Origin of the sequence: Mycobacterium sp. GA-1841, assembly GCF_001954135.1 — a bacterium.
GTDB lineage: Bacteria > Actinomycetota > Actinomycetes > Mycobacteriales > Mycobacteriaceae > Mycobacterium.
The window spans coordinates 1-56,337 of the sequence record NZ_MBEQ01000024.1; the positions used below are offsets into that span (position 1 = coordinate 1).

The 56,337-nt window shown below is 67.3% G+C and carries 60 protein-coding genes (1 of these 60 only partly in view); 15 read left to right on the top strand and 45 right to left on the bottom strand.

The features are described 5' to 3' along the window. The 3 genes from A5740_RS06250 to guaB all read right to left on the bottom strand — a co-directional run. The coding region (locus tag A5740_RS06250) for a GMC family oxidoreductase N-terminal domain-containing protein (protein ID WP_139334969.1) at positions 1-1,088 on the bottom strand (1,088 nt) is incomplete at its 3' end. A 168-nt stretch (positions 1,089-1,256) separates the two neighbouring features. Further along, positions 1,257-2,393: a GuaB3 family IMP dehydrogenase-related protein gene (locus tag A5740_RS06255; RefSeq protein WP_175616193.1), complete on the bottom strand. Its 1,137-nt coding sequence runs from the start codon at positions 2,391-2,393 to the stop codon at positions 1,257-1,259. Between the two features lie 38 nt (positions 2,394-2,431). After that, a complete protein-coding gene (guaB, locus tag A5740_RS06260; protein ID WP_076192401.1) occupies positions 2,432-3,973 on the bottom strand; it encodes an IMP dehydrogenase in 1,542 nt (513 codons plus the stop codon). A gap of 146 nt (positions 3,974-4,119) precedes the next feature. Here guaB and A5740_RS06265 point away from each other — a divergent pair, with 146 nt between their 5' ends. Then, a complete protein-coding gene (locus A5740_RS06265; protein WP_003882245.1) occupies positions 4,120-4,524 on the top strand; it encodes a DUF5319 domain-containing protein in 405 nt (134 codons plus the stop codon). Here the strand turns inward: A5740_RS06265 and A5740_RS06270 are convergent. The 3 genes from A5740_RS06270 to A5740_RS06280 all read right to left on the bottom strand — a co-directional run bounded on the left by A5740_RS06270 (position 4,515) and on the right by A5740_RS06280 (position 7,165). Beyond that, positions 4,515-5,696 (bottom strand): anti-sigma-D factor RsdA, encoded by a 1,182-nt coding sequence (locus tag A5740_RS06270; RefSeq protein ID WP_076192402.1) that lies wholly within the window; start codon positions 5,694-5,696, stop codon positions 4,515-4,517. The two genes, A5740_RS06265 and A5740_RS06270, sit on opposite strands and share 10 nt — an antisense overlap. Further along, on the bottom strand, positions 5,689-6,267 hold the full coding sequence (locus A5740_RS06275) for a sigma-70 family RNA polymerase sigma factor (protein ID WP_076192404.1): 579 nt from the start codon (positions 6,265-6,267) through the stop codon (positions 5,689-5,691). Before A5740_RS06275 ends, A5740_RS06270 begins: the two co-directional genes overlap by 8 nt. A gap of 100 nt (positions 6,268-6,367) precedes the next feature. After that, a complete protein-coding gene (locus A5740_RS06280; protein ID WP_076192406.1) occupies positions 6,368-7,165 on the bottom strand; it encodes a hypothetical protein in 798 nt (265 codons plus the stop codon). Positions 7,166-7,601: 436 nt separating this feature from the next. Here A5740_RS06280 and A5740_RS06285 point away from each other — a divergent pair, with 436 nt between their 5' ends. Next, positions 7,602-7,892, top strand: coding sequence for a WhiB family transcriptional regulator (locus A5740_RS06285; protein WP_076192854.1), 291 nt, complete (start codon positions 7,602-7,604; stop codon positions 7,890-7,892). 78 nt (positions 7,893-7,970) lie between these two features. Here A5740_RS06285 and A5740_RS06290 read toward each other — a convergent pair whose 3' ends face one another. Then, positions 7,971-8,333 (bottom strand): DoxX family protein, encoded by a 363-nt coding sequence (locus A5740_RS06290; protein ID WP_076192407.1) that lies wholly within the window; start codon positions 8,331-8,333, stop codon positions 7,971-7,973. Between the two features lie 76 nt (positions 8,334-8,409). Between A5740_RS06290 and A5740_RS06295 the strand changes: the two genes are divergently transcribed. Both A5740_RS06295 and A5740_RS06300 read left to right on the top strand, forming a co-directional pair. Continuing rightward, complete coding sequence (locus tag A5740_RS06295) at positions 8,410-9,285, top strand: sigma-70 family RNA polymerase sigma factor (RefSeq protein ID WP_076192409.1); 876 nt, start codon at positions 8,410-8,412, stop codon at positions 9,283-9,285. Positions 9,286-9,344: 59 nt separating this feature from the next. Beyond that, positions 9,345-9,776, top strand: coding sequence for an OsmC family protein (locus tag A5740_RS06300; protein WP_139334970.1), 432 nt, complete (start codon positions 9,345-9,347; stop codon positions 9,774-9,776). Positions 9,777-9,789: 13 nt separating this feature from the next. On the opposite strand, the gene A5740_RS06305 is transcribed toward A5740_RS06300, so the two are convergent. The 5 genes from A5740_RS06305 to A5740_RS06320 all read right to left on the bottom strand — a co-directional run bounded on the left by A5740_RS06305 (position 9,790) and on the right by A5740_RS06320 (position 14,296). Further along, positions 9,790-10,764, bottom strand: a complete 975-nt coding sequence (locus A5740_RS06305; RefSeq protein ID WP_076192411.1) for an SDR family oxidoreductase — start codon at positions 10,762-10,764, stop codon at positions 9,790-9,792. Positions 10,765-10,835: 71 nt separating this feature from the next. Next, a complete protein-coding gene (locus A5740_RS06310) occupies positions 10,836-11,870 on the bottom strand; it encodes a zinc-dependent alcohol dehydrogenase family protein (protein WP_076192413.1) in 1,035 nt (344 codons plus the stop codon). Between the two features lie 51 nt (positions 11,871-11,921). Next, positions 11,922-13,367, bottom strand: coding sequence for an FAD-binding oxidoreductase (locus tag A5740_RS06315; protein WP_076192415.1), 1,446 nt, complete (start codon positions 13,365-13,367; stop codon positions 11,922-11,924). Positions 13,368-13,738: 371 nt separating this feature from the next. Beyond that, on the bottom strand, positions 13,739-13,885 hold the full coding sequence (locus A5740_RS28705; protein WP_175616180.1) for a hypothetical protein: 147 nt from the start codon (positions 13,883-13,885) through the stop codon (positions 13,739-13,741). 66 nt (positions 13,886-13,951) lie between these two features. Continuing rightward, complete coding sequence (locus tag A5740_RS06320; RefSeq protein WP_139334971.1) at positions 13,952-14,296, bottom strand: hypothetical protein; 345 nt, start codon at positions 14,294-14,296, stop codon at positions 13,952-13,954. Between A5740_RS06320 and A5740_RS06325 the strand changes: the two genes are divergently transcribed. Then, positions 14,295-15,035 carry a hypothetical protein gene (locus tag A5740_RS06325; protein WP_139334972.1) on the top strand — a complete coding sequence of 247 codons (741 nt, stop codon included), beginning with the start codon at positions 14,295-14,297 and terminating at the stop codon, positions 15,033-15,035. The genes A5740_RS06320 and A5740_RS06325 overlap by 2 nt on opposite strands. Positions 15,036-15,123: 88 nt before the next feature. Beyond that, on the top strand, positions 15,124-15,663 hold the full coding sequence (locus tag A5740_RS06330; protein WP_254849093.1) for a hypothetical protein: 540 nt from the start codon (positions 15,124-15,126) through the stop codon (positions 15,661-15,663). 84 nt (positions 15,664-15,747) lie between these two features. On the opposite strand, the gene groL is transcribed toward A5740_RS06330, so the two are convergent. Next, the gene (groL, locus tag A5740_RS06335) at positions 15,748-17,367 is read right to left on the bottom strand and encodes a chaperonin GroEL (RefSeq protein ID WP_076192419.1); all 1,620 of its coding nucleotides are present in this window, start codon (positions 17,365-17,367) and stop codon (positions 15,748-15,750) included. Positions 17,368-17,463: 96 nt separating this feature from the next. Further along, positions 17,464-17,766, bottom strand: a complete 303-nt coding sequence (groES, locus tag A5740_RS06340) for a co-chaperone GroES (RefSeq protein WP_036390082.1) — start codon at positions 17,764-17,766, stop codon at positions 17,464-17,466. A gap of 216 nt (positions 17,767-17,982) precedes the next feature. On the opposite strand from groES, the gene A5740_RS06345 reads away from it, so the two are divergent. Continuing rightward, positions 17,983-19,275 (top strand): HNH endonuclease signature motif containing protein, encoded by a 1,293-nt coding sequence (locus tag A5740_RS06345; RefSeq protein ID WP_076192421.1) that lies wholly within the window; start codon positions 17,983-17,985, stop codon positions 19,273-19,275. Between the two features lie 46 nt (positions 19,276-19,321). Here the strand turns inward: A5740_RS06345 and A5740_RS06350 are convergent, their stop codons facing one another. From A5740_RS06350 to A5740_RS28215, 8 genes are all read right to left on the bottom strand, one after another. Then, on the bottom strand, positions 19,322-19,780 hold the full coding sequence (locus A5740_RS06350) for a nuclear transport factor 2 family protein (RefSeq protein WP_371454726.1): 459 nt from the start codon (positions 19,778-19,780) through the stop codon (positions 19,322-19,324). A 2-nt stretch (positions 19,781-19,782) separates the two neighbouring features. Next, complete coding sequence (gene tsaD, locus A5740_RS06355) at positions 19,783-20,805, bottom strand: tRNA (adenosine(37)-N6)-threonylcarbamoyltransferase complex transferase subunit TsaD (protein WP_076192423.1); 1,023 nt, start codon at positions 20,803-20,805, stop codon at positions 19,783-19,785. Further along, the gene (rimI, locus tag A5740_RS06360; RefSeq protein ID WP_076192424.1) at positions 20,802-21,263 is read right to left on the bottom strand and encodes a ribosomal protein S18-alanine N-acetyltransferase; all 462 of its coding nucleotides are present in this window, start codon (positions 21,261-21,263) and stop codon (positions 20,802-20,804) included. Before rimI ends, tsaD begins: the two co-directional genes overlap by 4 nt. After that, positions 21,260-21,892, bottom strand: a complete 633-nt coding sequence (tsaB, locus tag A5740_RS06365) for a tRNA (adenosine(37)-N6)-threonylcarbamoyltransferase complex dimerization subunit type 1 TsaB (protein ID WP_076192426.1) — start codon at positions 21,890-21,892, stop codon at positions 21,260-21,262. Before tsaB ends, rimI begins: the two co-directional genes overlap by 4 nt. After that, complete coding sequence (gene tsaE, locus A5740_RS06370) at positions 21,889-22,356, bottom strand: tRNA (adenosine(37)-N6)-threonylcarbamoyltransferase complex ATPase subunit type 1 TsaE (protein ID WP_076192427.1); 468 nt, start codon at positions 22,354-22,356, stop codon at positions 21,889-21,891. The genes tsaB and tsaE overlap by 4 nt, the downstream gene beginning before the upstream one ends. After that, entirely contained in the window at positions 22,349-23,398 is a 1,050-nt protein-coding gene (locus A5740_RS06375) for an alpha/beta fold hydrolase (protein ID WP_076192429.1), read from the bottom strand. Before A5740_RS06375 ends, tsaE begins: the two co-directional genes overlap by 8 nt. 35 nt (positions 23,399-23,433) lie before the next feature. Further along, a complete protein-coding gene (alr, locus tag A5740_RS06380) occupies positions 23,434-24,603 on the bottom strand; it encodes an alanine racemase (protein ID WP_076192430.1) in 1,170 nt (389 codons plus the stop codon). Positions 24,604-24,707: 104 nt separating this feature from the next. Then, positions 24,708-24,971 carry a hypothetical protein gene (locus tag A5740_RS28215; RefSeq protein WP_139334973.1) on the bottom strand — a complete coding sequence of 88 codons (264 nt, stop codon included), beginning with the start codon at positions 24,969-24,971 and terminating at the stop codon, positions 24,708-24,710. A gap of 180 nt (positions 24,972-25,151) precedes the next feature. Between A5740_RS28215 and A5740_RS06385 the strand changes: the two genes are divergently transcribed. Further along, on the top strand, positions 25,152-25,823 hold the full coding sequence (locus A5740_RS06385) for a response regulator transcription factor (protein WP_076192432.1): 672 nt from the start codon (positions 25,152-25,154) through the stop codon (positions 25,821-25,823). A gap of 46 nt (positions 25,824-25,869) precedes the next feature. Here A5740_RS06385 and A5740_RS06390 read toward each other — a convergent pair whose 3' ends face one another. From A5740_RS06390 to A5740_RS06400, 3 genes are all read right to left on the bottom strand, one after another. Then, entirely contained in the window at positions 25,870-27,252 is a 1,383-nt protein-coding gene (locus A5740_RS06390) for a glutamate decarboxylase (protein WP_076192433.1), read from the bottom strand. Between the two features lie 61 nt (positions 27,253-27,313). After that, positions 27,314-28,732 (bottom strand): NAD(P)H-hydrate dehydratase, encoded by a 1,419-nt coding sequence (locus A5740_RS06395; RefSeq protein ID WP_076192860.1) that lies wholly within the window; start codon positions 28,730-28,732, stop codon positions 27,314-27,316. Positions 28,733-28,857: 125 nt separating this feature from the next. Beyond that, positions 28,858-29,511: a TetR/AcrR family transcriptional regulator C-terminal domain-containing protein gene (locus A5740_RS06400; protein WP_254849094.1), complete on the bottom strand. Its 654-nt coding sequence runs from the start codon at positions 29,509-29,511 to the stop codon at positions 28,858-28,860. A 63-nt stretch (positions 29,512-29,574) separates the two neighbouring features. On the opposite strand from A5740_RS06400, the gene A5740_RS06405 reads away from it, so the two are divergent. Beyond that, complete coding sequence (locus A5740_RS06405) at positions 29,575-30,534, top strand: PDR/VanB family oxidoreductase (RefSeq protein ID WP_076192435.1); 960 nt, start codon at positions 29,575-29,577, stop codon at positions 30,532-30,534. Positions 30,535-30,545: 11 nt separating this feature from the next. Further along, a complete protein-coding gene (locus A5740_RS06410) occupies positions 30,546-31,214 on the top strand; it encodes an MSMEG_1061 family FMN-dependent PPOX-type flavoprotein (protein WP_076192437.1) in 669 nt (222 codons plus the stop codon). An 82-nt stretch (positions 31,215-31,296) separates the two neighbouring features. Here A5740_RS06410 and glmS read toward each other — a convergent pair whose 3' ends face one another. Further along, the gene (glmS, locus tag A5740_RS06415; RefSeq protein ID WP_076192438.1) at positions 31,297-33,174 is read right to left on the bottom strand and encodes a glutamine--fructose-6-phosphate transaminase (isomerizing); all 1,878 of its coding nucleotides are present in this window, start codon (positions 33,172-33,174) and stop codon (positions 31,297-31,299) included. Between the two features lie 94 nt (positions 33,175-33,268). On the opposite strand from glmS, the gene A5740_RS06420 reads away from it, so the two are divergent. Then, on the top strand, positions 33,269-34,120 hold the full coding sequence (locus A5740_RS06420; protein WP_083653947.1) for a dienelactone hydrolase family protein: 852 nt from the start codon (positions 33,269-33,271) through the stop codon (positions 34,118-34,120). Positions 34,121-34,211: 91 nt separating this feature from the next. On the opposite strand, the gene A5740_RS06425 is transcribed toward A5740_RS06420, so the two are convergent. Next, positions 34,212-35,030 (bottom strand): SDR family NAD(P)-dependent oxidoreductase, encoded by an 819-nt coding sequence (locus A5740_RS06425; protein WP_076192441.1) that lies wholly within the window; start codon positions 35,028-35,030, stop codon positions 34,212-34,214. A 201-nt stretch (positions 35,031-35,231) separates the two neighbouring features. Between A5740_RS06425 and A5740_RS06430 the strand changes: the two genes are divergently transcribed. From A5740_RS06430 to A5740_RS06440, 3 genes are all read left to right on the top strand, one after another. Continuing rightward, positions 35,232-35,909: a TetR/AcrR family transcriptional regulator gene (locus A5740_RS06430; protein ID WP_076192443.1), complete on the top strand. Its 678-nt coding sequence runs from the start codon at positions 35,232-35,234 to the stop codon at positions 35,907-35,909. 60 nt (positions 35,910-35,969) lie between these two features. After that, on the top strand, positions 35,970-36,566 hold the full coding sequence (locus A5740_RS06435) for a carboxymuconolactone decarboxylase family protein (protein ID WP_076192445.1): 597 nt from the start codon (positions 35,970-35,972) through the stop codon (positions 36,564-36,566). A 175-nt stretch (positions 36,567-36,741) separates the two neighbouring features. Then, positions 36,742-37,782 (top strand): LLM class F420-dependent oxidoreductase, encoded by a 1,041-nt coding sequence (locus A5740_RS06440; protein ID WP_076192446.1) that lies wholly within the window; start codon positions 36,742-36,744, stop codon positions 37,780-37,782. A gap of 8 nt (positions 37,783-37,790) precedes the next feature. Here A5740_RS06440 and A5740_RS06445 read toward each other — a convergent pair whose 3' ends face one another. The 15 genes from A5740_RS06445 to A5740_RS06515 all read right to left on the bottom strand — a co-directional run bounded on the left by A5740_RS06445 (position 37,791) and on the right by A5740_RS06515 (position 52,969). Beyond that, the gene (locus A5740_RS06445) at positions 37,791-39,272 is read right to left on the bottom strand and encodes a hypothetical protein (RefSeq protein ID WP_139334974.1); all 1,482 of its coding nucleotides are present in this window, start codon (positions 39,270-39,272) and stop codon (positions 37,791-37,793) included. Positions 39,273-39,293: 21 nt separating this feature from the next. Next, positions 39,294-39,599, bottom strand: a complete 306-nt coding sequence (locus tag A5740_RS06450) for a type VII secretion target (RefSeq protein ID WP_076192448.1) — start codon at positions 39,597-39,599, stop codon at positions 39,294-39,296. Positions 39,600-39,635: 36 nt separating this feature from the next. Next, on the bottom strand, positions 39,636-40,976 hold the full coding sequence (gene glmM, locus A5740_RS06455; RefSeq protein ID WP_076192864.1) for a phosphoglucosamine mutase: 1,341 nt from the start codon (positions 40,974-40,976) through the stop codon (positions 39,636-39,638). Positions 40,977-41,125: 149 nt separating this feature from the next. Further along, complete coding sequence (locus tag A5740_RS06460; protein WP_175616181.1) at positions 41,126-41,596, bottom strand: hypothetical protein; 471 nt, start codon at positions 41,594-41,596, stop codon at positions 41,126-41,128. A gap of 272 nt (positions 41,597-41,868) precedes the next feature. After that, complete coding sequence (gene rpsI / locus A5740_RS06465; RefSeq protein ID WP_090515926.1) at positions 41,869-42,306, bottom strand: 30S ribosomal protein S9; 438 nt, start codon at positions 42,304-42,306, stop codon at positions 41,869-41,871. 47 nt (positions 42,307-42,353) lie between these two features. Further along, positions 42,354-42,797 (bottom strand): 50S ribosomal protein L13, encoded by a 444-nt coding sequence (rplM, locus tag A5740_RS06470; protein WP_076192452.1) that lies wholly within the window; start codon positions 42,795-42,797, stop codon positions 42,354-42,356. A gap of 170 nt (positions 42,798-42,967) precedes the next feature. Beyond that, positions 42,968-44,233, bottom strand: a complete 1,266-nt coding sequence (locus A5740_RS06475; protein WP_076192454.1) for a haloacid dehalogenase-like hydrolase — start codon at positions 44,231-44,233, stop codon at positions 42,968-42,970. Positions 44,234-44,246: 13 nt separating this feature from the next. Next, positions 44,247-45,020, bottom strand: coding sequence for an ethanolamine ammonia-lyase subunit EutC (gene eutC / locus A5740_RS06480; RefSeq protein ID WP_076192456.1), 774 nt, complete (start codon positions 45,018-45,020; stop codon positions 44,247-44,249). Next, positions 45,017-46,432 carry an ethanolamine ammonia-lyase subunit EutB gene (locus A5740_RS06485; protein WP_076192458.1) on the bottom strand — a complete coding sequence of 472 codons (1,416 nt, stop codon included), beginning with the start codon at positions 46,430-46,432 and terminating at the stop codon, positions 45,017-45,019. Before A5740_RS06485 ends, eutC begins: the two co-directional genes overlap by 4 nt. After that, positions 46,429-47,844, bottom strand: coding sequence for an ethanolamine permease (eat, locus tag A5740_RS06490; RefSeq protein WP_076192866.1), 1,416 nt, complete (start codon positions 47,842-47,844; stop codon positions 46,429-46,431). Before eat ends, A5740_RS06485 begins: the two co-directional genes overlap by 4 nt. Positions 47,845-48,018: 174 nt before the next feature. Beyond that, a complete protein-coding gene (locus A5740_RS06495; RefSeq protein ID WP_254849095.1) occupies positions 48,019-48,381 on the bottom strand; it encodes a glycerol dehydratase reactivase beta/small subunit family protein in 363 nt (120 codons plus the stop codon). Next, positions 48,368-50,227, bottom strand: coding sequence for a diol dehydratase reactivase subunit alpha (locus tag A5740_RS06500; protein WP_076192460.1), 1,860 nt, complete (start codon positions 50,225-50,227; stop codon positions 48,368-48,370). The genes A5740_RS06495 and A5740_RS06500 overlap by 14 nt, the downstream gene beginning before the upstream one ends. After that, the gene (locus tag A5740_RS06505; protein ID WP_076192462.1) at positions 50,227-50,811 is read right to left on the bottom strand and encodes a propanediol/glycerol family dehydratase medium subunit; all 585 of its coding nucleotides are present in this window, start codon (positions 50,809-50,811) and stop codon (positions 50,227-50,229) included. Before A5740_RS06505 ends, A5740_RS06500 begins: the two co-directional genes overlap by 1 nt. A 1-nt stretch (position 50,812) precedes the next feature. Continuing rightward, complete coding sequence (locus A5740_RS06510) at positions 50,813-52,531, bottom strand: propanediol/glycerol family dehydratase large subunit (protein ID WP_076192464.1); 1,719 nt, start codon at positions 52,529-52,531, stop codon at positions 50,813-50,815. A 9-nt stretch (positions 52,532-52,540) separates the two neighbouring features. Next, a complete protein-coding gene (locus A5740_RS06515) occupies positions 52,541-52,969 on the bottom strand; it encodes a diol dehydratase small subunit (RefSeq protein WP_076192466.1) in 429 nt (142 codons plus the stop codon). A 124-nt stretch (positions 52,970-53,093) separates the two neighbouring features. Between A5740_RS06515 and A5740_RS06520 the strand changes: the two genes are divergently transcribed. Beyond that, positions 53,094-53,792 carry a (2Fe-2S)-binding protein gene (locus A5740_RS06520; protein WP_076192468.1) on the top strand — a complete coding sequence of 233 codons (699 nt, stop codon included), beginning with the start codon at positions 53,094-53,096 and terminating at the stop codon, positions 53,790-53,792. 54 nt (positions 53,793-53,846) lie between these two features. On the opposite strand, the gene A5740_RS06525 is transcribed toward A5740_RS06520, so the two are convergent. The 3 genes from A5740_RS06525 to A5740_RS06535 all read right to left on the bottom strand — a co-directional run. Beyond that, on the bottom strand, positions 53,847-54,245 hold the full coding sequence (locus A5740_RS06525) for a heme-binding protein (RefSeq protein WP_076192470.1): 399 nt from the start codon (positions 54,243-54,245) through the stop codon (positions 53,847-53,849). Between the two features lie 86 nt (positions 54,246-54,331). After that, positions 54,332-55,855 carry an aldehyde dehydrogenase gene (gene adh, locus A5740_RS06530; protein WP_076192471.1) on the bottom strand — a complete coding sequence of 508 codons (1,524 nt, stop codon included), beginning with the start codon at positions 55,853-55,855 and terminating at the stop codon, positions 54,332-54,334. Between the two features lie 108 nt (positions 55,856-55,963). Then, positions 55,964-56,337 carry the final stretch of a GAF domain-containing protein gene (locus tag A5740_RS06535; RefSeq protein ID WP_076192473.1) on the bottom strand. Its footprint extends 892 nt past the window's final position, so only the last 374 of its 1,266 coding nucleotides appear in the window; its start codon lies off the right edge, out of view; it ends in the stop codon at positions 55,964-55,966.

Sequence of the window (56,337 nt, forward strand, 5' to 3'; positions counted from 1 at the left end):
CCCTGCGGTCCGGCGCCGTCGGTCATCAGGGTCTGCAGCAGACCCATGGCATTGGACCCCTTGCCGTACCGCACCGGTTCGACGTGGGTGTCGGCAGTCGGGTGGATCGACGAGGTGATCGCCACACCGTGAGTGAGATCCAGATCGGGAGCCACCGACAGCCGGCCCGCGCCGACGATCGACTCGGAATTGGTCCGGGTGAGGACCCCGAGCTTGGCCGACAACTTCTCCAGTCTTCCCAGATCGCGCATCTTGAACAGCAGCTTCTGAGTGTTGTAGGTGCCCGCGGCCAGGATCAGATGCGTCGCGGTGAACGTCTTGCGCTTACGCCGCAGCTTGCTGCCGGTGCGGACCGTGGTGACCTCCCACAGGCCGTCGGAGCGCTGCCCGAAGCTGGTCACCGTGGTCATCGGATGCACTTGGGCGCCGGCCGATTCCGCGAGTCCGAGGTAGTTCTTGACGAGCGTGTTCTTCGCCCCGTGCCGACACCCGGTCATACATTCGCCGCACTCCAGGCACCCGGTGCGGGACGGCCCGGCACCGCCGAAGAACGGGTCGGGCACGACCTTGCCGGGCGTCTTCTCGCCGTCGGGTCCGAAGAAGACCCCGACCGGGGTGGGCACGAACGTGTCGCCACAACCCATGTCGTCGGCGACTTCTTTCATCACCCGGTCGGCGTCGGTGAATGTCGGGTTGGTGACCACGCCGAGCATCCGCTGCGCCTGGTCGTAATGCGGCATCAACTCTTCGCGCCAGTCGGTGATGTCCTTCCACTGCGGATCGTTGAAGAACGGTGCAGGGGGCACGTAGAGCGTGTTGGCGTAGTTCAGCGAGCCGCCGCCGACGCCCGCCCCGGCCAGGATCATGCAGTTGCGCAGCAGATGGATGCGCTGGATGCCGTACATGCCGAGCTTCGGCGCCCACAGGAACTTGCGCAGGTCCCAGGAGGTCTTGGCGAAGTCGGCGTCGGCGAACCGACGGCCGGCTTCGAGTACCCCGACCTGGTAGCCCTTCTCGGTGAGCCGCAGCGCACTGACGCTGCCGCCGAATCCCGAACCGATCACCAAGACGTCATAGTCAGGCTGCATGCTCCCAGTATGACGCTACCGACAGGTAACTTCTAGACAGGAGGCCCTAACTTGTAAAGAACTTCGGTTCGGTCTGCCCTCGTTTTCGACGTGAGGGCGGCACTTCGCACCGGACCACCACCCTGCGGTGGAAAACGGCGCAGAGAAGAGGCAGAGAGACCGGCGGCCTCACGAGCCGACCGAGAGCCCCACCTTCTGGAATTCCTTGAGATCGCAGTAGCCCGCCTTGGCCATCGACCGACGCAGGCCCCCGACCAGGTTCAGCGAGCCGAACGGATCGTCGGACGGTCCGGTGAGCACCTGCTCCAGCCCGGGCCGCTCGTCGAGGGCGACCTGCAGCAGCGCCCCGCGCGGCAACGACGGATGCGCGGCAGCCGCCGGCCAAAACCAGCCGCCGCCCTGCGCTTCGGCAGCCACCGCCAGCGGCGTGCCCAGCACCACGGCGTCCGCGCCACAGGCGATCGCCTTGGCCAGGTCGCCCGAGGTGTGGATGTCACCGTCGGCCAGCACGTGCACGTACCGGCCGCCGGTCTCGTCGAGATACTCGCGACGCGCAGCGGCTGCGTCGGCGATCGCGGTGGCCATCGGCACGCTGATGCCGAGCACCTCGTCGCTCGTGGTCACCCCGGAGGTGGAACCGTAGCCGACGATCACGCCGGCCGCCCCGGTGCGCATCAGGTGCAGCGCGGTGCGATGGTCGAGCACGCCGCCGGCCACCACCGGCACGTCGAGCTCGGAGATGAACGTCTTCAAGTTGAGCGGGTCGCCGCCCCCGTGATCTTGCGCGACGCGCTCGGCAGAGATGATGGTGCCCTGAATGACCAGCAGGTCGATGCCGGCGGCCACCAGCGTCGGGGTCAACGCCTGCGCGTTCTGCGGGCTGACCCGCACCGCGGTGGTCACCCCGGCCTCGCGGATACGCGCCACCGCCGCCCCGAGAAGCTCCGGATCCAGTGGGGCGGAATGCAATTCCTGCAACAGCCGGATCGCAGTGGAATCGTCGTCGGCCTTCGCCGCAGCTTCGGTGACCTGAGCGATCTTCTCCTCGACGTCGGCGTGCCGGCCGATCAGGCCCTCGCCGTTGAGCACCCCGAGCCCGCCGAGCCGCCCCATCTCGATCGCGAACTCCACCGACACCAGCGCATCGGTGGGATGGGCGACGACGGGAACCTCGAAGCGGTAGGCATCGAGCTGCCAGGCCGTCGAGACGTCCTTGGACGAGCGGGTGCGCCGCGACGGCACGATCGTGACGTCGTCGAGCTCGTAGGTGCGGCGGGCGGTCCGGCCCATGCCGATTTCAACCATGTCGCGCATGACTGTCTATGTTCTCCTGCCCCACCGAGTCAGCGGGTGTAGTAGTTGGGGGCCTCGACCGTCATGGTGATGTCGTGCGGGTGGCTCTCCTTCAACCCGGCCGCCGTGATCTGGACGAACTGCGCCTGCTGCAACTGCTCGATGGAGGCCGAGCCGGTGTAGCCCATGGCCGCGCGCAAACCGCCGGTGAGCTGATGGATCACGGTGCCCAGCGGGCCGCGGAACGGCACCCGTCCCTCGATGCCCTCGGGCACCAGCTTGTCTTCGGAGAGCACGTCGTCCTGGAAGTAGCGGTCCTTGGAATAGGACTTGCCGCCGCCACGGCCCTGCATCGCACCCAGCGAGCCCATGCCGCGGTAGCTCTTGAACTGTTTGCCGTTGACGAAGATCAGATCGCCGGGCGATTCGGCGGTGCCGGCCAGCAGCGAGCCCAGCATGGCCGTGGAGGCTCCGGCCGCCAGCGCCTTGGCGATGTCGCCGGAGTACTGCAGACCGCCGTCGGCGATCACCGGGACACCGTAGGGCTTGCAGGCTGCGACGGCTTCGAGGATCGCGGTGATCTGCGGGGCACCCACGCCGGCCACCACGCGGGTGGTGCAGATCGAGCCGGGGCCGACCCCAACCTTGACCGCGTCGGCACCGGCAGCCACCAGTGCGGCGGCCGCCGCGCGGGTGGCGACGTTGCCGCCGACCACCTCGACGCGATCGCCCACCGTCTTCTTCAACCGGGCCACCATGTCGAGCACACCGCGGTTGTGGGCGTGGGCGGTGTCGACGATCAGCACGTCCACACCGGCGTCGGCCAGCATCATGGCCCGCGCCCAGGCATCCTCCCCGACACCGACCGCGGCGCCGACCAGGAGCCGGCCGTCGCGGTCCTTGGTGGCCAGCGGGAACTGCTCGGTCTTGACGAAGTCCTTGACCGTGATCAGGCCGGTGAGCTTGCCGTGCCCGTCGACGATCGGCAGCTTCTCGATCTTGTGGCGGCGCAACAGGCCCAGCGCGGCCTCGGCCGACACGCCTTCTTGCGCGGTGATCAGCGGCGTCTTGGTCATCACCTCGGCGACGGGCTTGTTCTCGTCCACTTCGAAGCGCATGTCGCGGTTGGTGATGATCCCGACCAGCTGCCCACCGTCGTCGACCACCGGCAGCCCGGAGATGCGGAACCGGGCGCACATCGCGTCGACCTCGCCCAGGGTGTCGGACGGAGAGCAGGTGACCGGATCGGTGACCATCCCGGCCTCCGAGCGCTTCACGGTCTCGACCTGTGCGGCCTGTTCGGCGGCCGGAAGGTTGCGGTGCAGCACCCCCATGCCGCCGGCGCGGGCCATCGCGATGGCCATCCGCGATTCGGTGACGGTGTCCATCGCCGAACTCACCAGAGGCACCCGCAACCGGATGTTGCGCGTCAGCTGGCTGGAGGTATCGGCGGTGGCCGGGACCACGTCGGAAGCGGCAGGCAGCAGCAGAACGTCATCAAAGGTGAGACCGAGCATCGCGATCTTGGTGGGATCGTCGCCGCCGGTCGGCACCGGTACGGCGATGGGAACGCTGCTTTCAGCGATCGACATGGGTGGGGCCTCCAGTGGCAGGCGTGGGGCGTGTGAACCAATTCTATCGGCTCGGATATTGACAGTGATGTTGCCGCTCCCCGCACCTCAGGGCGCACATCAGGACGGCTGGCGCGATACCTGTGCGGCTGCGTAGTGTGGGACCCGTGCGTGACCACCTCCCCCCTGGTTTGCCGCCCGACCCGTTTGCCGACGATCCCTGCGATCCTTCGGCCGCGCTGGACGCCATCGAGCCGGGCCAGCCGCTGGACCCCCAGGAACGGACGGCTGTCGAGGCAGATCTCGCCGATCTCGCGGTGTACGAAGCACTGTTGGCGCACAAGGGAATCCGCGGCCTCGTGGTGTGCTGTGACGAATGCCAGCAGGACCACTACCACGACTGGGACATGCTCCGGGCCAACCTGCTGCAGCTGCTCGTCGACGGTACGGTCCGCCCGCACGAGCCGGCCTACGATCCCGAACCCGACGCCTACGTGACATGGGACTACTGCCGCGGCTATGCCGATGCCTCCCTCAACGAGGCCACCTCGGACACCGACGGCTACCGCTGAGAACCGCCTAGCCCCGGCACCAACGGCAGCTCCGCTCCCGGCGCCGCCGCACCCTGTTGGCCCTGCCCGCGTTCACCCTGCCCGGCTGCCGGGCTCTCGTGATTCGCACCACCACCGGTCTCCGGTGGAGTCGTGGCGCGCGGCGGTGCCGATGGCACCGACGTCGGTGCCACCTCGAGCGTGACCGTCGTCGTCGCCGGCGCCGGCGGCACCTCGGCCGCCGGGGCCGCTGACGTGGTCGGTGCTGACGACGTACGCGTCGCCGGAGCCGCCGAGGTCGGTGAGGGCGGGGCACTCGTCGTCGGCGCAGCGCTGCTCGGGGTCGAACTCGGAGTCGGGGCCGCCGTCGAGGACGGTTGTGCGGTGGTGGGTTGTGACGTCGCCGTCTCCGCTGGTGCCGGTGATGACGTGGCGGATTCCGAGGCACTCGAACTCGACGTCGGCGTCGTGGGCTCAGATGTCGATTCGGTGCCCGACGTCGGGGACTCCCCTGACGTGCTCTCGGCCGGGGACGACGGCGTCGTCGTCGCCGTCACCTCGGGCAGCACCACCGGTGGCGCATCGGGTGGCACGGTCGCGTTGGGGTCGCGGTTTTCCACCTGGACCGACAGCTGCTGCCACCGGTCGACGAGCTCTTGCTTGCGCTGCTCGTCGTCGACGGTGGCCACCGTGGTGGTGATGGTCTGCAACTTCTGCTGAGCCTGCTCCCACTGCCCTTCGTCGATCAGTTGCTGCACCTGCTTGAGCTCGCTGGAGGCCAGATCGATGCCGACATCGCGCTTCACCGGCTCGGAGCCGAAGAACATGCCGCGCACCCCGTACAGCGCGTCGCCGGGCCCGGCGCCGTACACCGCCGCGCCGAACCCGCCCAGGCACAACACCGCGGCCGCCATCGAACCGACCAACGCCATCGGGAAGTGTCGTACCCGGCCGTGGGCGGTGGCCTTGTTGAGCGCGGTGACCGCCTCGCGTGGTGTCGCGATGCCCGACATCGGCGCGCGGCGCGCATCGTCTCGCCAGCCCGCCAGCAGGACCGCCAGCTCGGCTTCCTCACGGTCGGTGGCATAGACCTGACGCTCCAGTGAGAGCGCCTCGATGAAGCGTTCGGACCGGTTGATCTCGTTCAGAGACGGATCACCACCGTTCGAGGTCCAGCGGCCGAAGTCAGGCATGGTCACGTCCCGTCGCCATGATCTCGGTCTTCAGCCGCGCCAGCGCGCGGTGCTGGGCGACACGCACCGCACCCGCGGTGCTGCCGACGGCTTCGGCGGTCTCCTCGGCGCTCATGCCGACCACGACGCGAAGGATCAGGATCTCCCGCTGCTTCTCGGGCAGCACGGACAGCAGCCGGGCCATTCGTTGGGAGGACTCGGAGTCCAGAGCGGACTGTTCGGGCCCGGCGTCGAGAGAGAACCGCTCGGGCACCACGTCCGTGGGCTCGGCACGGTTCCTGGCCGCCGCGCGGTGCGCGTCAGCAACCTTGTGCGCAGCGATGCCGTAGACAAAGGCCAGGAACGGGCGTCCCTGATCTTTGTAGCGCGGCAGCGCCGTAATGGCGGCCAAGCACACCTCCTGCGCAACGTCATCAGCCGAGAGACCACTGCGCTCGGTTGCCCCGATCCTCGCCCGCACGTAACGGACGACGATCGGCCGAATGATCTCCAGCACTTCCTGGAGCGCGTTCCGATCACCAGCCACTGCCTCAGCAACGACAATGTCGAGACGGTCTCCCGAACTTGTCATCGTGGGCGATCTCTCCAGCGTTACGTTGCACCGACACTCTCGGTGGCATGGTCGAGCTAAACAATAACGATCGATGAGGTGGGATCCGGCCGGTGCCAGATCAGGCGCCGGACCACACTCCACCTCTGCGACGCACTGTATCGGCGCTGAGGTCGCGAATCCGGCTGATTTGGGCAGCGTCGCATGCAGTACTGCCGATGTCGGCCAGCAGGCAGGACAACGCCCAGCGCAACGGCACCAGCCCGAATTTCTCGGTGGCCGCCAACGCACTGTCGGCCACCTGCCGCGCGGCGTCGAGTTCACCGGCGCTGCACAGCGCCGCGGCCAGTACGACATCCGATTTCACCGCGTGGCGCGTCGAGCCGTGCTCGGCGGCCGCCGCGACACCGCGGCGGGCATGTTCCACGGCCTCGGCGCCATCACCGCGCGCCATCCCCAGTTCGGCGCTCACCCACGACAACCGGATCCGCTGTCGCGGGGTCGCGGCCGTGTCGACCGCCCGGGCCCGCTCCAGCATCCGGGCCGACAGGGCGAACCGGCCCAGGCCGAGAGCATCGGCGGCAAGGCCGACGAGTGCGTCGGCGGCGGCCTCGTCATCGTCACCGCGGTGCGACCACGCCAGACCGTCGGCTCCACGGGCGCGGGCGTGCCCGCCGAGTTGACGAAGGAACGACGCCCGCGTGCTGTGCGCCAACGACACCAATGGGCCGCCGTCCGGGCTTCGGGTGATCACCGCCAGCTCGGTGAGGGCGCAGCCGTACCGGCCTTGACCGCCGGCGGCGACCGCGCGCAGCCATCGCTCGTGCGGCGTCATCGCAGCCGGCAGCGGCCAGCGACCCGGGTCGGCACCGAAGGCCGCCTCGGCCAGCACGGTGGCGGGGTCGGCGATTGTGGTCATCGGGTGGCGACGTTATCAATACCGCCGGTATTGCGAACTCGCGGGGAACCCGACGCTCACCCGATACCGGTAATTTGAATTTTACGAAGGCCATCAGTTAACAATTGATGTCCCAGGTGTTAATGGCACGTCAACAATCTGACGAACGGGCGAAATCGAGTATGTCGCACCTGCCGACATGAACAGCACAAATGCGGACGGAACGCCAGGATCGCTATCACCGGCGTCTCACCCGAGGCATCACAACGATGAACGTGATGTAAATTCTGGACCTGCGGTTATGTCCTTTCGCACACCCGACGGCTATTGACGCGCTTTATTGAGCCCCCCTAGTTTGTGTGCACGAGCGGTCACCGGCGACCCGAGCTCGGATCGATTCCACCGACTCACACCCGCCCATTTTGACGAAATGGGCGAGCAGAGAGGGGTTTTCCACATGCCGCAACCGCAGCAACTTCCCGGCCCTAATGCGGATATCTGGGATTGGCAAATGCAAGGACTTTGCCGTGGTGTCGATTCGTCGGTGTTTTTTCACCCCGATGGTGAACGCGGACGCGCTCGTGCCCAGCGGGAGATGCGGGCCAAGGAGATGTGCCGCAGCTGCCCGGTGATCACCCAGTGCCGCACTCATGCGCTGGCCGTCGGTGAGCCGTACGGCATCTGGGGCGGGCTGAGTGAATCCGAACGCGAGCTCTTGCTCAAGCGCGGCATCCGCCGTAGCGCCTGACTGTTCCAGCAAACGTTCCCTGGGCCCCATCCTGCGTTGCGGGATGGGGCCTTCGGGCGGGTCCGTCCCGCGACGGGGTCACGCCGTGGCGAAGGCCGCCAGCGACAGCATCGCGAGCACGAGGAACGCCGCCGGAAAGGCGATGTTGTGATACACCCCCGCGCGGACATGGGTGACGAGGGCGCCGATGAAGAACGCGGTCAGCCCGACGGCCGCGGCAAGGCCGATCGGTGGGAACGCCACCACGCCGACGAGCAGGCCGGCAGCGCCCGCGCCCTTGAGTAGACCGAGCGTCGACACCCAGGTCCGCGGGACGCCGACCTCCGCCGAGTTGGCCAGCACGAATCGGGCCCCGGCAAGGTCAGCGAGCGCCATTGCCGCATTGGCCGCGATGGTGATCGCGATGATCACCGTGGCGATCAGGCCGAGTTGTAGGGTCATTGTCGTCTCCAGTGTTCGGTGGGTTCGTGGTGGTGGTTCACCTTGATGACGCTTGCCGAGCCCGAAAGGTGACGCGATGAATGAGCGACAGGCCCTGGCTGCGTTGGCCGACCAATTCGAAGCGGACCGCCGGCACTTGCGCGCGGTCGCCTTCCGGCTGCTCGGTTCGGTGCACGACGCTGACGACGCGGTTCAGGCCGCCTGGCTGAAGGTGAGCCGGCGTGGCATTGACGGCGTGACCAATCCGACCGCGTGGTTCACCACGGTGACCGCGCGGGAATGCCTCGACCGGCTCCGCGAACGCAAGCGGCGTGCCGAGGTGCTCGGCGGCGACGCCCTGCTTCCGGAGAACACCGTGCCGGCGGCCGACGAGCAGGTGGCGATGGCCGAGTCGGTGGGGCGGGCCATGCTCGTGGTGCTCGACCGGCTCTCCCCCGCCCAGCGTGTGGCATTCGTCTTGCACGACGCGTTCGCCGTGCCCTTCGACGACATTGCCGCCCTGCTGGACCGCACCCCCGCCGCGGCCAAGAAACTGGCGAGCCGGGCCCGGGAGCGGATTCACGGTGCGCCGACCACCGCCCGCCCCACAGCCCAACACCTCGAGATCGCGCGGGCGTTCCTCGCGGCGTCACAGCACGGTGATCTGGACACGCTACTGAGAATCCTCGACCCCGACGTGGTGCGTCGTGTCGACCGAGTTCTCGTCGGAGCGCACATTCCCTCCGAACTGCGCGGTGCGCGCGAGTTCGTCGAAGAGTCCAAGATGTTCGCCGCGGTCGCCCGTGGCGGCCAGGTCGCGGTGCTCGACGGGGCCGCCGGCATCGTCATCGCACCGGCGGGCGAGCTCAAAACTCTGCTGCGCCTTGACATCCGCGATGGCCGGATACACACCATCGACATCATCGGCGACCCGGACCGATTGGCGGCAGTTGACGTGACATTGGCCCACTGAGTTCTCGACGACGGACATCGCCGATTTCGACGCAGTTCTGGGTCACCTCGTCGAAACTCATGGACATGACAACAGACGTGACCGTGACGGAGACCGGCTCCGGGACCTACACCCAGGAGATCACCGTCGGCAACCATCGCCTCATCGCCGACGAGCCCGCGCCGGTTGGTGACGACGCCGGCCCGAATCCGTATGACCTGGTGCTGGCCGGGCTCGGTGCGTGTACGTCGATGACGGTGCGGATGTACGCCAACCGGAAGGGCTGGCCGCTCGAGCATGTACGGGTGACGTTGCGGCACTCACGAATCCATGCGAAAGACTGCGCTGATTGCGAGACCACCAAGGGGATGATCGACCACATCGACCGAGAGATCGAGTTGATCGGTGACCTCGACGACGAGCAACGACAACGGTTGATGGACATCGCAGAGCGGTGCCCCGTACATCTGACGCTGACCTCGGAAATTCACATCTCCACGACCCAGAGGTGAACCGTTCTGATACCTAGGCGCGGTGGCCAGACCGTTTGCGAGCCGCCAGACCCAGTGCGCCGATGACGGATCCGACGGCGACCCCGGCCACTGCCCGTTGCTTCGGTGACCGCAAACCGCCCTCGATCACCGCGGCATCCGTGGACGGCTCGAACAGATTGCCGTCGCCGGTCGGCACTCGTTCGGCCCGCCTGAAATACAACGTCATCAGGCGCAGCATCGCGCGTGATGTCATCGCCGGACTGATCGCGTGCATGCCGCGGGTCAGAACACTCGTCGCACCGACCATGGTGGTGGGCTTCGGTTTGTCGGTCAGTCGCACGATGGCTGCCGCCACTCGCACCGGGCCGATGACCGGCGGAGGGGCGGTGATTCGGCGGCCGACATAGTTGGCCCCGTGCCGCAGGCCCGGAGTGTCGACGAAACCGGGATAGACATCACAGATGTGGATATCCGGGTGGTCGGCGACCTCGGCCCGTACCGCTTCGGTGAAGCCGCGCAGGCCGAATTTGCTTGCGCTGTAAGCGACGGCGAATGGGGCGGCAGCGAAACCGCCGAGCGAAATCATGTTGACGAATGTGCCGTAGTGCTGTTTCAGAAAGATCGGTAGCACCGCGTGAGCGTCGTTCATGTGCCCGATCAGATTGGTACGCACCACCCGGTCGTGTGATTCCATCGGAGTGTCTTCGTATCGCCCGACGGCGCCCACTCCGGCATTGCTCACCCAGACGTCGATACCGCCGAGTTCTGACATCGCTGCGTCGGCGAGAGCGCGAACCGAGTCGATGGCGGTCACGTCGGTGTGGACAGCGGTGGCGTCGCCTCCGGCGGCCTTACAGCGGTTCGCCACTGTCTGGAGCGCCTCGACATTGCGCGCGCCCAAGACCAGCCGGGCGCCGCGACCCGCGAAGCGTTCAGCGGTGGCCTGTCCGATTCCGCTCGAGGCACCGGTGATGACGACTCGCAGACGCTCATGATGGTTCGACATTCGAGGCGTCTACCCATTCGGTGCCCGGTTATGCGGGCCGTAGGCATCGATGCATCACACGGCGACGCGCGTCACGGCTCGATCAACACCTTGAGTGCCTCGCGATCGGCCATGGCGCGGTAACCGTCGGGCGTCTCGTCGAGTCCGATCGTGCGGTCGAAGACGCGCCCCGGTTCGATGGTGCCGTCGAGGACGTCGGGCATGAGTTCCTCGATGTAGGCGCGGGCAGGTGCGACACCGCCGGTGAGGGTGACATTGCGGAAGAAGGTGCCGAAACCCATTGGGACCTGGGTGTATTGGGACACTCCCAACCGGCTGACCCGTCCGCCGGCGCGGACCGCGTCCAGCGCGGTGGCGAGCGACGACTCGGTCCCGACGCATTCGATCACCGCCGGCGTGCCGTCACCACCGGTCAGTTCTCGGATCTTCTCGACGGCTTCGTCACCGCGTTCGGCCACGACGTCGGTGGCGCCGAACTCACGCCCGAGGTCGGTCCGGGCGGTGTGGCGGCCGTTGAGGATGATCTGCTCGGCGCCCAACCGCTTGGCGGCCAGCACTGCGCACAACCCCACCGCGCCGTCACCGATCACGGTGACCGATGATCCGGGCCTGACGTGAGCGGTCACCACGCCGTGGTGGCCGGTGCAGAACACGTCGGACAGGGTCAGCAGTGAAGGCATGAGCGCCGAATCCGCCGCCACCGGCAGCTTGACGAGAGTGCCCTGAGCCTGCGGGACGCGTACCGCCTCCCCCTGGCCTGCGTCGACGCCGGGCGCGCCCCACCCGCCGCCGTGCCGGCACGACGTCTGCAACCCCTCCTGACAGAAGTCGCAGGTGTTGTCGGCCCACACGAACGGCGCCACCACCAGATCGCCGCGTTCGAGTCCCGAGACGTCCGTGCCGACATCCTCGACGATGCCGATGAACTCGTGCCCCATTCGTCGCCCGCGGTCGGTGTGAGGCATGGACTGGTACGGCCACAGATCACTGCCACAGATACATGCGCGCGTGACGCGCACGATGGCGTCCGTCGGTTCCTTCAAGGTCGCGTCGGGCACCTCTTCGACGCGTACGTCGCCGGCCTCGTACATCACGGTTGCTCGCATGCCGTTTCCTTCGCTCGTCCGTATGCCCGGTAGACCTCTTTAGGCCCTACGTCAAAAGTTTAGGCCCGAGAACATGATTCGCCCCGGGTCGTATTTCTGCCGGGTGGCCGCCAACCGAGCGAGGTTGGCGCCGAAGTACCGCGATGCAGGTTGACCGGCCTCGAGATAGTTCACGTAGCCGCCGACGGAATATGGTGCCACGGCTTGATGCGCGGTGTTGAGCCAGTTGGCCGCCGCTGCAGGGGAACCGGAAGTCTCCACATACCACTGGACCAGAGCAGACTGCCGCCGCCATGGAAAGGCAGAGTCCCCCGGCCCGACCGTGGCGAGAGCACCGTCGAGTGTATGCATGATCACCAACGGCCGGCCGGCTCCCGCGGGAAAAGCGTTGAATGCCGCGGCGATTCCCTGGGCAACGGCCGGCGTGATCGAACCGAACACGTCCGAGCCACCGACATAGCCGAGCGGTGACGGGTTGAGATTGTCGGCGGCCAGGAACTTCACCAGGTCCAGGTAGTTGAACGTGCGCCGCTCGGTCGAGGCGGGCTGCAGTCCCACGGCTTTGACGACGGCGGCTGCGACGCTGTCCCCGGCGCCCGCCGGGCAGGTGGCCAGGATGCGGCAGTGCGCGCCCGCCGGGTCGGTGATGGTGTCGGCCAGGGCCCAACTGCTGCGGTCGGCGGTGCGCAGCCAGTTCTGCCACCCGAGCAGCACCTGCGGGAACGCCTCCAGCGGGAAATGCGCGCCGACGACATCCACGTCGCCGATCGGGAAGGTGGCGAAGGTCAACGCCGTCGTCACCCCGAAGTTGCCGCCTCCTCCCCCGCGCAAGGCCCAGTACAGATCGGGATTCTCGTGGGCCGACGCCGTGAGGGCCCCGCCGCCGGGCAGCACCACCGTCGCCGACACCAGTTGGTCACACATCAAGCCCGCGTGCCGGGACTGGGCGCCCAACCCGCCGCCCAGCGCGTGCCCGGCCGCCCCGACCGTCGGACAGGTCCCGGTCGGGATTCCGCGACCGGCGGCGGCCAGCGCCTGGTGGATGGCATACAGATGCGTCGCCGGCGTCACCGTGACGTGGCCGGTGGACGCGTCGTACTCGATGTCGCCGGGCAGCTGGCGCAGGTCGAGGACCATCGTGCCGTTCGCGGTCGAGGCACCCACATACGAATGGCCGCCGCCGCGCGGGGCGACCTTGAGGTTGTGCGCGGCGGCAAAGGCCATCGCTTTCTGCACCTCCACCGCCGACGTCGGGGTGACGACGGCCGCCGGCGCCAGTCCGTTGAAGTTGGTGTTGAAAACGCTCTTGGCCGAATCGAACTGGTTGCCGTTGTCCGGCAGGAGCACCTGTCCCCTGATGGCTGCCGACAGCTCGCCCCACCCGGACGTGGCGGGTTCGGCGCCGGCGCGGTTGGTGCCGAGGACGATCCCGGCGGCCAGCGCCCCGACCGCACCGCGCAAAAACGTCTGACGCGAGACCCCGCGCGGTTCCGTCATGTCCGAAATTGTGGGCGACCGGATCGGTCGACCCGCGGCGCCTGACGACGTGTCGCGGTATCGGTCGGGTATCGAATCTGCACCATGCAAGTGATCTTGACCCTGTTGACCTGCGAGAAAAACATCTGCACACCTATTGACACGCTTCTCGCCCCGGATTCAGAATTGGGCACTGCTGTTAGCTACATCACACTTGCTCTCCGGCTGCCAGTGGTCTAGGCGAACGACTTCCACTGCGAGGAGACCGTGAGTTCGACACGTGTACACCTGATCGCGGGTGCGTGCTTGCTGTCAGCCGGACTCGTGGTGAGTACTGCCACTGACATGGCGCCTTTGGCGCGTGCGGACGGTGAATCTACGTCAGGTTCGAGTCAGAGCAGCGGCAGTTCGGGCAGCGAGAACAGCACCACAAACACCAACAGCACGAACGCCAACAGCACGAACAGCACTGCGACGACGTCGTCCGAGAGTTCCACCACGGTCACCACCACGCAGCACACAACGACGACGACGAGCATCTCCAGTACCGGCAGTACCGGCAGTGCTGTCGGCGGGAACGACCGGCCCCGTTCGACCGTGTCCGCTCAAACGAACACCGGGGTCAGCGGCGGAAACACGTCGAGCACTTCCGATGGGCCGAGCGCCACCAAATCGGCATCGTCGCAGGCGACAGAGTTGTCCAGCGGCACCGGCGGTACGAGTACGCCGATTCCGACAACCTTGAATCTCGACTCTCTCGCCGATCTCCCGACGCCCGTCGCTCCCAAGACCGCCTCGTCTGACAGCGCCTCCTCAGCCAGCGAGGGAAGCTCCAGCGGCTCGAGCACCGTCGAATCGTCATCGCCCACGGCTCCAGCGTCATCGGCCGCATCATCACCGCAGTCGGCCACCCAGAACACGGCCGAACCGGCATCGCACGCTGACACCATGTCGAGCTCGGCGGCGAGCCCTGACGCCGCGGCCCCGGCAGCTGAAGCAGAGCCGACCGCAACCTCGAATGCGGCGACAGAACAGCCGGTCACGCCGGCCGCGACACCGGAGATCGGACAGGCCATCGTCGAGTTCCTGCGGATGCTGGCGACGACGACTGTCGATGTCGTCATCCAACTGGCGACTGAGATCCGCTCCATGTTCACCTTCCCGTGGGCCGCCGGAGCCGTCAGCGCCGTGGAGTCCCTGAGTACGCTTCCGTACCACTCGATCGTCACCCTGCTGCAGAAGATCAAGTCCCGTTCGCCGTTACCGGCGGTTGGCTCGCCGATTGCCGCCGATGCCCTGCGGTTCAATTTCAGCCTCGACGAGATCGTGTCGTTGAGCTCGATGTTGCAGCCCGCCGCCTCGGTGCTCGCTGACACGACGCACCCCGACACCACGAAGACCACGCCGATCGAGAAAGCGGTCACCGCCCTTGTCGCGATGTCCCTGTGGGCGCTGATCTCGACCGCGTTGCCGGGGCTCGGCGGCCTGTTCGCCGCGGGTGTCACTGGTGTGCGGATCGGTTACCGCCAGGCGAAGTGGGGAATTACGTTGCGCACAACGGAATTGGCGCGCTTTGCTCGGCCCGGACCGATCGGGGTGGTGCGGGCGGGCTCGCTCGTTGCCGTGCATTCGCGCACTGGCCGTGCCGCCAACTCGGTCCGGCACGAACGGCCACGACTCGTCGCGTGAGACGGTCGGTAACTCCCGCGGCGCAAAATCCGACATACAGTTCGTGATCGACCTGAAGGGCCACCGCATCTGCAGGAGGGACACCGCGATGCCGAACGACCGCCGCTGGGCGATGGCCGTTCTCCGTGTCGGTGCCGGCGCGGCGCTGCTTCCCGTTGCCGCCGTGCTGAGCAGCGCGCCGGCGCATTCGACTCCCCTGCCCGGTTTCTGTGCGCCGGCCGACGTCGTCGACGACGTCTGCACAGCGCGGCTCGCATCGGTCACGGCTGATGTGGTCGATGGCACGATCACCGGGTCGCCGGTGGCGGGCGGGCCCGCGATCACCCTGGCCGGGCAAGCGGACGCCTATCTGAAATCCGAGGGATTCGGCGGCACTGCGCCGGATCCGGTCCAGCAGTGGAACGAATCGATCGACAGGGTTGCCAACCTCGACACCTCGCCGTCGGCCCCCAACTGGTACGGCAATGCCAAGGCTCGGGTGTTCCTGCCCAGAACTCTCAATGACCTGGCCACCAAGTTTCCTCCCGGCACTCTGGTCGTCCGCTTCACCGTTGACGAGGCCCGACCGGACGCGTTCCGGTTGGTGTCGATTCAGCCGACGGCTCAGCTTGGCGCGGCCGCCGGCTGACCAGGCGAGCCCGAAACCACCGCGCCGAAACAAAACACCCCCGGCCTGGTGGGCCGGGGGTGTTCTCGTGTGAGCTGGCTACTTCTAGTGCGCGTGGCCGTGGTGATGACCGGCGTGGTCATCTTCCTCGGCCGGCTTGTCCACGACGGCCGTCTCGGTCGTCAGGATCATCCGCGCCACCGAAGCAGCGTTGAGCACCGCGGAGCGGGTCACCTTGGCCGGATCCACGATCCCCTCGGCGACCAGGTCGCCGTAGGACAGCGTGGCGGCGTTGAAGCCCTGCCCGTTGGGAAGCTCGCTGACCTTGTTCACCACGACCGAGCCGTCCAGGCCGGCGTTGGTGGCGATCCAGTACAGCGGGGCCGACAGCGCAGAGGCGAACACGCCGACGCCGAGGGCCTCGTCACCCTTGAGCTCACCGCGCAGTGTGTCGAGGGCCGCGCGGGCCTGAACGAGTGCACTGCCACCACCGGTGACGATGCCCTCCTCGACAGCGGCCTTGGCCGCCGCGACGGCGTCCTCGACAGCTTCCTTTCGCTTCTTCAGGTCGGTCTCGGTGGCCGCGCCGACCTTGAGCACCGCGACGCCGCCGGCCAGCTTGGCCAGCCGCTCCTGCAGCTTCTCGCGATCCCAGTCCGAATCGGTGGTCTCGATCTCGGCCTTGAGCTGCTTGACCCGGCCGTCGACGGCGTCCTTGGAGCCGCCACCGTCGACGATCACGGTGCTGTCCTTGGACACCACGACACGACGCGCCGAGCCGAGCACGTCCAGACCGACCTCGCGCAGCGCCAGGCCCACGTCGGGGTTGACCAGCTGGCCGCCGGTGACGATGGCCAGATCCTCCAGGAACGCCTTGCGACGATCGCCGAAGAACGGTGCCTTGACCGCAACGGCCTTGAGCGTCTTGCGGATCGCGTTGACGACGAGCGTGGACAGCGCCTCGCCCTCGACGTCCTCGGCGATGATCAGCAACGGCTTGCCACTCTCGGCGACCTTCTCCAGCAGTGGCAGCAGGTCGGGCAGTGAGCTGATCTTGTCGCGGTGCAGCAACACCAGCGCGTCCTCGAGCACCGCTTCCTGCGAGTCGAAGTCGTTGACGAAGTAGGCCGAGATGAAGCCCTTGTCGAAGCCGACACCCTCGGTGACCTCGAGCTCGGTGCTCAGCGTCGAGGACTCCTCGATGGTGACGACGCCGTCATGGCCGACCTTGGTCATGGCCTCACCGACGAGCGCACCGATCTGCTCGTCGCGCGAGGACACGGTGGCGACCTGGCCGATGGCGGTCTGATCCGACACCGGGGTGGCCGCGGCCAGCAGGGCCTCCGATACGGCGTCGGCAGCCTTGCCGATGCCCAGGCCCAGCGCGATGGGGTTGGCACCGGCGGCCACGTTGCGCAGGCCGGCCTTGACCAGTGCCTGTGCCAGCACAGTGGCGGTGGTGGTGCCGTCGCCGGCGACGTCGTTGGTCTTGGTGGCCACCGACTTGACCAGCTGCGCGCCCAGGTTCTCGAACGGGTCTTCCAGGTCGATCTCGCGGGCGATGGTGACACCGTCGTTGGTGACCTGCGGGCCACCGAAAGCCTTGGCCAGCACGACGTTGCGACCACGCGGGCCCAACGTCACCTTGACGGCGTCGGCGAGCTTGTCGACCCCGGCTTCCATGGCCCGGCGCGCAGTTTCGTTGAATTCAATCTGCTTGCTCATAAGTCTCTTTCTTGACTACCTATCGAGGCATCAACGCATACCGCCCCGGAAACCACCCGTGCGGACACGGGGATCTCCGGGGCGGGACACAGGTGCTTACTTAGCGACGACAGCCAGCACGTCGCGGGCCGACAGGATCAGGTACTCCTCGCCGTTGTACTTGATCTCGGTGCCGCCGTACTTGCTGTAGATGACGGTGTCGCCCTCGGCAACGTCCAGGGGGATCCGCTTCTCGCCATCCTCATCCCAGCGGCCGGGGCCAACTGCGACGACGGTGCCTTCCTGCGGCTTTTCCTTGGCGGTGTCCGGGATGACCAGACCGGAAGCGGTCGTGGTCTCGGCCGCATTGGCCTGAACGAGGATCTTGTCCTCGAGTGGCTTGATGTTGACTGCCACGATGGAAGCCCTCCACTTGTTTGGGTGTGGATCCGGGGGGATCCCCAGATGCCGGTTACCAGGTGTTCGGCATGCGTCCGTCCCCTCGCTCCGTCGTCGCGGGTGCCGGCGCTGGGGTTGGCCGCGTGCCACCTAGCACTCTATACATGCGAGTGCTAGCACTCAAGGGTGGCATCTGGTTATTGCGCCGCTACACGATCCGGGGCTATCATCGAACGTATGTTCGAAGCGTGCTTCGCGATCGATCCCGACGCCACCGAAGAGGCGTTGGCCGATCAGCTCGCCGCGATGCACCGCGCCACCTCAAGCATCGCGGCCCGGCAGGCCCGGGTGACGGCAATGCTCAACGCCAAGCGTCGTGCACGTGAGGCCGCCGACGGCGTCCCGGCGGCGCAGCGCGGCCGAGGCCTGGCTTCTGAGGTCGGCCTGGCCCGCAAGGCCTCGCCGTGGCATGGGGCCAAGTATCTGAAGATGTCCCGAATCCTCGTCGACGACATGCCCCACACCCTGGCGGCGCTGGAGTCCGGCGTCCTTACCGAGGCGCGGGCGATGATCATCACCGAACATGCCGACTGCCTGTCACCAGCAGATCGTCGGGCGATGGACGTCGAACTGTGCGCCGACCCGGCAAAGCTGGATGGGCTCGGGAATGCGAAGGTCGCTGCTGAAGCCGGTCGGGTCGCCTTCCGGCTCGACCACGACGCCGTCATGGACCGCATCAGCCGTCATCAGTCCGACCGCACGGTCACACTGCGTCCCGCTCCGCACGGCATGGCGTACGTGACTGCCCTGCTGACGGCCGCCGAAGGCCGCGCGGCCTACGAGGCACTGCAAGTGGAGGCGGCCGCGGCCGCCGCGGCGACGGTTGCCGCCGGAAAGGGATGCGAGGGCCGGGGTCAGTTGATGGCCGACGCCTTCTATCGGCGCGTCACCGGCCGTGAGGTCGGCGCCGCGGTCTCGGTGAACCTCAATCTGGTGGTGTCGGACGAGAGCTTGCTGGCCCAGGGAGACGAACCCGCGATTCTCGACGGATACGGCCCGATCCCGGCGGAGGTGGCCCGGCGGATGACCTGGGCCGCCGTGCTCGATCCCCAGGCCGAGGCCGCGGTTCGCCGCCTGTACGCCAATCCCCGCACCGGCAACCTGGTGGCCATGGACTCAAAGGCCCGCACGTTCCCCAAGGGTCTGCGCTGGCTCATCAAAATGCGTGACCAGACGTGCCGCACTCCCTACTGCGACGCCCCGATACGGCACATCGACCACATCACCCGGCACGCCGATGGTGGCGCGACGTGCGTCGGTAACGGGGAAGGACTCTGCGAGAGATGCAATTACGCCAAGGAATCCCCGGACTGGCAGACCACGACCGTCTATGACCGATACGGCCGGCACACCACCGAGGTCACCACACCGACCGGCCGGACCTATCGAAGTAGCGCCCCGCCGCTGCCGACCGGGGCCCGGGTGTTGACCAGCGACATCCACGTCGTGAGGCTGCACGCTGCCGCGTAGCGGATCGCCATCCCGACTTTTCCCAACGCCTTTTCGTAACGCTTCCCTATAGCGCGATGTTCAAATGCTCGGACACGTCCCCGACCATCTCCACATCGACCCTGCGCTCGGTGAAGTACCAGCCCTGTTCGTCACGCGCGAAGGAATCGGCGTAACGGCCGACGACGATGGGCTGCAGTGGCACATTCTCGGTGTTCTGCACCACACAGAATGTCGAACGCGCGCGGGCCACGGCACCATCGACGTCGACGTCGATGATCGGGTTGAGCACCAAGTGGCGGGTCCGGGTGCGGTTGCCGTGTTCGGGATACCGGCGGGTGGTCGCGGCGAACAAGTCGGCGATGCCCGACGCGCCGGCCACCTCCATGAATGTGCCTCGACCGAGCAACTCCCCCACCCCGTCGAAGTCACCGGCGTCGATCAGCTCGGCATAGCGATACAGCAGCTCGGTGATCTCCAGCTTGGCGGCCAGCTTGTCGGCCAGCTTTTCGGCCGGCGAGCTCACGCTCACGCCACCTGTCCCCGGACCACCGGCAGGCCGGGATCACTGGCCGCATCCAACGGCGATGGATCTGCCCCGGCGGCGATCAGGTGTGCGGCAAAGGAGGCGATCATCGCGCCGTTGTCGGTGCACAGCCGCGGCCGCGGCACCCGCAACGTCAGACCCGTTGCCGCACAACGCTCTTCGGCAAGTTCGCGCAGCCGGGAGTTGGCCGCCACCCCACCGGCGATCAGCAGGGTGGACACCCCGAGATCGGAGGCGGCACGCACGGCCTTGGCGGTCAGCACGTCGGCGACGGCTTCTTGGAAACCGGCCGCCACATCCGCCTGCGACGCCTCGGGATGGGCCTCTACATACCGCGCCACCGCGGTCTTCAGTCCCGAGAAGCTGAACACGTACGGGTCATCCCGCGGGCCGGTCATCCCGCGCGGAAAGACGATGGCGTCACGGTCACCGGTGCGGGCCAGCTCGTCGAGCACCCGTCCGCCGGGATAGCCGAGTCCGAGCAGCCGGGCCACCTTGTCGTAGGCCTCGCCGGCGGCGTCGTCGACGGTGCTGCCCAACTCGATGATCGGCTCGCCCAGTGACCGGACGTGCAGCAGATGGGTGTGCCCACCGGAGACGAGCAGACCCACACTCTCGGGCAGCGGCCCATGGTCGTAGACATCGGCGGCCAGATGCCCGCCCAGGTGGTTGACGCCGTAGAAGGGCACGTTCCAGCCGGCCGCATACGCCTTGGCGGCGGCCACTCCGACCAGCAGCGCCCCGGCCAGCCCGGGGCCGATGGTGGCGGCCACGACGTCGGGCCGCTCGACACCGGCGGCGGTCAGGGCGCGGCGCATCGTCGGGCCGAGTGCTTCCAGGTGTGCGCGCGAGGCGATCTCGGGCACGACGCCGCCGTAGCGCGCGTGTTCGTCCACGCTGGAGGCGACTTCGTCGGCGAGAAGCGTTATCGTTCCGTCGTCGGCGAGCTCGGCAATGCCGACTCCGGTTTCGTCACAAGAACTTTCGATGGCCAAAATGATCACGTCAGGCCCCCTTGGGGAAGGCGTTGCATGGTGTAGGCGTCAGCTCCGCTGACCCGGTAATACCGCTTACGTAGACCGATGTTGACGAATCCGGCGCTCTCGTACAGCCCGATGGCAGCCTCGTTGTCGGTGCGGACTTCCAGGAAAACCGTCCCACCGGAAGCGAACTCGAGCATGTCGTCGAGTAACCGGCGTCCGATGCCCTGCCCCTGGTAATCGGGGTCGACGCCGATGGTGTGGATTTCGTACTCATACGGACGCATGCGGCCCAGCCGGGCGATGCCGGCGTAGCCGACCAACAGTCCGTCGCTGCGGGCCGCGGTGTAGCGGTTGTGTTTTGCGGCCAGCTCGGCCAGGAAGGCCCGGGCCGGCCAGGGATCGTCGCCGGGGAACAGCTGGGCCTCCAGCTCGGCACACCGCACGGCGTCGGCGTTGGTCATGGCGTCCAGATCGATCATTTCCGCACTGCCGCAGAAGGTTTGGCGTCTGGACGACGCAGATACAGCGGCACCAGCGGCTGCGGGTCAGCCCAATCGGTGACGGCACGGACCAGGCCCGCCGGGGTCGGGTAGACGATCTCCAGGCGGGGCAGCGTGAACAGCGCGGCATGATCGGGCGAACCCGCGACTGCAGCCACCGAGCCGTCCAGCGCAACATCGGCGGGGGCGTTGACGGCCGGACCGTCCACCCGGATGCCGTCGCGGTAGCGCGCCCAGTACACCTCGCGGCGACGCGCGTCGGTGACCACCAGCACCTCGCCGTCGGTGTGAACACCGATGGCGTCCAGGCTGCACACCCCATGCACCGGGACGCCCAGGGCGTGGGCGAAGGCCGCCGCGCTGGCCATTCCGACCCGAAGCCCGGTGAACGGCCCCGGCCCGCACCCGACAACCACAGCGTCGAGATCGGAGACGGTGATCCCGGCGTCGGCCACCGCGGCGAGCACGTTGGGGGTGAGCTGCTCGGCGTGGGCGCGCGCGTCCACGGTGACCCGCTCGGCCAGCGTGTGCACGGAGCCGTCCGCGGCGCGACGGACCACACCGGCACTGACCGCCGGGGTCGCGGTGTCGATGGTCAACACGTTCATGGGGTGCTCCACTGCCAGATCACCGTGCGGGTCTCGGTCTCGGTGTTCCGTTCGATGCGAATGTCCAGATGATGGTCGGAGAGGCGTTCAGCCAGCCCCTCCCCCCATTCGACGACCACCACGGCGTCGTCGAGGTCGGTGTCGAGGTCGAGGGCATCGAGTTCTCCCAACAGGTCCACGCCGGGATGGTCGAGCAGCCGGTACATGTCCACGTGCACCATCGCCGGACGGCCGGGCCGGCGGGCGCGGTGCACCCGGGCCAGCACGAACGTCGGTGAAACCACCGGACCGTCGACATCCATGGCCGCCGCGATGCCCTTGGCCATCACGGTCTTGCCGGCGCCCAGCGGGCCGGACAACACCACGACGTCGCCGGCCGTCAACCCGGCACCCAGCGTGGCGCCCAGCGCGATCATGTCCTCCGCGGTGGCCGGCTGGGCCGTCCCGGCGCTGCGCTCAGCCACGGAACCGGACCCGATCGCGCACCCGTCGGCCGAGGCTGACCAGTTTGGACGGCGTGGCCCGCTCCACGAGACGGACCAGTGCGTCGTCGATCACCACGGGCTCCTCCAGCTGGACCAGATGACCCGCTCCCCCGACGATCACCAGTTCGGCGCGGGGTAGCTGTGCGGCCATGGCCTTTGAGTATTCCATTGGGGTGAGCAGGTCACGATCACCGCAGGCGATCAGTGTCGGCACCTTGGCCAGCACTGACACTGCCGCGGCCTCGTCGTGAACCTCGAGGGCGTGCAGGAATTCGACCAGGGTGGTGATCGAGGTGCCGTGCATCATCCGTTGCGAGAACTCGACCACACTCGGGCTGACGGCCTCATCCCCGTAGGAGGCCGCGCGCAGGATCGGCCCGATCACCGAGCGGGCCGCACCGCGGGTGTGATGCACGGCGCCGGGCGCGTATCGGGCCAGAAACCGCACCGCCTCCAGCGCCGGGTTACGCAGGATCTCACCCAGCGGCGAGCGGGCCACCCCTTCGGCCGCCGAGGAGATCACCGCGGCACCGACGATCTGTTTCGGATAGCGGTGGCTGAACTGCCGGGCATGCGAAAGCACCGTCATGCCGCCCATCGAATGACCGACGAGCACCGCCGGACCGCGCGGAACCGTCACGGCCAGAACCGCTTCCAGATCCCGACCCAGTTGTTCCACGGTGTAGGTCTCCGGCGGTGCGGCCCCGGACTGTCCGTGGCCCCGCTGGTCGTAGAACACCATCCGCACCTGCGAGCCCCACTGTTCGGCCAGCCGCGTGCGCTGAAAGTAGAAAGCGCCCATGCGTAGACAGAAGCCGTGGGCGAACACCACCGTGAGGGGCGCGTCGTTCGGGCCGACTTCCCGCACCGCCAGCGGCACGCCGTCCTCGGTGGTCACCACCGAACTGCGGTCGGCGTCGAGACGTTCGAAATCCTCACCCCAATAGGGATCTTCACCCGTGCTGCGCCGCGTCAGCGACCGTGCCACCGACCTGCCGGCCACCGTTCCGACAGCCGTCATCCCGGCCACGCCGGCCAGCCAGGGGGCATTGCGACTCAACGCTCGTGACCTGCCTGCAGATACGTGCGGGAGATGCGGCCGCGCGGGCTGGTCACCACCTCGTAGTTGATGGTGCCGAGCAGCTCGGCCCAGTCCTGGGCGGTCTGCTCGCCTTGCGTACCGGGACCGAACAGGATCGCGTCGTCACCCGCGCGGGCGTCGGCGGCGTCGGGACCGAGGTCGACGACGAACTGGTCCATGCAGATCCGGCCGACGGCGGGCCGACGCCGTCCCCTGATCAGGACCTCGATCCGCCCGCCCAGCGAGCGGAATATGCCATCGGCGTATCCGACCGGCAGCAGCGCCAACGTGGTGTCCTGTGGCGCGATCCAGCGGTGTCCGTAGGACACCCCGTCGCCGGCGCGGACCGAACGGACCAGCGCGACAGGACATTTCAGGGTCATCGCCGGACGGAGCCCCATATCGCCGAGCTCGGGGATCGGGCTCAGGCCGTAGACCGCGATTCCGGGCCGCACCATGTCGAAGGCCAGATCCGGCCGGGTCATCACGGCCGGCGAGTTGGCCAGATGAGCGATCTCGAACACCACACCGGTCGCGGCGGCCTGCTCCCGCATCGCGGTGAGGCGCTGGGCTTGCAGCGCATTGAACGGATTGTCGGGTTCGTCGCCGTGGGCCAGGTGACTCATGATCCCGCGGGCCCGGATCGCGCCGTCGGACTGGGCCCGTGCCAGGGCGGCGATCATCGCGGGGAAATCAGCTGGACTGACCCCGTTGCGGCTCAGCCCGGTGTCGACCTTCACCGTGACCGTCGCCGCGCGCCCGGTCTGACGGACAGCGCTGACCACGTCGTCGACCTGCCCCACCGAGGACACCCCGATCTGCACGTCGGCCGCCAGCGCCGGCGCGAAGTCGGTGCCCGGCGGGTGCAGCCAGCACAGCACCGGCGCGGTGATCCCGCCGGCGCGCAACGCCAGCGCCTCGGCGATCGTCACCACCCCGAGCTCGGCAGCACCGGCGGCCAGCGCGGCGCGGCCCACTTCTACGGCGCCATGCCCGTAACCGTCGGCCTTGACGACCGCCATCACCTGGGCATCGCCGGCATGGTCGCGCAGCAGACGCACGTTGTGGTCGATCGCAGCGAGATCCACCATCGCCTGCGGCGATGGGTGCTCGGTCAGTGCTGTCGTGAGTTCGGTCGTCTGCATGTCATGTCACCGTCGACCATTGTCCCAGACGACGACTGCCTCCAGAGCGCGGCGACGGTGAGTTCGGTCATCCCTTCCTCGGGCGGACCGCCGTTGCGGAACCGCTAGCGCAGCGGCGGCACGTTACCCCATGGCCCGTAGGGGCCGTTGCTGCCGATGCCCATACCGGGGGTGGTGCTCGGTGGGACCGAGTACACCTCGGCGTTGCCCGGTGTCTGACACACCACCGAGCCGCCACCATGTGAGCAGTCGGCGGCCGGCGCGGCGAAAGCGCTTGGTGCAGCGATTATTCCTGCGGCGGTACCTATTGCGGCAACAGCGCCGGTCAGCACCGCCGCAAGTGAAACCGGTTTGGATGTCCTATTCACTTGGCCCACGCTCCTTCAGTTGTCCTGTACTTCCACGGTTGCCGCGCGCCGACGAAATATCATTGGTGCTAGCCCCCCATTGCTTGAGGGGTAGCCGGGTTACCGGCGAAGCCAAACGTCGTGCAGCGGGTATCACTACGCCGACCGCCGACGATGACGCGGTCGGTGTGGAGACAAGCGATGGCAGACGACAGCGGCCCCGAAGTCGCGATCCGTGTCATCGTGGCCGCTGACGACGTGCTGTCGCGCGAAGGCCTGGCAGGTTTGCTCGACCACTGGGGCTTCGATGTGGTGGGACGGGCCGACGGTGCACTCCGACTGCCGGAGTTGGTGCGCGCGAATGAGCCTGATCTCGTCCTGATCCACATCCCGGATCCGTCCGATCACCCGGCGGAATACGAGGTCGCGCGCTCGATCCGCACCGAGTTTCCGAATACGGGCGTGCTGGTGCTGTGTGCGCGCGTCGAGGTGCGGCATGCGATCGACGCGCTGGCCGGCGGCGGCGGGATCAGCTACCTGCTCACCAGTCGGATCACCGACATCGCCGATTTCGTCGACATTCTCAAGCGGATCGCCCGCGGCGCCTGCATCGTCGGGCCCGCGGTGGCCCAGGCCCTGGCATCGGCCCGCGAAGACCAGGATCCGCTCGACGCACTCAGCGCGCGTGAGCACGACGTGCTCAGAATGATGGCCGAGGGCCGCTCGAACGACGGCATCGCCCGCCGGTTATATCTGGCCGAGGGCACCATCGAGAAACACGTCCACAACATCTTCACCAAACTCGGCATCACCGAGACCAGAGACGATCACCGTCGGGTGCAGGCGGTCATCGCGTTTCTTCGCGGTGGCTGATTGGGATCGGTGGTTGATCCGAGATCGGCGCGTGATTGCGCGAACGTCAGTGCGCGAACGGCTGCTGATCGTCGAACTGTCCGCGCGGTTTGAGCTCGTCGAGCTGCTTGAGCACCGTGATGGTGTCGTCTTTGAGGGCCCGGGCCAGATCCGCCGAGAAGCCCTCGCGCACCACCACCCGCAACACCACGATGTCGGTGGCGTCGTCGGGCATGCTGTACGCCGGCACCTGCCAGCCGTAGGCACGCAGCCCCTGGGACACGTCGAACTCGGTGTAACCGGGATTGCCCTTGAGCCGGAAGCTGACCACCGGGATGGCCGACCCGTCGGAGATCAGCTCGAAGTGCTCACTGTCGCGCAGTTCGTCACCGAGCCAGCGCGCGGTCTGTGACAGGGACTTCATCACCTTGGTGTACCCGGCGCGGCCCAGCCGCAGGAAGTTGTAGTACTGGCCCACCACCTGGTTGCCGGGCCGGGAGAAGTTCAGGGTGAACGTCGGCATGTCACCACCCAGGTAGTTCACCCGGAACACCAGGTCCTCGGGCAGATGCTCCTGGCTGCGCCACACCACGAAACCGATACCGGGGTACGTCAGCCCGTACTTGTGTCCGCTGACGTTGATCGACACCACGCGCGGAAGCCGGAAGTCCCACTCCAGATCGGGATGGATGAACGGGACGACGAATCCACCGCTGGCGGCGTCGACGTGCACGGGCACGTCCAAATTCTTTTCCTGAGCCAGCTGATCGAGCGCCGCGCAGATCTCGGCGATCGGTTCCAACTCACCGGTGTAGGTGGTGCCGAGGATCGCCACCACACCGATAGTGTCCTCGTCGACCGCGGCGAGAACCTGCTCCGGGGTGATGACGTACCGGCCCTCTTCCATCGGCAGGTAGCGGGGCTCGACGTCGAAGTAGCGGCAGAACTTCTCCCACACCACCTGGACGTTGGAGCCCATCACCAGGTTCGGGGTGCGCCCCTTCCAGTCTTTCCCTACTTTTTCGCGCCAGCGCCACTTGAGCGCCAACCCGCCCAACATCACCGCCTCGCTCGAGCCGATCGTGGACACTCCGGTCGCACTGCTCGGGTCGTCGTCGCGCAGATCCTCGGCATGGAACAGGTCGGCGACCATGTTCACGCAGCGCGACTCGATCGAGGCGGTGACCGGGTATTCGTCCTTGTCGATCATGTTCTTGTCGAACGTCTCGGCCATCAGCTTTTCGGCCTGCGGTTCCATCCAGGTGGTGACGAACGTCGCCAGGTTCAACCGCGAGCTGCCGTCGAGCATCAACTCGTCATGGATGAACCGGTAGGCCGCATCGGGGTCCATGGCATCGTTGGGCAGGCGCAGTGACGGCACCGGCGCCATCGCCAACCTGCCGGTGTAGGCCGGCGCGATGTGCGGGCTGCGATGGTGCTTGTGCGGCATGGATTTGTCCTTTTCGTTAGAGCTTCGTTTTCGTTAGAGCTTCGTTTTCATGAGGGCTTGATCAGAGCGAGGCGATTGCGGCACGGACATGGGACAGGATGCGCGACGCCGACGTCGGCGCCGGGCTGGGCCCGGGATCGGCAGCCGACAGGTTGGCGGCGCGGGCATGGACGAACGCTGCTGCGGCCGCGGCTTCTCCGGCGGGCAGACCGGCGGCGAGCAGGGCGCCGATGATGCCCGACAGCACGTCACCGGAACCTGCTGTGGCAGCCCAGGACTGGCCGGCCCGGTTGAGGTAGGTCATGCCCGCCGAACCGGGCTCGGCGATGACGGTCACGTTTCCCTTGAGCAGGACCGTGGCACCCAGACGCCCGGCGAGGTCGCGCGTCGCGCCGACGCGATCGCTGCCGGGCGGATCACCGGCGAGCCGTTCGAATTCGCCGGCGTGCGGGGTCAGCACGGTCGGCGCACTGCGGTCGGTGAGCATGCCGGGGTCCTTGGCCAGGATGGTGAGCCCGTCGGCGTCCACGATCACCGGAAGGTCGGACTCCAGCGCGGAACGCAGGGCGGCCTTCGCCGTCTCGTCGGTGCCCAGCCCGGGTCCGACGGCCCAGGCCTGCACCCGGCCCGTCTCTCCGACGGTGGGTGCGGCGATCACCTCGGGCCAATGCGAAAGCACCTGCGGCGCAGCGCTTCCCGCATATCGGACCATGCCGGAGGTGGCGGCCACCGCGGCACCGACGCTCAGCACCGCCGCGCCGGGATAGGTCGCCGAGCCCGACACCACGCCGGTGACGCCCTGGCTGTATTTGTCGTCGTGCGGACCGGGGATCGGCCAGCGGGCCCGGACATCGGCTGCCTCGAACGCGGCCAGGTCGGTGGGCGCCAAGTCCAGACCGATGTCGACGAGTTCGACACGGCCACACTCTCCCAGGGCGTGCACCGGTTTGAGGCCGCCGAAGGTGACCGTCAACGCGGCATGCACATGCGGACCGTCGTCGGCGCCCGTCTGCACGTCGAGACCGCTGGGCAGGTCGACGGCAACTACGGGCGCGGTGGTGGCGGCGAATACCGCAGCGGCGGCGGGCCGTAACGGGCCGCGCCCGGAGATGCCGACCACCCCGTCGATCACCAGATCGGTTCCGGCGGCGATCTCGGTGACCACCCGTCCCCCGGCGCGCCGGAACGCACCCAGCGCGTCGACATGAGTGCGGTCCGGATTGAGCAGCACCGCATCGGTGGCGGCGCCCCGCCGACGCAGGAACGTCGCGGCCCAGAGCGCGTCCCCGCCGTTGTCACCCGAACCCACCACGGCACAGATCCGGCGGCCGGCGACACCGCTGGTGCGCATCTTCAACTCGGCACCGATCGCGGTGGCCAACCCGTACGCGGCGCGGCGCATCAACCCACCTTCGGGCAACGACGCCAACAGAGGCGCCTCGGCGGCACGGATCGCATCGGCCGAGTAGTAGTACCGCATCAGCTCCCGCCCGCTCGAGGTGTTGTCGACTTTGCCGCGCGCCAACAGGTTACGTGTGTTCGCTCGGGACAGTCAGCGAAAGTGACGTCATGGCTGCTACCGCCGACGGGGCAGCGACCGCTGCGTCACTTTCGCGCGTCCCTCATGCCCGATATGAGCAGGTTCAAACCGAAGTCGAATCGCGCGTCGAAGTCCAGCAAGTGCTCGACCGGGCTGGATGCGAGGTGTGGGTACTCCCCCGCCCGCACCACGCCTTCGAGCGTCTCGGTTTCGCCCCCGGCAGCTCCCTGCTGCTCCAAAACTTCACCGAGGACGTAGCAGAACAGTGAGCTGGCAGCCCACAAGGCGCGTTCGTGGGTGAGACCGCCGGCCTGGATACGGCCGACGAGCGTGTCGACGAAGGTCAGGTTCGCCCGCTTGGCGGCGTAGTTACCGCCGACGATTCGGGCTCCGTCACGCTGTGCCAGCAGGGCCGAGCGCAATGCCGCGGCAAGGTTTTTGACGCCATCGATCCACTCCTGGACGCTCTGGACGCCGGCGTGGGAGTTCTCGAGCGCCTTCGCCAGAATCGTCTCGGCCATCTCGTCGATGAGGGCATCCTTGCCGTCGACCAGTCGGTAGATCGTCGGCAGGTGCGCCTGCAGCCGGTCGGCCAGCCGGCGCATGGTCAGCGATTCCAGGCCCCCCTCGTTCACCAGGGCCAGCGCCTCGTCGACCACGCGGCCGACGGACAGCTTCGCCAGCGTCACGCGATCACGTCCGGTCGAGGCGGTTGACACGTTAACAACGTTATCAGTACGCTCTGACCTGCAATTAACATTGTTAATTGGGAAGGGCGTGACGTGAGAAACGAAGTGACAGCCGACGGGATCGGTGTCGCCGTACGACAGCTGCGATGGGAAGCCGAGGGCGTGGTGTCGGTGCTCCTACAGCCGTGCTCCGATGAGCTGCTGCCGGCGTGGGAGCCTGGTGCCCACATCGACCTGGTTCTGCCGACCGGAATCCAGCGCCAATACTCGTTGTGCGGTCCGGTCGGTGAGCGGTCGTACTACCGCATCGGGGTTCGGCGAGAACGCACCAGCCGGGGCGGTTCCGAGTATGTGCACGCATTTCTGCGACCCGGACAACAGCTCAGGGTCGCCGGTGTGCGAAACACCTTCCGGCTGCAGCGGGCCGACTCATATGTATTCGTGGCCGGCGGCATCGGGATCACCGCAATTCTTCCGATGATCCGCCAGGCCGAATCGTGGGGTCTGGATTGGAAACTGCTCTACGGTGGGCACACCGCTGCGTCGATGCCTTTCTTGGACGACGTTCGGAAATTCGGACCGCGGGTGAGCTTCTACCCCTCTGACGCCGGCGGGCGCATCCCTCTCGGTGAGTACTTCGCCGACGTTCAGCCCGGTGTGAAGATCTATGCGTGCGGCCCGGCCGCCCTGCTTTCGGCGTTGCAGGATTCGGTCGCCCACTGGCCGGCCGACAGTCTGCACCTTGAGCGCTTCAAGCCCCGCGAACGAGCCCGGTCGACCGGAGACAAACCGGTCGAGGTGGTGTGTGCGGCATCGGGCGCGACCGTCAATGTCGAAGCGGGCCAGAGCATTCTGGCCGCCCTCGACGGCGCCGGGATCAACGTTCCGTCGTCGTGCCGATCGGGTGTCTGCGGATCCTGCGAGACCGCCGTCGTCGACGGGGAGCCGGACCATCGCGACGACATCCTCTCCGCGTCCGAGCGCGCCGCCAACGACCGCATGTACATCTGTGTGTCCCGGGCAAAGACTCCCCGGCTCGTTCTCGACGTGTAAAGGATCCGGCGATGAAATCGACAGCGACCGCAGCGGACTCGTACTCCCCCATCTCGATGGAGCGCATCAGGGAGGTGGTCGGGTTTCCCGAGCGGTTCATCGCCGAGAAGAAGGAACCGAAACTCGGCGAATTCGCCGCCCGGTTCATCGCGCACAGTCCCTTCTTCTGCATGGCCACCGTCGGCGCAGACGGTCAGCTGGACACCAGCCCCCGAGGCGATCCACCGGGTTCGGTGCGAATCCTCGATCCGTGGACGCTCGCCATCCCGGACCGGCCGGGCAACAAGCTCGCCGACACCCACGAAAACATCACCAAGCACCCGGCGGTGGGCCTGGTCTTCTTCGTGCCCGGCATCCGCGAGGTGATCCGGGTCAACGGGGACGCATTCGTCACCGACGATCCCGAACTGCTCGAAATGCTCAGCGCCGATGGCAAACCAGCGATGTTGGCCACCATCGTGCGCATTCGCGAGGTGTTCGGTCAGTGCGGCAAGGCCGTGATCCGGGCCAAGCTGTGGGAGGGCGACTCTCGCGGTTTGGCCGAGGCCGTGACCCTGGGCGGTGACTTCTACACCCTCACGATCACCGAGAGCGCGGCGAAGATGGCCGAGAAACTGGGTGACCTGGCCGGTTCACTGCACGCTGTGATCGATGACCACTACGAGAACGAGCTGTATTGACCCATTCATCACCGGCCCGACGTGGCTTGTGGGCGGGTTTCTCCGGAAACTCGCACACAAGCCGACATTCGAGAGCCAGTCTCTATTCGACGGTGACGGACTTCGCCAGGTTGCGTGGCTTGTCGACGTCGTAGCCACGGGCCCGGGCCACCCCGGCAGCGAACACCTGCAACGGGATTGTCGACAGCAGCGGCTGGAAAAGCGTTGACACCGCCGGGATCTCGATCAGGTGATCGGCGTAGGGCCGCACCGTGTCGTCGCCCTCCTCGGCGATGACGATGGTGACCGCGCCGCGGGCCTGGATCTCCCGGATGTTGCTCAACAGCTTGGCGTGCAGCATCGCGGCGTTCTTCGGCGAGGGCATCACCACGATGACCGGTAGGTCGTCGTCGATCAGGGCGATCGGACCATGCTTGAGCTCGCCGGCGGCAAAACCTTCGGCGTGCATGTAAGCCAGCTCTTTGAGTTTGAGCGCACCTTCCAGCGCGACCGGATAGCCGACGTGACGGCCCAGGAACAGCACCGTCGGTGACTTGGCGAACCGCTGCGCCAACTGGAACACCGGCTCGATCCCGGCCAGCACTCGGCTGACCATGTCGGGCATGGCCTCCAGCTCGCGGTACTCGCGCTCGACCTCGTCGGGGTACTTGGTCCCGCGGGCCTGGGCCAGCGCCAGCCCGACCAGATAGTTCGCCGCGATCTGGGCCAGGAACGTCTTGGTGGCCGCGACCCCGATCTCCGGCCCGGCCCGGGTGTAGAGCACCGCGTCGGCCTCGCGCGGGATCTGGCTGCCGTTGGTGTTGCAGATCGCCAGCACCTTGGCCTTCTGCGTCTTGGCGTGCCGGACGGCCTCCAGGGTGTCGGCGGTCTCGCCGGACTGCGAGATGGCGATCACCAGCGTGCTGCGGTCCAGCACCGGATCCCGGTACCGGAATTCACTGGCGAGTTCGACCTCGACGGGCAGCCGGGTCCAGTGCTCGATGGCGTACTTGGCCAGCAGACCGGAGTGGTACGCGGTGCCGCAGGCGACGATGAAGACCTTGTCGATCTCGCGGAGTTCCTGATCGGACAGGCGCTGCTCGTCGAGGACGATGCCGCTGTCGACGAAATGCCCCAGCAGCGTGTCGGCGACCGCGGCCGGCTGCTCGGCGATCTCCTTGAGCATGAAGTAGTCGTAGCCACCTTTTTCGGCGGCATCGAGATCCCAGTCGATGTGGAATTCGCGGTAGTCGCGGCCGGCCTGCAGATCGTCGTTGCCGAAGAAGTCGGTGATCCGGTAGCCGTCGGCGGTCAGCACCACGGCCTGATCCTGACCGAGCTCCACGGCCTGGCGGGTGTGCTCGATGAAGGCCGCCACATCGGAGCCGACGAACATCTCCCCGTCGCCGATCCCGACCACCAGCGGCGTGGACCGGCGGGCGGCCACGATCGTGCCCGGATCGTCGGCGTTGGCGAACACCAGGGTGAAGTGGCCTTCCAGACGCTGCAGGACGGCCAGCACCGAGGCCGGGAAATCTCCGGCCGTCGCGCCCTGGCGGTACTGCCGCGATACGAGGTGCACGGCCACCTCGGAATCGGTGTCGCTGGCGAACTCGACGCCTTCGGCTTCGAGCTCGGAGCGCAGGACGGCGAAATTCTCGATGATCCCGTTGTGGACGACGGCGACCTGACCTGCGGCATCCCGGTGCGGGTGGGCATTGCGGTCGGTGGGGCGGCCATGGGTGGCCCATCGGGTGTGGCCGAGGCCGGTGGTGCCGGTCAGCACCCCGTCATCGGTCTCGTCGAGGGCGGTTTCCAGGTTGGCCAACCGGCCGGCGCGCCGTCGCACCGTCATCCCGCCGTGGCCGTCGAGCAGCGCGATTCCCGAGGAGTCGTAACCCCGGTACTCCATCCGCCGCAGCGCGTCGACCACGATGCCGCGCGCCGGGCGCGTCCCGACGTAGCCGACGATTCCACACATAGGGTCCCAGGGTAGTGCAGGGGGCCGTCCCGACCCGATTCTGCGCGACGACGGTTGACGTAAATCACCCTGCCCACTGCGCTACGGTCAACCCGTGGCCAGCACAAAGAAGCTCTTCGGACGGTTGACCCGGCGCGGACCGCACAAGGTCCTGCGCGGCGACCTGGCTTTCGCCGGTATGCCCGGCGTGGTGTACACGCCCGAGACCGGTTTGAACCTGCCCGGGGTGGTGTTGGGCCACGACTGGATGGCACAGGCCGGCAACTATGCGCGCACGCTGGAACACCTTGCCTCGTGGGGAATCGTGGCCGCCGCCCCCGACACCGAGAAGGGGTTGGCGCCCTCGGTGCTCAATTTCGCCTTCGACCTGGGCGCCGCCCTGGAGATCATCACCGGGGTCCGGCTGGGCCCGGGCAAGATCAGCGTGCACCCGGGTAAGCGGGGTGTGGTGGGCCACGGCTTCGGTGGGTCCGCGGCGGTGTTCGCCGCCGCCGGCATGGCCGGTGACCAGCACCGTCCGAAGGCCGTCGTGTCGTTGTTCCCGACGGTCACCACGCCGCGGGCCGAGGAACCGGCGTCGACGCTGCAGGTGCCCGGCCTGGTGCTGACGGCGCCCGGAGACCCGATGACGCTGCGCTCGAACGCCGTGGAGCTGGCGCAGGCCTGGACGGGTGCGACGCTGCGCACGGTCAGCAAGGCCAAGGCCGGCGGGCTGGTCGAGGGTCGCCGGTTGGCTCGCTTCTTCGGCCTGCCCGGCGCCGACAAGGACACTCAAAAGATCGTTCGCGGGCTCCTCACCGGGTATCTGCTGGCGACGTTGGCCGGCGACAAGACCTATCGCGACTTCGCCGATCCCGACGCGGTGCTCCCCCACACCGAACCGGCCGATCCGAACGCCGATCCGGTGGCCCTTGAAGACAAGGTCGTCGCGCTGCTCAAGCCGTAGGCTGCCAGGCTTCCAACGTGCCCAGGTGGTCCCCACGGGATTGTCGACCGCCGGTTTTCGTACCCGTCGAGCCGAAAATTCGAGAAACTTGTCAGCCGACGGGTCGCGGGACGCCCAGGATGTAATCACCGGTCTGCGGGTGGTGATACCAGCCACCGGCGGCGCTGGTCCCACCGTCGACGTGAATGGTCTGCCCGGTCACGTATGCGCCCAGATCGGTCGCCAGAAAGACTGCGGCGCCGCCCATCTCGTCGACATGCCCGGCTCGGCCGAGGGGGATGTTGTGCACGGCGTTGCCCACCGATTCCGGCGTACCGATGCGTTCCAACCCCTCGGTGAGGGTGAAGTCAGGTGCCAGGCAGTTGACCCGGATCCGGTGCGGGGCCAATTCCAGGGCGACTGTCTGGGTGAAGTTGATGACCCCTGCCTTGGCCGCAGCATAAGCCGCGTAACCGGGTGCGGCCCGGGTGCCCTCGATGGAGGTGATGTTGATGATGCTGCCCGCCTCACCGTGCTGCACCAGAGTCCGCGCGACCCGTTGCGTACACAGCAGGACCTGGGTGAGGTTGGCGCGGATCAGGGCATCCCAGCCGTTGACCGAGGTCTCCAAAAACGGGGATTTGAAGGTACCGCCGGCGTTGTTCACCAGGACGCTGGGAATGCCGAGCTCCTCGATGGTTCTGGACAATGCCACGTCGACCTGTTCGGGATCGCGGACGTCGGTGGCACAGGCCAGCCCGCCGATCGAGGCGGCGACCGCTTCGGCGGTCTGTGCATCCTTCTCCCAAATCGCCACCCGCGCACCGTATTCGGTAAAGGTTTCGGCGATCCCCCGGCCGATACCCGAACCGGCGCCGGTGACGACGGCGACCCGACCATCCAGCGCTGCCGCATGCTTGGACAAAGCCACTGAAATACCTCCCGAGCATCGATCTCCAGCTTCAGGCTATTTGCGTCAATCCCAGCGCTGGCTGTCCACCGCGACACCGTAGAGATCGTGCGGTTGCGTCATCGCCCCAGCGTCGCCGGCAGACATGACCCTCCTCGGTGTGACCGTCGTCATTTAAGTAAGACGTTTGACTTATGTCAAGGTGCGCTGTTCACTGGCCCCATGCCGACGTCCGCGCGCAGCCCACGCTCTGCCCGCGCGGACGGCACCCGAGAAGCACTGCTGACCGCTGCGGAACGGCTGTTCGCCGAATACGGTGTGGAAGCGGTGACGCATCGCCAGATCGTCGAAGCCGCCGGCCAGGGCAACAACGCTGCGGTGGGCTATCACTTCGGCGCCAAAAAGGATCTGGTGCGCGCCATCGAAGAACTTCATGCTCGCGACATCGAGCAACGTCGCAGTGCCCTTATCGCCGACACCGGTGATTCCACAGAACTGCGCGACTGGGTGACCTGCCTGGTGCAACCGGCCGCCGATTACCTGGCATCACTTCCCGGGCCTACCTGGTATGCCCGGTTCGCCGCCCAGGTGATGACCGACCCCTCCTACCAAAGAGTGGTCACCAAGAACGCGATGGAATCGGCGTCCATGCGCCACGTCGTCGAACGCATCGACCACGCCGTGCCCGATTTGCCGAAACACGTTCGTGCCGAACGGGTCATCATGATGCGAACGATGCTGGTGTACACCTGCGCGGCGATAGAACGTCACTTCGCCGAAGGCACAAAGGGGCCGCGGGCAGACTGGCACGACGCCGCAAGCGGCCTCATCGACGGCATTGTCGGCCTGTGGCAGGCCCCGGTCACCGATCGGCAACGTCGCAAGATTCGTCGGACATGACGCGGACCCGTGTCCCGGCTCGTGAACATCCCCTGGGCGGCGAGGAGGCCATTGCCTGACATGACACGTATCGAACCCCTTGCACCGAAGGACTTCCCACCCGAGATGCGCGACGCGCTGGCGGCGCTGCGACCTCCGAATCCGCGACATCAACCGATGCCGACCACCGACCGGCCCAAAGCGCTCAACGTGCTGGGCGCCATGGCCCATCACCCGGCACTGGCACAGGCGTATTTCACCTTCAACGGGCATCTGTTGTCGGGCACCACCTTGTCCGAACGACATCGCGAACTGCTGGTGATGCGAGTGGCGGCACTCCGCAAATGCGGATACGAGTGGGCACAGCACCTGTTCGTCGCCCGCGACGCCGGGCTGACCGATGAGGAGATCGGCCGCATCGCCTACGGCCCTGAGGCTCCGTTTTGGGACAAGCTCGAAGCCGGAATGCTCTGGGCAGTAGATGAACTCGTCCACGATGGGTCGATCAGCGACCAGACCTGGCAGACGCTGACGTCCGAACTCGATACCAAGCAAGTGCTCGACCTGATCTTCACCGTCTCCGGATACGACGCCCTGGCGCGCATGCTGAACTCGTTGCAGCTGCCCCTCGACCGCGACATCGACGAGCTGATGCAGCGTTACGACGAGTTGTTCTAGATAGTGTCGACCGGCGCTGTGCGAACGCCTGCCGGCACAGCGGGCCGGCCACACCGTAGTAACTGCAGTGGCACCCATTGGGGACCCGAAACTGCATCTCGACATCTGGAGTACGTTGCGTGGTCCGCCGTCGGCCCACGCTCCCAACCAACTGGTGGGTTGCTACACTCCTGCGATGCGCACTGGCATCTTTCTCAGTTATGCGGGCGGCTTCAAGGAGGCGGCCGATCAGGTCGTCGAACTGGAGAAGGTCGGCATCGACATCGCCCTGGTGGCCGAGGCGTACTCCTACGACGCGGTCAGCCAGTTGGGTTACCTGGCCGCCAAGACCTCGACCATGGAACTCGGCACCGGCGTGGTGCCGATCTATACCCGCACGCCGTCACTGATGGCCATGACCGCAGCCGGGCTGGACTATGTGTCCGACGGCCGGTTCCAGTTGGGTCTCGGAACGTCCGGCCCGCAGGTGATGGAGGGTTTCCACGGCGTGCCGTTCGACGCGCCGCTGGGCCGCACCCGCGAAGTCGTCGACATCTGCCGACAGGTGTGGCGGCGTGAGAACGTCGACTACCAGGGCAAGTACTATCAACTCCCGCTTCCGGCCGACCGTGGGACCGGACTCGGGAAGTCTCTGCATCTGATCAATCACCCGGTGCGGGAACGGATTCCGATCACCATCGCGGCACTCGGACCGAAGAATGTCGAGCTCACCGCCGAGATCGCCGAGGGCTGGCAACCGATTTTCTACCTACCGGAAAAAGCCGACGACGTGTGGGGCGACGCGCTGCGGGCCGGGACTGCCAAACGCGACGCGGCACTCGGACCGCTGGACGTCATGGTCAGCGCCAGCCTGGCCATCGGCGACGACGTGGAAGACCGACTGGCCTGGGCGAAACCTCAACTGGCGCTGTACATCGGCGGCATGGGTGCCCGCGGCCAGAACTTCTACCACAAGCTGGCCACCCGATACGGCTACGGCGAGGTCGCCGACCAGATCCAGGATCTCTTCCTGGCCGGCAAGAAGGCCGAGGCCATCGCGGCCGTGCCCGACGACCTGGTCCGCAACGTATCCCTGGTCGGGCCAAAGGGATTCGTCAAGGAGCGACTGGCCGCCTACGCCGAGGCCGGGGTCACCACGATGCTGGTACACCCACTGGCCACCGATTCCGCCGAGACCGTGAAGTTCTGCGAGGAACTGGTGTCACTCACCCGCTGACCGGATCCTCAGCCGCCGACCTGCGGCAGCTCGTCGGCGGCAATCGAACAGGGCGTCTCGCCCTCCGACCCGGCCACTGGCATGGTCGCCGGCTCCGTCGGTGGATCGAGCGGTGGCGCCACAGCCGTTGCCGTCGGCAGTGGTTCTGGTGGTGTCTCAGGCGGGGCGACGGTGTCCGCCGTACCGGCGTCGTCCTGCCCCGGGTCGGCGGCGCTGTCGAGGGCGCCGTCGAGGGCAGCGGCCGCCTCGTCGCCGACATCGGGATCCTCGTCGGGGTCTTCGTCGCTGGTTTCGTCGTCCGCCAGATCTTCGTCGTCGGGCAGATCTTCGTCGTCGGGCAGATCGTCGTCGCCCGCCAGATCTTCGTCGTCGGGCACGTCCTCGGGCTCGTCAGCGAGCACGTCCTCTGGGTCGAACGGGTCGACGCTGTCACCGGCCACGCTGCCGGCATCCGATCCAATCAACCCGCCGAACATGTCGGCCAGGCGCTGTCCCAGATCCGCCAGGGGGCTTCCGGCCCCGAGACTTCCTGCACCGGGAAGTCCCGAGCCCCAACCGCCGGTTCCGGATCCGGTGGGCGCAATCGGGGCCGTCGGGTCGGCCGCCGCCGCCGGATCGAGCGCTGTCGGCGCCGCCGGGGCCGGAACGGGTGCAGCTGCGGGTACCACTGATGGTCCGGCGCCGGCAGGTGCGGCGGCCGGAATCGACGGCCCACCGAAGGGTGCATCTGGCGTATCCTGCGAAAAATGCTGTGGTGCAGGCGAATACCTCGGGTACTCGACAGAATCGAGCCGGGCGCCGATACCCGGTCGGGGACCCAGCTGCCCCGGCACCGCGAACACCGGCATCGGCGCGGAGCGGAGAGCCGCGAGCGCATCCTCATAGGCATCGGCCACCGCGGCGGTTCCGGTGCGCATGGCGCTCAACCAATCCCCACCGACGTGCTCGGCGACAAACGGCTTGACCTGTTGGTCGACCAGCTCGGCGGCCGTGTCGCGCTCCCCGACCCCGCTGCGCACCGTCCGCGCCGCGGCCAACCAGGCCTCGCGCTGCGACGCACAGCGCTGCTCGATCTCGATCGCAGCCGAGACCTTGTCGTCAACCGCCTGCCACAACCGCTCACCGAGTCTCTCGAGCACCTCTGCCGCCGCCCGCACCGCCCCGGCCAGCTGCTCGGACACCTTGGCGTGGCCGGTCAGAAAGGTGCGCGAGGCCTCTGCCCCGCCGCCCTGCCAGGCGGCCGCCAACGCGTCGGCCTGGCCCCGCTGCAGCTGCAATGCCTGTTCAGCGACCGCTGCCGCCGCCACGAGCGCGGCTCGGTCGGCCTCGAGCGCATCCAGGTCCAGCCCATCCTCGGCCCAATACCGGTCGTACATCGCGGTGGGCGTGGCAGTCAGATCGGGATGTTGATAACCGAGCAGATGTGCCGCCCAGACGTATTCGGCCAGCGTGTCCACCGCGGGCAGCCCGTGCGCCAAACCCGTTGCCACGTCACGACTTCCGGACATCACTCAGCCCACCCGGCCGGCGGCCAGCTCATCGGTGCTCACATAGCGGTCAGCGCAGAGCCGAAGCACCGCGGCGATCTCGCCGGCCGCTCGCGCCCACTGCTCCACGGCGTCGGCCAGGTCGTCGATACTGGACCGGACGGCTTCACCGTGGCCGACATGCTCCCGGCCGGCGGTGGCCCCGCCGAATACCGGCCGACTGAGCCGGACACGGGCGCCGCCCTGCAGCAGATCGCCGATCGCGTCGTATTGTTGCGCCGCGGCAAGCACGGCCGCGACATCGATACGGGCCGGGTCAAGTTGTCCCATGCCGGTTTAGACGCAGCCGGCCGGCGTCTGGTTCCCTCAGGCCGACTGGCCGCTGACCGAATCGGCCACCCGCACGGCCAACATCCGAGCCGTGTTCTCGTCGGCCGCCTCGACCATCACCCGAACCACCTGCTCGGTGCCCGACGGCCGCAACAGGATTCGGCCGGTATCGCCGAGTTCGGCCTCCGCCTCGGCCACCGCCGACTGCACGGACGGGGCCGTCGCCACCGCCGTCTTGTCCTCGACCGCGACATTGATCAGCACCTGCGGCAGGGTGCGCATCGGCTCGGCGAGTGCAGCCAACGAGGTGCGGGTGTGAGCCATCCGCGACATCAGCCGCAGGCCCGTGACGATGCCGTCACCGGTCGTGCCCAGACCCGGCAACACGATGTGACCGGACTGTTCGCCACCGAGCGAGTACTCACCGGCCCGCAGTTCCTCCAGGACGTAACGGTCCCCGACGCCGGTGGTGCGGACCTCGATCCCGGCCGCCCGCATGGCCAGATGTAATCCCAGGTTGCTCATCACGGTGGCCACCAGCGTGTTCGAGGCCAGCTCACCGGCCTCCTGCATCGCCAGCGCCAGCACCACCATGATCGCGTCCCCGTCGATCACCTGACCCGTGGCGTCCACGGCCAGGCAGCGGTCGGCATCGCCGTCGTGCGCGAGCCCCAGATCGGCGCCGTGCTCGATGACGGCGGCCCGCAATGTCTCCATGTGGGTGGACCCGCAGCCGTCGTTGATGTTGAGGCCGTTCGGTTCGGCGTTGATCGCGATGACGTTCGCCCCGGCAGCCCGGTACGCCCGCGGAGCGGCCGCCCATGCCGCTCCGTGCGCGCAGTCGACCACGACGGTCAGCCCGTCGAGCCGCGTGGTCACAGCCTTGCCTGCGTGGCGCAGATAGCGGTCCAGCGCATCTTCGGCGTCCAGGACCCGGCCGATACCGCCGCCCGTCGGGCGCTGCCCAGGGCCGGCATGCACGAGTTCCTCGATGCGGTCCTCGGCGGCGTCATCGAGCTTGTGCCCGCCCGGACCAAAGATCTTGATGCCGTTGTCGGGCATCGGGTTGTGCGACGCGGAGATCATCACCCCGAAGTCGGCGTCGTAAGCACTGGTCAGGTAGGCAACCGCGGGGGTCGGCAGCACGCCGACTCGCAGGGCGTCGACACCCTCGCTGGTGATGCCGGCGATCACGGCGGCTTCCAGCATCTCACCGCTGGCCCGCGGATCGCGTCCCACGACGGCCACCCGGCGGCGAGGCCCGGCGGAGCCGGCGAGTCGTCGCGCTGCCGCCGAACCGAGTGCAACTGCCAGTTCTGCAGTCAGATCACGATTGGCGACCCCGCGCACCCCATCGGTGCCGAACAGTCGAGCCATGCTCTCAAACTTCTCATAATTGGCCGCCAGAAACACAACCGGCGAGGTCAGCGACCATGTCGGCGCGCAATCGATATCGCCTCGTGATCCCCGACGCAGATCACCGCCCGCACCTGGATCAGATGCGGGCGGTGAGCGTGGCGAGCCGATCAGCCGATCGGCGCGTCAGTGTCCTCGCTCGGGGCGGAACCCGGCGCCGGCGTCGACGTGGGCGACGTCGTGGTGGTCGGCGCGGTATCGCTCTCGTGGGGACCCGTGCCCTCGGTGTAGCTCGACGGCGTCGTACCGGCCTCGCCGGGGGCGGGTGCGGCCTCGTTCTGGCGGAAGCTCACGGCCCCGATCGTGTTGTCGCAGACGCTCTGCTCGGTGCCACTGGCATCGACCTTCTGCGCGGCCGATGTCACCGTGCCGGCATCGGTGTCGCACACCTTGGCCGCCAATGCCGCGGCCGAGGAGACGTCGACGTCCTGAAGCACACCCGCCGAACCGACGGAGACGTCGACCTTGCCGTCCTGGGTGTCGGCGCCGGCCAGCCCCACACCGGCCGAGAAGAACAGCGCCCCTCCCATAGCGGCCCCTACCGTCACTCGCTTGAGGGTGTCGTTCTTCATCGAAAGCATGCAGTGCTCCTCTCAGTCGGGAAGCGGTTCGGTCTGTTCCGAGCGCACACCAGCGCCCCCGCTTCACCTCCACGGGTTGCACGTTTTCCGAAGAACTCAAACCAAATTTTAATGATCGACGTCGGGACGCGGCCACATTGGAGTTCGCTGTGCAAGTTGTCGACACTGGTGATGTCGCCGGATACCCATTGCTGAGCCGGAGCGCAAAAAGTCAGAAAAAAACCGCCGGGCATGGGGACAACCCCATGCCCGGCGGCCAAGACTCGAACAGATCAGCGCTTGCTGTACTGAGGCGCCTTGCGGGCCTTCTTGAGGCCGTACTTCTTGCGCTCGATGGCACGCGGGTCACGCGTCAGGAAGCCGGCACGCTTGAGCGCAGGCCGGTCCTCCGGCTGCACCAGGATCAGCGCACGGGCGATCGCCAGGCGCAGGGCGCCGGCCTGACCCGAGGGGCCACCACCATCGAGGTGGGCGTAGATGTCGAACTGCTCCAGGCGGTCGACGGTCACCAGCGGGGCCTTGATCAGCTGCTGGTGCACCTTGTTGGGGAAGTAGTTCTCCAAGGTGCGGCCGTCCAGGTTGAACTGGCCGGTGCCGGGCACCAGGCGCACCCGCACCACGGCCTCCTTGCGGCGGCCGACGGTCTGGATGGGACGGTCGATGATGACCGGCTCGCGGTGCTCCTGCTCCACCTCGACGCTCTCGGTCACGGTCTCGACGCCGTCGGTGTTCTCGCTGCCGTTCTCAATCGTTTCGGTCACTGGGCCACCTGCTTGATCTCGTACGGAACCGGCTGCTGCGCGGCGTGCGGATGATCCGGACCGGCGTAGACCTTGAGCTTCTTCTGGATCTGCCGACCGAGCTTGGTGTGCGGCAGCATGCCGATGATCGCGTTCTCGACGACGCGGGTCGGGTGCTTCTGCAACAGCTCGCCGATGGTCCGCTTGCGCAGACCGCCCGGGTAACCCGAGTGGCTGTAAGCGAACTTGTTGGTCAGCTTGTTACCACTGACGGAAATCTTGTCGGCGTTGATGACGATGACGAAGTCGCCACCGTCGACATTCGGCGTGAATGTCGGCTTGTGCTTGCCGCGCAGCAGATTGGCAGCTGCCGCGGCGAGCCGGCCGAGCACCACGTCTTCGGCGTCGATGACATACCACTGACGCGTGGTGTCACCCGCCTTCGGCGTGTACGTAGGCACAGCGCTTACCTCTTCTTCTCGGGTTGAGTCCCGGAATGTCCCGGGTGCCGGTCAGGCAGGCGCTCTACGATGTCCCGGCGACCGACGTTGACCCGGGGACCGCGCCCAACAGAGCAGCGCACACCAACGGAGCAGCTTACCGGCGGGTGTCCGCGCAGGTCAAAACGCGACTATGAGACCGAGTCCTGCTGATCAGGCACCACAGTTCCGTCGGCCCGGTGCAGCGGGGCCTCCTTGCCGCCGGGCTCGATGTAGCCCTCGGTCGAGCATTCGTACAGGTCGCCCTGCTTCTTCTTCGGCTCGATGAACATGGGATTGACCAGCCAGCGACCGTCGACGTTGTCGTACGCCGAGCACATCAGCTCGGTCTTGTTGCGGTTGAGCACCAGGCGCAGGGCGGTGGCATCGGTGAGGAAGGTGACGTCGGTGTCGGAGTCCCCCGCTCCGAAAGCCGCGCGCTTCGGCTCGGCCTGCTGCTCGAACGCAGCGGGCCCCTTGACTCCGAAGACGTCCTCGTTGACCCGGCATCGCTTGCCCTCGATGTACGGGATGGCCGTCTCACCGCCGCACGGCACCAGCTTCGACGTCAGCACATCACCGTCTCGCTCGGTGCGCACGCCCATCACCTTGTCCGGGGTGAAGCCGAGATCGGCCGCCCACACCCGCACCACCGGCTCGGCCGACGCAGAGATGATGCGAACGTCGAAACCGTTGGTGCGCAAAGTTTTCACCAGGTCTCGCATCTCTGGGTAGTACCGGACCCAGCCGGTCTCCTCGCCGCTGCCGACCTTCTGCTCGGTGCCTTCTGGCGCGGCGAGATTTTCCTTACGGGCAGCCTCGGCGAACCCGGTCAGTTCCGATTCACGCCAACCGGCCAGCATCTGCGCGGCCCACGCGTACGACGGCTCGAACCGGCGGGCGTTGAACCCGGCGAAGGCCGGTTCGTCGGCCCGCGTCTCTCCGTCGGTGTACACCGACACCAGTTCGTCGGCACACCCGAGATCGGTGTCGGTCGGCATCGGCTGGCCCGGAGTGGTTGCGGCGCAAGCCTTGCCGAGCGCTGCGGCGGCCTGCGGGGTGAGGTACGGGCTCGTGGTCTTCCAGTCGCCGCCGGCGGGTGCCCGCAACTTGCCGTTGCGCACCATCCAGAAGAACGTCGCGTCGCCGATGTCGTTCTTGACCACGGTGTTGTCCCAGTCGAAGAGCGCCAGCGGAGCGCCGTCGGCCACCGAGCCGTCCGCCCCACAGGTACCCAACTCCGCGAGCATCGCGTTGATCCGGTCCCGGTTGTCGCCGTACCAACCGGGGCTGTCGACCAGAGTGCGACACGCGGGCGTTTGGGCAGCCGACGACTCTTCCGAGTCCTCGCTGGTACCGCACCCCGCCAGGGCGACCGTCGTCGCGGCGAGCAGAGACAGGACGGCACGTACGGTCATCGAGACTCCTGATTCAGTTGAGCTGGGTCATGCGGGTCGGGTCGAGCTCCGAGGTTCGTGAGGTGTCCTTGAGGTCGACGCCGGAGCGGCCCAGGGCCAGCGCGCCGTCGACCAGGCCGGCTGCCACCCGGGCGGCCTCGGCATATCCCAGGCCGTCGGGCGGGTGGATGTTGGAGATGCAGTTGCGGTCGGCGTCGGTGCGGCCGGGCATCGGCAGGTGGGTGAGGTAGATGCCGAGGCTGTCGGCGACGCTCAGGCCGGGCCGTTCCCCGATGATGACGAGCACGGTCCGCATCCGGGCCTGAGCTGCTATGTGGTCGCCGAGTGCGACGCGGGCCTGCGTGGCGATCACCGGCGGGGCCAGGGTGTGGCGGTCCTTGAGTGCGGCCACCAATTCGGTCAGCAGCGCAGCCCCGTGATGGGCCAGCGCCGTCGGCGACAAACCGTCGGCCAGCACGAAGCCGATGTCGGCCGGGGTTTCGGGCACCTGCATGCCGTCTTCGGGTGCCCGCCCCAGATCGGGGCGGCGCAGGTACTCGTCGCGGGAGGTGGCTTTACTGGTCACCACGGTCGGCTCGCCGATACTTACTTCGAGGAGAGCTTCCCGGAGTCGATCGACCTCCAGCGGCACGTGCACCGCATCGCGAGCGGCGGCATGCGCGGCGGACAGTTCCAGGACCCGTCGGGTGGGCAGGGCGTTGCCGGCCCGCCCCAACCCGATCCGGGCCTGGGTGGTCTTGCGCAGCTCATCCCAGAACTCTTGGACCGCAACCTCGTTCGAGCTCATCGCACCTCTGCCGAGGTCAGGGACCGCAGCACCGAACGCTCCAGGTCGAACGGGGTCAGCTTGCCGGTGTCGTCGACCATGCCGACGCGGCGCAACCAGGCCTCGAACTCGGCGGCCGGCCGCAGCCCCAGCGTGCGCCGGGCGGTCAGCACGTCGTGGAACGACAGGCTCTGGTAGCCCAGCATCACATCGTCGGCGCCCGGCACGGTGATGACAAAGGCCACCCCCGCCGCCGCCAGCAACGTCAGCAGCGTGTCCATGTCGTTCTGGTCGGCCTCGGCGTGGTTGGTGTAGCAGACGTCGACGCCCATCGGCAGCCCCAGCAACTTGCCGCAGAAGTGGTCTTCCAACCCGGCCCGGATGATCTGCTTGCCGTCGTAGAGGTACTCGGGCCCGATGAATCCGACGACGGTATTGACCAGCAGCGGCTGCAGGTCGCGGGCCACCGCGTAGGCGCGGGCCTCCAAGGTCTGCTGATCCACCGGCTTGCCGCCGACACCGAGGTGCGTCCCCGAACTCAGCACCGAACCCTGTCCTGTCTCCAGGTACATGACGTTGTCGCCGACGGTGCCTCTGTTGAGCGACCGCGCCGCATCGTTGCCTTCCCGCAACAGCTGCAGATTCACCCCGAACGCGGAGTTGGCCCCTTCGGTGCCCGCGATCGACTGGAAGATCAGGTCCACCGGCGCCCCGGCCTCGACCAGGCCGATCGTGGTGGTGACGTGCGACAGCACACAGGACTGCGCCGGGATGTCGTAGCGCGTGCGGATCGAGTCGAGCAGGTACAACAGGTCGGCGGTGGCTTGCGGCGAGTCGGTGGCCGGGTTGATCCCGATCACCGCGTCACCGCAGCCCAGCAACAGCCCGTCGAGCACCGCCGCGGCAATGCCACGCGGGTCATCGGTGGGATGGTTGGGCTGCAACCGGGTGGCCAGCGTGCCGCGGGCGCCGACCGTCGTGCGGAACGCCGCGGTCACCTCCGCGGCGGCCGACACCGCGATCAGATCCTGGTTGCGCATGATCTTGCTGACCGCCGCCACCATCTCCGGGGTCAGTCCCGGCGCGACAGTGGCCAGCCGCTCGGCGCTGTGATCGTGCGCGGTGGTGTCCATCAGCCAGTCCCGCAGCCCGCCGACCGTCAGATGTGAGATTTCCGAAAAGGCTTGGCGGTCATGGCTGTCCATGATCAGCCGGGTCACCTCGTCGGTGTCGTACGGCACCAGCTCCTCGTTGAGGAAGATGTCGAGCGGGAGGTCGGCGAGCACCCAGGCGGCGGCAGCGCGTTCACCGTCGTGCTCGGCCGCGCACCCGGCGAGCTGATCGCCCGAGCGCAGCGGGGTGGCCTTGGCCATCACCTCGACGAGCCCGTCGAAGCTGTAGGTCACCCCCGAAACCTGCTGGTGGTACTTCATTTCAATTCGCTCTCCGCTTCCGCGAGCATCGCGAACTCCTCATCGGGCGAGTTGGCCACCAGACGGTGGCGGCTGTACAGGGCGAAGTACAGCATGAACGCCGCGAACACCGCGAGACACAGACCGGCGGCCAGCGGGTTGACCAGGAAGGTCGCGATGAGCGCGACCACCGCGACGATCAGCGCGAAGCCGGTCGTCACGACACCGCCCGGGGTGCGGTACGGCCGGGGCATCTCCGGCTCGCGGACCCGCAGCACGATGTGGCTGATCATCATCAACACGTAGCTCAGTGCGGCGCCGAACACCGCCATGTTGAGGATCAGGTCCCCGTGGCCGGTCAGCGACAGCGCGAAGGCGACGACACCGGGGACGACCAGCGCCAGCGTCGGGGCCTTGCGCTTGTTGGTCACCGACAGCGAGGTGGGCAGGTACCCGGCGCGGGACAGCGCGAACGTCTGGCGGGAGTAGGCGTAGATGATCGAGAAGAAGCTGGCGATCAGACCGGCCAACCCGATGTAGTTGACGAGCCTGGCGGCCGTGCCGTCGCCGCCGAGCGCCTGCACCAGCGGATCGTCCACGGTCGACATCGCCTCGGCGCCACCGGCTCCGGTGGTCAGGAACAGCACCGTCACGCAGGTGACCACCAGGACGGTCATCGCGGCGATGATGCCGCGCGGCACGTTGCGCTCCGGGTTGGCGGTTTCCTCGGCGGCCAACGGAACGCCTTCGACGGCCAGGAAAAACCAGATGGCGAACGGGATGGCGGCCCAGATGCCGAGGTAACCATGCGGCAGGAACGCCGACGACCCCAGTGCCGACGCGTCGGGAGCCATGTCGGTCAGGTTGGCGACGTCGAAGCTGCCGATGGCGCTCACGGCGAAGATCACCAGGCCGAGGATCGCGATGGCGGTGATGACGAACATCAACCGCAGCGCCTCGCCGACGCCGGCGAGGTGGATGCCGATGAAGAGGATGAACGCCGCCAGGTACACCCACCAGCCCTTGTGGATTCCGAACAGTCCCAGGGATTCGACATAGCCGCCGATGAACGTGGCGATGGCCGCTGGGGCGATCGAGTATTCGATCAGGATCGCCGTGCCGGTGGCGAAGCCGCCCCAGGGGCCGAGCGCCCGGCGGGCGAAGGTGTAGCCGCCGCCGGCTGCGGGCAGGGCCGAGGACAGTTCGGCCAATCCCAACACCATGCAGAAGTACATGGTGGCGATGATCGCCACGGCGATCAGCAGACCACCGAAGCCGCCCTGTTCAAGGCCGAAGTTCCAGCCCGAGAAATCGCCGGAGATGACGTAGCTGACGCCCAGGCCGGCCAGCAGCAGCCAGCCCGCACTTCCGGATTTGAGCTGACGCTTCTGCAGATAGTCAGCGCTCTCCAGGTGTTCTTCCACACCCGCCATGTCAAACTCCTTCAGATACTGCATTTTTCGTATGTGATACCGGTCGTGCACCGAACGACGGACTCGATCCCGGGGGCCCGAGTGGGCGTGGCTCAAAGGTAGGAAACTCAACCTTTAAGGAAAGAGTATTGCCCGCCGCCGCGGCCCTGTCTACCCCAACGCCGAATTTCGGTGTCAATTGTCAGGTTTGAGCGGGAGGCCGACGACGATTCGGGCCGCGTTGTGCCCCAGAATCCGCGCCGTCACCGGGTCGGATGCTGCACCAGAACTCAACTCGGGCAATGGATCTACCAACTTGGCATGTCGGACACTCACCTCGCCGGCGGCAGCCACACCCACCCCCACCTGCAAGGGCGACCGCAGGGCCGCGCACCGCGCCAGCTCGGACGCAGACACCGCGTCGTCACCCGAAAATACGGTGTACGGAACACCTTCTTCCTCGATGCCGGCCAGCACCTGCCGCTCGACTTCGCGCTCACCTGAACTCATCACCACGATCACCGGAGGGTCGGGCTGCCCGCCGCTACGCGTCAACATCCACCTCCACCGTCCGGGCGTAGGAGGCCACCAGACCCGTGGCGACGGCATTGCGCGGCCCTTCGGAGCCACGGACATTTCCTGTACCGCAGACGATTCCGTACGGGGCCAGGGCGTCGGCGATGAGCTCGGGAATCTCGAAGTCCAGCGCACATCCGCCGAGCAGCACCACGAAGGAGATCTGACGCAGGTCCCCGCCGGGCGCGATCGCGCGGAGCGCGCGCAGCGCGTTGACGACGAAGACGCGTTCCTTGGCCGCGCGCCGCACCAGCCTGATCCGATCCATCGAGTGCCGGGTCGGGATCGCGGTCATTCCGAACTCACCCAGCGTCACGACCCTGGCGAAAGAGGCAGCGGGTAACGGCTTCTCGAAAAACGACACGGTGCCGTTCTCGAGCCGCACATGAAAGAAACTCTCTGCCTTGCCCAGCGGGAACCGTTTGATCTCCTCGGCCAGTTCCAGGTTGTCCAAACCCAACTCGGCGTCGATCAGCTTGGTGACCAGATCACCGGCGCCGGCCAGGTGCACAGTTTCGACCCGGCTGTCCATCTCGATCAGTGCGGCGTCGGTGGATCCACCACCCAGGTCCAACACCACGAGCGGCTTCTCGGTCCCGGGCGTGGTCAGCGCACCCAGGACCGCCATCTCCGCCTCGACACCACCGACCGACACCTGCACACCGTCGGCTCCGGACGCCAGCAACCGGTTGCGAACCTCGTCGGCCACCGCCCGCATGCCGCTTTCTCTGGTCCGCACCATGGCTGCCAGGGCCACCGCATTCTCCAACGCCACCTCACCGGCGACGCCACCGCGAACCTCTTGCGGCACAAAGGTGTCCACTGCCAGCAGATCCCGAATCCGGACATCTGCGATGGCGTGACCCGACAGCTCGGCCATGCTCTCGCGTACGTTGGCGATCATCCCCCCGGCATTGGTGCCCGCCTCACCGGCGACATCCGTCAGCGGAGCGACCCGCTCGACTGCGGTCATGATCTCCAGCGCCCCACGGGACACGTCGACCGACGCCCGTTTGTGTGCGCCGGCCAACTCGAGCGATCCGGCCGGGATGGTCCGATCCGCGACATCACCGGCCGGGGTGCGCACCACGACCGCCGAACGGTTCCCCGTCAACGCCCGCGCCACCGGCGACACCACCTTGGTCGCCGGTGCATCGAGGCCGAAGATCGTCGCCAGGCCATAGGCATTGGACAGCGTCCGGATCGACATCCCGGGTGCGGCCACCTCCACCGCCGCCAGCATGCCCAGCGGCACCGCGTCGATGCGCGACACCTCGTCGATCACCGGGATCACCGAGTCGAGCCGGTTGGCCACCAGCACGGCGTCGTCGTTGGCCAGAATCGCCCCCGACACCCGCACGCCGCGGACCGAGGCCGCGTTGATCGCGCGGGCGGCCACCTCGAAGTCGACGTCGCGGGGCACCACCACGATCACCTCGGTGTCACAAGCAGTTTGGGCCAGGCTCGCGAATGCGACAGTGACCCCCACCCCGAGTCCGCGGCCACCCGGCGTCCGCGGATCGTGGCCGATCATCGTCGATTCGGTGATGATGGTCTCGGTGATGGTTTCCATCGCCATGCCGCTGATCACCGGGGTGGCCTCATTCAGCAGAACGACGTCCAGCTCGGCCGGCCGGATGCCGGCCGCGTCCAACGCGCGCAGCACCGCCTGGGTCACCCCATCGGCATTGCGGGGGGTGCCCTTGACGCCCGTCGTGGGCGTCAGGGCAGCACCGCAGAAGCGCACCGACCCGTCGGATGCGACGACCGCGGCACTCGCCTCGGTCGTCGAGTTGCCGATGTCGACACCGACAACGCTCACCGCCATCAGGTCCCCAGTGCCTCGGAGGTGGGCTCGGCGAACTGCGGGGTCACCTCGACAGGCCGGGCCTGCTTACGGATCTGCTCGGTCTCCTTCAGGTGCAGCAGCGCCGCCTTGGCCTGCCAGCGTGGGCGGGCCATCTGATCGTTGAGCGTCGGAACCGGCTCGGGTGATTCGCCTTTGGCGTACTGGGCGGCGTTCGACCCGATCTGGCGGTAGGTCTGAAGAGTCATCAGCGGGCTCTGCGGGAACAACTCCAGGCTCGACAACCGCGGCAGGTCACGCTGGTGGATCATCGACGTGCCGCGAGAGAGGATGCCGATACCGATACCCGACCCGCTCAACCTGGCCGCAGCGTGTGCGACGACCGCGAGGTCACTGCTGTGCCGGACCCGGATACACCGCGCCGCCACCTCCTGCTCCTCGATGCCGGCCAGGATCTGCCGGATCACGTCGGCATGGGGCAGACCGACGATGGTCTGGCTGAAGAAGTCGGCGAAGGCCGGTGATATTGCCAATACCACCTCGTCAGAGCGGGTTCCGGCAGCCGCGGTGGTGTCACCGGTGAAAGTGATTGTCCGGTCTGCCATGTCACTGGACCTCCTGCTCGGGGTTCTCGGCGCTGGTCACGTGACGCAGCCGCTTCATCTCCTCCCAGCGATCGCCCGACGGGCGGTAGCCCGTTCCCGGGCCCGCGTAGTCATTGCGGTCGTTGACCGCCGACAACGGCGTCAGGTCACGGGTCATGATCGCCGAGGTCTGCAGCAGATCACCGGAAACCCGTTGCCGCAGTACCGCCAGCAGGTTTTCGGCGACATCGGAGAAGCCGGTGGATTCCAGCGCCTTGACCAGGTCCAGCCCGGTGATGTTGCGATCCATCACCTGCTGGGCGCCCTTGAGGTCTTCCAGGACATCGCGCGGGATCAGCTCGCGGCTGCCGTGGGCATATACGGCCGTCTCGATCTCGGCATCGCTGATGGCCGGCAGGTCGAGATAGGCGAACACCGCCTGCAGCGCCTTGCCCGCCCGGCGGCGGGCCGAGAGGATCTCGGCCTCGTTCACGTGGCGCAGCCCGCCGTCGATCTGCAGATCCCGCTGGATGGTGTTGAAGTCGTCGTAGTCTTCGGCGTCCAGGTTGGACCCGGCGAACATGTCGTCATAGTTCGGCGGCGCCGAGTAGCCCGAGCAGATGAAGTCGGTGCCCGGCATCATCTGCGGCAACAACCGCGCGATCCGGCGCATCGGCGAATGCGAGAACGACTGGTCGTTGCCCGAGGCGCATTCCAGATCCAGCGCCGAGGCGATCAGGTTCTCGGCAGCCACAGCCCGGATGCCGGCCGGCACTGCGCCGGGCACTCCGATGCACGAGATCGAACCGTTCTGCAACCCTTGTACGCCTGCACCTTTGGCCACCAGGATGCAGCGGATCTCCAGGTACAGCATCGAGCGGCCCTCGGCGTTGCCCATCTGTACCTCAGAGCCGGTGCCCGAGGTGAACCGCATCTTGATCCCGCGCGACGCATAGGCGGCGGCCAGGAACGCCTTGGACCAGGGAGTGTCATCGCCGTCGACGAACACCGATTCGGTGCCGTACACCGAGATCGTCTCGGCGTAGGCGGTGATACCGCGCATGCCCAACTCCAGCTCGGTGGCCTCTTCCAGCGCGCACTGGGTCAACCTGCCGCCGACACCCACCTGGCTCCCGATCTGTTGGGCCATCGCGACCAGCGGCGCGTAACGCACCACACCCAAAGTGGTTTCCACTTCCGCGAATCCGCGTAGCGACGCCTCGGCGGCCTCACACGCCACCTGCAGTGGATTGTCCCGCGCACTCGTGCAGTGCGCCTGATTCGCCGGCGTACGACGGGCCCGCATCTTCTGGATGCCCATCATGATCTCGACGATGTTGAGCGTCTTGGCGACCTCGAGCAGCTTGGCCGGGGTGAGACCGCCGGTCACCGCGATCACCTGCTCGCGGGTCACATGGGGGTCGACCAGCATCCGGGCGATCTCTGCCGCCGGGATCGCCATCGCCTGTTCGGTGGTCGCGACGTCGATGGCGTGGTCGGCGATGAACTGGTCGATGAAGTCGAAATCGGCGCGAGCCCGGCCGTCCATCTCCACGATGACGCCGTCGGCGACCCGCACGCTCGGCGCCGGATCGAACGCGCTGTCCATGGCCACCATGCCGACTTCCGGCCATTCCTCGACGAAGCCGTCGAGGTTCACCGGCCGGTCTTCGAGGACCCTGGTGCGCTCGGACTGCCGGCGGTGGCCCGCCGCGGAATGCTGGGGCGATGCTGCTGTCACCGGTGTCTCCTATTCGCTGGTGGCCAGGATGTCGCGACGCTCGTACACGTCGGCGGCTTCACGGACGAGCCCGGCCAGCAATCCCGCGCCGTACTTCGTGTCCAATTCGTCGGCGATCGAGTCGAGCTCGGCCTTCGTCGAGGCATTCGGCCGCAACGCGTTGTAGATCTGCAACACCCGCTCATCGCTGATCGCCGTCATCTCCGCGGCCCGACGCAGGTTCGACCCGAGCTGGCGACGCCCCACCTTCTCGGCGATCTGCGCCTGCAGGCGCAAAGTCTGCGGCGTGATGCGCAGGTCCGAGGCTTCGACCTCGCCCGACATCACCGCCTCCATGGTGAGGTCGTTGATCGGCTTGCCGTTGGGTGTGAACAGCAAGTCCGTGCGATTGAGGCTCAGCGGGTAGTCCGCCGACGGATCGAGGGTCGGTTCTGTCATTCACTGCTCCAACTGATTCGGCGTGGTTCTCTATCCGCGTGCAACACAACGCGTGACAATTGTGCGCTGCATCACGTTGCATGAAGGTTGCGCTGCAGGTCAGTGCGGCTAACCTGTCCCGACGATGCACGTTCCGGGATTCAGCTCGATCGCCGCCCTCGGCGAGTTCTTTGCCCTGCCGACGGCTGAGGCGGCCGGCTGGCGGACCATCGAAACGCTGTGCGGTGACCCGGCCGTGTTGCGCGAGTACACGACGCGCACCCGGGCCGCGACCGCATCCGGCTTCGGCATCGACGCGGCCGACATCCCGGTCAAGGCAGCCGCCTCCTCCCTGCACCTGGCGATCACCGCGCGCCTGCTCTCCCCCGCCGTCGGCGCCGCGGTGTGCCTGGACGCCATCCCGTTGCTCACGCCGGATTCGGTGTTCTGGCAGCAGGATTCATCCCATCGACCACTGCTGGGATCCCGTGGGGTCGAGTGGGTGACCGAGACCGACGCGCACCGCGGCGCAGCCGTCATCGCCGAGTCGCTGATCGCAACCGTGTTGAGTCTGCTGAACGCCACGATGCGGGAGGCGGTTTCCCTGCCACCACAGGTGATGTGGGGCAACGTCGCATCGGCGGCCAACGGCGCCGTCACCGTGCTGGGCGCGACACGTCCCGACGCCGCGCCGCGCGGCCGCGAACTGGTGGCGGCACTGATCGCGATCGAGCCACTACGCGGGGCGGCAGACGTTGCGGGACAACGGTTTCGGCGACGCAACTGCTGCCTGTTCTACCAGGTACCCGGCGGCGGCTACTGCGGCGACTGCGTGCTGGTGTGACGCCTACAGGGCAGCTGCCGCGCTTCTGTCAGATTGCCGCTGCCGCGACTTCCGTCAGATTGCCGCTGCCGCGGCGGACGCCACCGCCACGTCCTGCTCCACACTCCCGGCACTGACACCGACCGCACCGACCACCACCCCGTCGACTTCCAACGGGATGCCGCCGCCGAACACCACGAGCCCGCCCGCGGTCTGTTCCAGGCCGTACAACTCACCGCCCGGCTGAACCGCCGCCATGAGCGCGCTGGTGGGCAGGTTCATCAGCACCGCGGTGCGCGCCTTGCGGATCGAGATGTCGATACTGGCCTTGATCGCACCGTCCATCCGCACGAACGCCACCAGATGACCTCCGTCATCGACCGCCGCGACGTTCATCGGCTGGCCGATCTCCTCGGCCTTGGCGACGGCGGCGTCGAGCACCTTCTGCGCGGCGGCCAGCGACAGCGATGTCATGCATGTCCCTCCAAGTAGACCGCGAACGTTGGCTTGTATGCGAGTTTTGCGGGGGGTTCGCACACAAGCCAACGTTCGGCGGTGGATCAGAAAAAGCCCTGAGCCTTGTTGGCGTAGCTCACCAACAGGTTCTTGGTCTGCTGGTAGTGGTCGAGCATCATCTTGTGGTTCTCCCGGCCGATACCGGACTGCTTGTAGCCACCGAACGCGGCATGCGCGGGGTACTGGTGGTAGCAGTTGGTCCACACCCGGCCGGCCTTGATGTCCCGGCCGGCCCGGTAGGCGGTGTTGCCGTTGCGGCTCCACACACCGGCACCGAGACCGTAGAGGGTGTCGTTGGCGATCGAGATGGCGTCGTCGTAATCCTTGAACGAGGTGACGGCGACGACGGGACCGAAGATCTCCTCCTGGAACAGCCGCATCTTGTTGTGCCCGGTGAAGATCGTCGGCGCCACATAGAAGCCGCCGCCCAGATCGCCACCCAGATCGGCCCTCTCACCACCGGTGATCAGTTGCGCACCTTCGGATTTCCCGATCTCGATGTAGGACAGGATCTTCTCCAGCTGATCGTTGGAGGCCTGCGCACCGATCATCGTCTCGGTGTCCAGCGGATCGCCCTGACGCACGGCCTTGGTGCGGATCGCGGCCAGCTCAAGGAATTCGTCGAAGATGTCGGCCTGGATCAGCGACCGCGACGGGCAGGTGCACACCTCGCCCTGGTTCAGGGCGAACATGGTGAACCCTTCCAGCGCCTTGTCCTGGAAGTCGTCGGTGGCCGCCAGCACATCAGAGAAGAAGATGTTCGGGCTCTTGCCGCCCAGCTCGAGCGTCACGGGGATCAGGTTCTGGCTGGCGTACTGCATGATCAGCCGGCCCGTGGTGGTCTCACCGGTGAAGGCGATCTTGGCGATTCGGTTGCTCGAGGCCAGCGGCTTGCCGCACTCGACGCCGAAACCGTTGACCACGTTGACCACGCCGGCAGGCAGCAGGTCACCGATCAACGACATCAGGTACAGCACCGAAACCGGTGTCTGCTCAGCGGGTTTGAGCACCACCGCGTTACCCGCGGCCAGCGCGGGCGCCAGCTTCCACACCGCCATCAGGATCGGGAAGTTCCACGGGATGATCTGTCCGACCACACCGAGCGGCTCGTGGAAGTGGTAGGCGACGGTGTCCTCGTCGATCTGCGAGAGCGAACCCTCCTGGGCGCGCAGCACTCCGGCGAAGTACCGGAAGTGATCGACCGCCAGCGGGATGTCGGCGTTCAGCGTCTCGCGGATCGGCTTGCCGTTGTCCCACGACTCGGCCAGCGCCACGGATTCGAGGTTTTCCTCGATCCGGTCGGCGATCTTGTTGAGGACGACGGCCCGCTCGGCCGGCGAGGTCTTGCCCCAGGCCGGCGCGGCGGCGTGCGCGGCGTCCAGCGCCTTCTCGACGTCGGCCTCGGTGGAGCGGGCCACCTCGCAGAACACCTGTCCCGTCACCGGAGTCGGGTTCTCGAAGTACCGGCCTTCGGCGGGAGCAACCCACTCTCCCCCGATGTAGTTGTCATAGCGGGATTCAAAGGACATCAGAGCGCTGTCGGCACCCGGACGGGCATATACAGTCATGGCACATCTCCTGCATTCGGACACGGACGTGTGTCGGTCATCACTAAAGGTAGCCAGCAGTACGTTGCAGCACAGTTGCACACGTGAAATGGCTCGCAGGCCGACGATTCAGGCCAGTTCGGAGTCGATTCCGGCGAGATGTCCGCGGGCCTGGGCCCGCGCCACCGGGTCGGCCTCGGCGTGATCGTGCAGCACTCGCCAGCCCTGACGGTCGTCGCGGCCGTCGGGCAACTCCAACCACCGCCGCAGCAATTGCACGCTGCTGCCGGCCAGCACCGCTTCACGCAGGCCGGCACGCAGCTCGGTGCGCAGGCGCGCGATCGCCGGAGACACCGACTGCGGTAACAACGCCCCCGAGTACGCCTCCAGGGCGGCCGCCACGTTCCCGGCCTGCAGCGCGTCGTACACGTCCCCCATGTCGCTGGCCACCGGGGCCAGCAATCGGTACGGCCGCGACGCGATGTACTGACCGCCGATGACCC

Coding starts and splice junctions, on each gene's coding strand:
- A5740_RS06280 (WP_076192406.1), bottom strand. CDS start 7,165: ATGACCACAATCGCCGACCCCGCCACCGTGCTGGCCGAGGCGGCCTTC.
- A5740_RS06255 (WP_175616193.1), bottom strand. CDS start 2,393: ATGGTTGAAATCGGCATGGGCCGGACCGCCCGCCGCACCTACGAGCTC.
- A5740_RS06325 (WP_139334972.1), top strand. CDS start 14,295: ATGTCGAGCTCGGCGGCGAGCCCTGACGCCGCGGCCCCGGCAGCTGAA.
- A5740_RS06330 (WP_254849093.1), top strand. CDS start 15,124: ATGCCGAACGACCGCCGCTGGGCGATGGCCGTTCTCCGTGTCGGTGCC.
- A5740_RS06310 (WP_076192413.1), bottom strand. CDS start 11,870: ATGCGAGCAACCGTGATGTACGAGGCCGGCGACGTACGCGTCGAAGAG.
- A5740_RS06295 (WP_076192409.1), top strand. CDS start 8,410: ATGAATGAGCGACAGGCCCTGGCTGCGTTGGCCGACCAATTCGAAGCG.
- A5740_RS06385 (WP_076192432.1), top strand. CDS start 25,152: ATGGCAGACGACAGCGGCCCCGAAGTCGCGATCCGTGTCATCGTGGCC.
- groL (WP_076192419.1), bottom strand. CDS start 17,367: ATGAGCAAGCAGATTGAATTCAACGAAACTGCGCGCCGGGCCATGGAA.
- A5740_RS06435 (WP_076192445.1), top strand. CDS start 35,970: ATGACACGTATCGAACCCCTTGCACCGAAGGACTTCCCACCCGAGATG.
- A5740_RS06390 (WP_076192433.1), bottom strand. CDS start 27,252: ATGCCGCACAAGCACCATCGCAGCCCGCACATCGCGCCGGCCTACACC.
- tsaB (WP_076192426.1), bottom strand. CDS start 21,892: ATGAACGTGTTGACCATCGACACCGCGACCCCGGCGGTCAGTGCCGGT.
- A5740_RS06290 (WP_076192407.1), bottom strand. CDS start 8,333: ATGACCCTACAACTCGGCCTGATCGCCACGGTGATCATCGCGATCACC.
- A5740_RS06500 (WP_076192460.1), bottom strand. CDS start 50,227: ATGGCGGTGAGCGTTGTCGGTGTCGACATCGGCAACTCGACGACCGAG.
- guaB (WP_076192401.1), bottom strand. CDS start 3,973: ATGTCGATCGCTGAAAGCAGCGTTCCCATCGCCGTACCGGTGCCGACC.
- eat (WP_076192866.1), bottom strand. CDS start 47,844: ATGGCGGGTGTGGAAGAACACCTGGAGAGCGCTGACTATCTGCAGAAG.
- adh (WP_076192471.1), bottom strand. CDS start 55,855: ATGACTGTATATGCCCGTCCGGGTGCCGACAGCGCTCTGATGTCCTTT.
- A5740_RS06505 (WP_076192462.1), bottom strand. CDS start 50,811: ATGGCAGACCGGACAATCACTTTCACCGGTGACACCACCGCGGCTGCC.
- A5740_RS28705 (WP_175616180.1), bottom strand. CDS start 13,885: ATGCTCGTCGTCGTCGTTGTGTGCTGCGTGGTGGTGACCGTGGTGGAA.
- A5740_RS06285 (WP_076192854.1), top strand. CDS start 7,602: ATGCCGCAACCGCAGCAACTTCCCGGCCCTAATGCGGATATCTGGGAT.
- A5740_RS06525 (WP_076192470.1), bottom strand. CDS start 54,245: ATGACATCGCTGTCGCTGGCCGCCGCGCAGAAGGTGCTCGACGCCGCC.
- glmM (WP_076192864.1), bottom strand. CDS start 40,976: ATGGCTCGACTGTTCGGCACCGATGGGGTGCGCGGGGTCGCCAATCGT.
- A5740_RS06305 (WP_076192411.1), bottom strand. CDS start 10,764: ATGTCGAACCATCATGAGCGTCTGCGAGTCGTCATCACCGGTGCCTCG.
- A5740_RS06460 (WP_175616181.1), bottom strand. CDS start 41,596: ATGCTTTCGATGAAGAACGACACCCTCAAGCGAGTGACGGTAGGGGCC.
- A5740_RS06320 (WP_139334971.1), bottom strand. CDS start 14,296: ATGGTGTCAGCGTGCGATGCCGGTTCGGCCGTGTTCTGGGTGGCCGAC.
- A5740_RS06430 (WP_076192443.1), top strand. CDS start 35,232: ATGCCGACGTCCGCGCGCAGCCCACGCTCTGCCCGCGCGGACGGCACC.
- rimI (WP_076192424.1), bottom strand. CDS start 21,263: ATGATCGATCTGGACGCCATGACCAACGCCGACGCCGTGCGGTGTGCC.
- A5740_RS06520 (WP_076192468.1), top strand. CDS start 53,094: ATGCACGTTCCGGGATTCAGCTCGATCGCCGCCCTCGGCGAGTTCTTT.
- alr (WP_076192430.1), bottom strand. CDS start 24,603: ATGCAGACGACCGAACTCACGACAGCACTGACCGAGCACCCATCGCCG.
- A5740_RS06275 (WP_076192404.1), bottom strand. CDS start 6,267: ATGACAAGTTCGGGAGACCGTCTCGACATTGTCGTTGCTGAGGCAGTG.
- A5740_RS06270 (WP_076192402.1), bottom strand. CDS start 5,696: ATGCCTGACTTCGGCCGCTGGACCTCGAACGGTGGTGATCCGTCTCTG.
- A5740_RS06450 (WP_076192448.1), bottom strand. CDS start 39,599: ATGGGACAACTTGACCCGGCCCGTATCGATGTCGCGGCCGTGCTTGCC.
- A5740_RS06475 (WP_076192454.1), bottom strand. CDS start 44,233: ATGACCGTACGTGCCGTCCTGTCTCTGCTCGCCGCGACGACGGTCGCC.
- A5740_RS06300 (WP_139334970.1), top strand. CDS start 9,345: ATGGACATGACAACAGACGTGACCGTGACGGAGACCGGCTCCGGGACC.
- A5740_RS06485 (WP_076192458.1), bottom strand. CDS start 46,432: ATGAAGTACCACCAGCAGGTTTCGGGGGTGACCTACAGCTTCGACGGG.
- A5740_RS06345 (WP_076192421.1), top strand. CDS start 17,983: ATGTTCGAAGCGTGCTTCGCGATCGATCCCGACGCCACCGAAGAGGCG.
- A5740_RS06440 (WP_076192446.1), top strand. CDS start 36,742: ATGCGCACTGGCATCTTTCTCAGTTATGCGGGCGGCTTCAAGGAGGCG.
- A5740_RS06375 (WP_076192429.1), bottom strand. CDS start 23,398: ATGACGGCTGTCGGAACGGTGGCCGGCAGGTCGGTGGCACGGTCGCTG.
- A5740_RS06410 (WP_076192437.1), top strand. CDS start 30,546: ATGAAATCGACAGCGACCGCAGCGGACTCGTACTCCCCCATCTCGATG.
- A5740_RS06315 (WP_076192415.1), bottom strand. CDS start 13,367: ATGACGGAACCGCGCGGGGTCTCGCGTCAGACGTTTTTGCGCGGTGCG.
- glmS (WP_076192438.1), bottom strand. CDS start 33,174: ATGTGTGGAATCGTCGGCTACGTCGGGACGCGCCCGGCGCGCGGCATC.
- A5740_RS06495 (WP_254849095.1), bottom strand. CDS start 48,381: ATGTTGACGCGTAGCGGCGGGCAGCCCGACCCTCCGGTGATCGTGGTG.
- A5740_RS06395 (WP_076192860.1), bottom strand. CDS start 28,732: ATGCGGTACTACTACTCGGCCGATGCGATCCGTGCCGCCGAGGCGCCT.
- eutC (WP_076192456.1), bottom strand. CDS start 45,020: ATGAGCTCGAACGAGGTTGCGGTCCAAGAGTTCTGGGATGAGCTGCGC.
- A5740_RS06515 (WP_076192466.1), bottom strand. CDS start 52,969: ATGACAGAACCGACCCTCGATCCGTCGGCGGACTACCCGCTGAGCCTC.